This window comes from Mesorhizobium sp. M0771 (assembly GCF_040320155.1).
GTDB lineage: Bacteria > Pseudomonadota > Alphaproteobacteria > Rhizobiales > Rhizobiaceae > Mesorhizobium.
Window position 1 is genome coordinate 1 of sequence record NZ_JAMYPC010000032.1, and the last position, 49341, is coordinate 49341.

Sequence of the window (49341 nt, forward strand, 5' to 3'; positions counted from 1 at the left end):
CGATGGTGCCCGAGGTGGTCTCCGAGTTGGCGGCAGCGTTCGAGCCCGCGGACTCGCCGCCGCGTGCCGGAAGGCCGGCCTCATAGACGGTGGTCTCTCCTATGAGCCCAATCGATGGCGTGGAGTCCTTTCCCAAGACGCCGATGGTCAACTCGCGTGGCTCCAACTGCCCAAACTGCAGGTCCGTCGGGGGGAGCAAGGCCGAAAGGTCGAATCCGTCACCGATACCGCCTGGGGGAACCGTAAAGTCCCCACCAGCACTGCCCGGGGCACCTCCCGGACCAGCCGACATGGAACCGTCGGCGCCGAAGGCGACATCGACGTGGCTTGCTTCAAGGGCGGCCAGCAAGGCAACGCGCGGCACCTCGACGTCGCCGATGATGAAGGTCGGCACGTTCAGGGCGCCATCCTTGATCGCGATCACCGAGCCGTCGGCCTGTTCGAGCAAAAGGTTGTGGCCGTCGACCTTGATGTTGTCGATGGAAACGCTGGACGGAAGCCTGACCATGTTGCTAGCGTCGGCCACATATTCATGGGGCGCCGCCGCTGCGTTCGCCGCCGCGGGAGCCGCCGGTTGAACGGGCGCGCCGCTTCCGACGTCGACCGGCACCGGTTCGGAGGCTGGCGGCGCGGGCGGCTGCGTCGAAGTTGCTTGCGCAACCTGGATCTCTACCGGCGTTGCCTGGCTGCTGTGTTCATTCGGCCCGGAATGCTCGTCGGCCAAACCCGAAAAACTGTCCAAATCGATATTGGTGGTCATTGCTGAAATCCCTCCGGCATTTCCCGGCAAGAGACAGGCACCTCCAAAGAATTGCAACCACTTGTAAGGCTGATTGATATAATCAGGTATGACGCTGCAGTTGAATGTTTAGGCTTAGTTAACTTCCGAGATATACTATGTTATGCGCGACCTGCCGTGAACGGGCGGTCGTGTCCCATCAGGTGGTGTAGCTCGGCAGTAGCGAAGCCGCTCACGAGCGCGCCGTTAGTAGCGCTGTAGCGAGCGAGCGGCGTGTGGGTGGTCATCGGCGCTTTCCGGTAGGGTTTGGTTGTTGACGCCAACCCATTTCGGAAGGACCACCGATGACCGACGACATGATGAACCTGCGCACGCTCGTGGAGAAGACCCCGGATGCCGATCTGCTGCGGGAGATGATCGGCTTTGCCGCCGAGCGACTGATGGAAATGGAGGTGGGCGCGGCCACCGGCGCCAGCTATGGCGAGAAGAACCCGCTGCGGCTCGCCCAGCGCAATGGCTACCGCGACCGGGACTGGGAGACGCGGGCCGGCACGGTCGAGCTGCGCATCCCGAAGCTCAGGAAGGGAAGCTACTTCCCAGGTTTCCTCGAACCGCGCCGCATGGCCGAGAAGGCGCTAACCGCCGTCATCCAGTGAAGCTTATGTGCAAGGCATCTCGACCCGGTCGGTTGACGACCTGGTCAAGGCCATGGGTATGAGCGGCATATCCAAGAGCCAGGTCTCGCGGCTGTGCAAGGAGATCGACGGGAAGGTGAAGGCCTTCCTCGATCGGCCGATCGAGGGCGATTGGCCATACCTGTGGATCGACGCCACTTACCTGAAGGTCCGCCGCGGTGGGCGGATCGTCTCGGTCGCCGTTATCATCGCCGTCGGCGTTAACGCGGACGGCCGGCGCGAGGTACTGGGCATGGAGATTGGCACCTCGGAGGCCGAGCCGATCTGGACAGAGTTCCTGCGCAAGCTGACACGTCGCGGCCTGCGCGGCGTCAAGCTCGTCGTCTCCGATGCTCACGAAGGCCTCAAGGCGGCCGTCACCAAGGTGCTGTGCGCGACATGGCAGAGGTGCCGCGTCCACTTCATGAGGAACGTGCTGGCCCATGCCGGCAAGAGCGGCCGCAGGGTCGTCTCAGCCTTCATCGCCACCGCTTTCGCCCAGGAAACGCCCGAGGCCGCGTCCGTACAATGGCGCGCCGTCGCCGACCAGATCCAGCCGAAGGTGCCGAAGCTGGCGACAATCATGGACGACGCCGAGCCCGACGTGCTGGCCTACATGACCTTCCCCAAGGAACATCGCGCCAAGCTCCACTCGACGAATCCGATCGAACGTCTCAACGGCGAGATCAAGCGGCGCACCGAGGTCGTCGGAATCTTCCCGAACGACGATGCGGTCGTGCGCCTCGTCGGCGCAATCCTGCTCGAACAGAACGCTGAATGGGCAGTGCAGCGGGCCAGATATATGACTCTGGAAACGATCAGCCAGATGAGCGATGATCCCCTGATCAGCCTGCCAGCCGTGGCGCGCTGATCAGCCCGGCCCATGCCGGAGAGCACGGCGACTAATGCCGCCAGCTACACCACGCCGCGGGACACGATCTGACGGGCAAAATGGCCGGATTATGCCTTCTCAAAAAACAGAAAGGGAAACCATGGCGCGAATAGCAGTTATATGATCTCTGCCAGGGACTTTCGTTCACCGGGGCAACGAGAAATGACGATCCGAGGTGTCCAATGCAGAATGGCTCGGGCGGCGCTGGGACTGAAAATAAGCGAGCTGGCCAGCCTTGCGGGGGTCGCCCCGACAACGATCACGCGATTGGAAGCTGGCACTCCAATAGGTCCACGAACACTCAGCTCGATTGAAAAAACTCTTGAGGAGGGAGGTATCAGGTTTGTCTTCGCTGAGAATGGAGACTGCGGCATAATGCTGAGTCCGTTTCAAATTACCTTTGTTGTGGAGTAGTATATATAAGTACAGCAGGGCAACTGCTAAGAAATCACCTGTCAAGCCACGCAGGAGGCGGCTGATGGAATATTTTTGCGGACTGGATGTTGCGTGGACGAAACTGCGGTGTCCGTCGTCGACGAACATGGTGAGGTGCATTTGACGGTCAAGGTGGAGACCGATCCGGATGCGTTGTTCGTGGTGTTGAAGCCGTTCGTGGCGCGGCTGCGGCGCGTCGGCCACGAGGCCGGATCGCTGTCGCCCTGGCTCAATCCCGAGCTTCTGAAACGCGGCCTTCTGGCGATCTGCCTGGAGACACAGCACGTGGGCGCCGCGATGTCGGCGCAGCGCAACAACACGGATGCCGCCGATGCGCTCGGCATCGCCCACATCATGCGCACCGGCTGGTTTCGTCAGGCCCATATCAAGACGCAGGATTGCTATCGGATGCGGCTTTTACTGACCCACCGGCGCAACCTGAAGCGCAAGTTCGTCAATTTTGAGAACGCCTCCGGCACTCGCTGAAGGCGTTCGGCATCAAGCTTGGCGGCACGTCGCGTGGCGCTTTCGACCAGGCGGTGCTCGCGGCCGATCCGCTGTCAGCCGAGTTGATGGACGCCATGTTGTCGGGGCGCGCCGTTCAGTGGCGGGAATATTGCCGGCTGCACGATCTGGTGGTGAGATCGTCGCGCGTAGCGAGCTGTGCCGACGCTTCATGGCCATCCCCGGCGTCGGCCCGGTGACGGCGCTCTCCTTCATGACGGCGATCGACGATCGCGCTTCCGCCGCTCGCGTGACGTCGCCGCCTACTTCGGGCTGACCTCGCGGCGATGGCAGTCGAGCACATCGATCGACGTCCAGGGACGCATCTCGAAGGCTGGCGACGCGGCCGTGCGGCGCGCGCTCTACGAGGCGGCGTCGGCGCTGATGACGCGCCTCCGCGGCATGGACAAGGGCAAAAGCTTGGGCCGGGAAATCGCCAAACGCTCCTGCCATCGCAAGGCGTGCGTGGCGGTGGCGCGCAAGCTGGCGGTGATCATGCACGCCATGTGGAGCGACGGAACGTTCTACGTCGGCGATCCGGCGGCAAGCCCAACCGACGCTGCCCAGCGCGCTCATCTCAAGGACCGCAAGCTGCTCGGAGCCCATCGATGAGCAGGGGATCGTCAGTTGAAACGCAGGGCGTCAGCAACGTGAACGACGCCAGCTGAACACGAAGATCCGCCTTGGCGGATGAGGACCGATGCAGACCAGGAACGACGGAACGCACGTTATCTTGCCTGCGGCCGCGCCGATCCACAGACGGCCGGACCGCGGTCGATTGCCTGTGACGATGCTCCGCCAGTCCGATGGAAAAGTGCGCCACGACGGTTCGAGCGCTGCCACAGTGCAGCCGAAACACCCGTCGCAGAGCGCGTAAGACTGCTCGGCGCATCGGAACTCGACGCCAAAACGTGGAAACGTAGCGTGGAGAATAAATTCGTATATTATCGTAGATGGAAGGAGAAACGACGATGCGTACAAATTCTCGCCTAGCACGACCGATTAAGACGGCTAGATAAAAGGCCGCGAGGTGCGGCGTCGATCGGTCGTTGTTTTTTAATGGAATTTCCGGCGATTTCGCGAGGTGCGGGTTTTCCCTGCACCTCTCAAATCGTCGATTTTCGTTCTTCGTCCGTAGCTTGGTGCGATGTGCGGCCGCCTGGCTGACCTTGAGTTGGGGCCGGGAAAGGAGGGCGGCGTGGTCAGAGACTGTTCTTGAGGTAGCCGCTAGTCGGTAGACAAGGAGCTATTGGATAGACCACGTTAGAAACCTCGCCGACCTAGCCTGAGGTGGCCCGCGATCGGCGAACGGCTCGCTGCAGCAGAGGGGCTTCACCTCGGCTCCTTCACCTCGGCCCGAAGAGTCGACGTCGCCAGCGCCGGCCGTAGGATGGCGGCCGAGCGCAGGCTTGTCGGTTGGCCACTCCCCAGCCGCACTGCGGCTGCAAGGCTTCACGGCCTCAATGGAAGCGCCTCGTCGCGACAAGCCCGCCCCAAAACGAGAATCCGTCGTAGGGCGGTCGGGCGCGGCATATGTCCGAGATGCAGGCGCCGCGCGTTGCCAACTGAACTGGCTGTCGGCTGCCAGGGGTCTCGCAATCTTGAAGCGGATCGCAACCGTCGTATTGCCGACTGATGGTTTTACGTCACTGACTGATCGCCATCACAGCATATGGGAGAGTTTGCCACGTCCAGGATGAACCGCCGCGCCTTGCTTTTCCACACTCCGGCAGCGCTGTCGTCGCCTCGACGGTTGGGGCAAAAGGCGCTCGGTACAGAGCCGCCGGGTTCGCCCTTTACGAAATAGGCTGTAGCAGCGACGACGCCGACAGAGTCAGCCGGGAGGAGGAGAGGTACTGCTCACCAGCAGCGAATATAATCGGTCAGGGAAGGGGATCGTCTGTCCAAGTCGATATCTTTTAGGGAGGGAGGCGCGTGAGACTTTTTCGCGAGTGGCCTAGGAAGCGGTCAGCAACTTTCAGATGTGCCCGTCGGAAACGACGTTGATTGATTGTTGGGAGTGTGGACCGGACTGGCCACTTAGGATCAGCGACGGGCCGCAACTGCCAAAACCGCGTCCATACATTGTCGCTTTCAGGGGGCAGGCCTTCAAGATTGGAGAGTTAGCGGCAGCCGTTTTCTGTCGGTGCGAGCCGGCGAAGCGATGCAGTCGATTCCACATTTTCAGCAGCCAGTCGAAACAACCGTCGAGGGCCAGAAATCACGTGTGCCCCATCTGCGCGGATATCTTGTTTGGCGATTCATGTATCTCCAGGTTGTCGTTTGGTGCGACCACTAACCGGAACTGGAGATTTGCACGGCCCCGACTGCCATGAAGCGGTTCGTTGGAAACCCAATCAAGGGTAGATAGGCGTTGCCTGAAAAGCCCAGCACGTTGGAGCGCAGGCCAAGCCACTCCGCTACGAAACTTAGGGTAGCGCAAACAACACCGGCATCACGCCAGGCCAAGCTTTCTCCATTCACATAGCCTGCATCAATTTTTGACAGGTCTGCTACCAACCGAAGGGTGCACCCTAGGGCGGTTCCCAGTACCCCATTCACCTGCTCTCTGTTGAGTTCGGCTGCCTGGGATGAGGCGCCGAGTAAAGCTGCAGCGTGTCTCGTGGGCAGATACGCGCGTGCCGCATGATCGCTGTTCGACATTTGATAAATGATCTGGACGGCGTGCAATCCACCTGCTGAGGGTGAAATCCGGTGTTCCAAAGGCACGCCGGCACGTCCGATCCCACAAGATTCGCGGGTCCTGCACGCGTACCAAAGCAACGCTTCAATGTCTCGCCAGCTTACGGGTCCTCCAGTGGCGGATCGGCGCGACTGCATTACGTCTATAAATGACCGATCGCGCTGCTCTTCCGGCTTTGGAAGTTCACGTATCACCGCGCCTGCCGGTAACCAGGCAGACCAGTCAAGAGGCTGCTCCCTCGGAGCAGGTTCTTCAGTGAGGCGTCCAGCCAAGAGCCGACCAAGTGTTGTAGTGCTTCACGCAACCCCTGCATTTGCCGCAGGCGTAGTTCCCAACGTGGCACGAGTGCGCCCAGCCGCGAGTCCGATTTTTTCAGGAGCCGGCTGACACATTCGCTTGAAGTGGCCCAGATCGCCCAGGGAATAGCCGAGTTCATCAACCACACATACAAGACTACTTTGCCTGAACCTATTGACGTTAGGTTGTGTTTCGCCGCTGGTCTGGTTCACGACATTGGCCATCCGCCATTCGGTCACAACGGTGAACGGGCGCTCGACAATGCGATGCTCGAATATGGCGGGTTTGAGGGCAATGCCCAAACCTTGCGAATCCTGACCAGGCTAGAGAAGAAGGTCAAATACGCCAAAGCTCTCGAGGGCGATGGCGATATAAGGGCCGGTCTAAACCTCTGCCATCGGACGCTGGCTTCTGTCCTGAAGTACGACAACATGATCAAAGCCGTGCGCCCTGAAGGCTCAAAGGTGGAGAAGGGCTACTACGCTACGGAAAAAACGATCGTCGAGAATATCAAAAGCTCAGTAATAGGCGACTTCAAACTGAAGCGCGGAAAAGAGTTCAAGTCGCTCGAATGCTCGATAATGGATCTGGCAGACGACATTGCATATTCCGTCTACGATCTTGAAGACTGCCTGAAGGTCGGGTTCCTCAGTCCTGCGAAGATCCTGGCGACCAAGGATGCGCTGTTGGAAAAGGTGGCAGCGACCGTATCGAAGCAGATCAAGGAGGACGTCAGCAAGGAAGATGTGCTCGACGTATTCTTCGATATTTTTGCCGGACTGTTCCAGGGCGAGCCCGTTAACGATGAAAGTAGCGCGGGGGTAGATGCGACTGGGAGTTCGGATGGCGCCGGAATGCGCAACCACGAGGATCGGGACAGTCTGCAGCCAGCCGAGGCGGCCAGAAGACAGAAGCTGGAGGCCGAGCGGGAAGGATTCAAGCGATTACCGCTGTCTATAAGACGTCCAGGCTGATCAGTGATGACGGATACAACCGCACAGAGTTGTCGTCGCAACTGGTGCACGAATTCATCTCGTCAGTGGAGTTGGACTACAATGAGCAATGTCCGCCTCTGAGCCAGGTGAAGCTGACCAAAGGGCGATTGCGCAGGAAGGAAGTCTTGAAACAGTACACCTATGAGGCCGCTATCTATGCCCCGCGCGTGAAGCTCGGCGAATATCGAGGTTACGATGTCGTGACCGATCTTTTCGAAGCGCTGATGGCTGACAAGGGCGATATTCTGATGCCAGAGGACGTCAGAGAGCGTTTCAACAAAGCAGACAACATCACTGGCCGGGCCCGCGAAGTGTGCGATTTCGTGGCGGGGATGACGGATCGGTATTCCATCGAGTTCTGGGCGCGTTTGAAATCCGACTCAGCGGAAAGCATGTTCAAGCCGATCTGACAGAGACCGGCGAATTTCAGGATGAGCGGCTTTGAGTTGCACCGCCGAATAGGATTGACCGGCGTGCTTGGCGCTGGCCAACTTCATGGCGAACGTTCCGCTATCGAACTGGACCATCTCTCATAGGAACGACCTTTATACCGGACGGCCCCTGCCTCATTCCAGTTTGGCGTGAAGGTTCTTGCGCCGTCTAAAGCGCGTCGCGTTTGAACGGACTCCAACGGACTCAGGCGACCCGCTTTAGGTCTTTGTTTTTATGCATGTCGCTGTCTCAAAATCGGGGCCACTTTTGAGCGACATGCATTAGAGGTTCAATGGCTGGCGTTGCGTTGGTGGTTGGCTATCTTGTTAATGAGAAGCGCGGATGCATCTCCGCGCTCAGCGTTCTGCTTGTGTCATTTCCCGTCCCGGCGACGCGAAAGCCGGACGCCAAGCCCCCCTCCGTTTTCGGGAATGAATTCGATTCCTGCCGCTTCGAAGGTGGCACGAATCGCCTGAAGAGTGCTGGGCTTGAGTTGATCGCCTTGCTCTAGGCGAGTGATTGTCTGCGTTGCGACTTGGGCAATTTCGGCCAGTTCTCGCACCCCCCAGCCAAGAGCTGCTCGCGCCATCCTGGACTGGATAGGGCTAATTTCATCACCCTGTAATGATTTTTGTTGCCCGCTCACGCCTCGACCTGTAGTCTTTCACCGCACATAAGACGGTCGAACGACGTGCTCGCACACGCCGTTCGACCTGACCACAACCCAAGCTGTTTGGAGCTCGGATCATGGCTGATTCCGACAATACCATGAGTTTGCTTTTCGTCACCCGCAGGAAGGTGCTTGCGGGAACAGCAATCGCAATGGCGGCGACGCAGGCTACATCGTTTGCTCGCATCGACTTGGAGGGTGATGACGCCATTGATCCTGCGGTGGCGGTGTGGAAACGATGGCAGGCGGCTTGGGAGGAGGCTGAACGGCTTTGCACTCAGCAGCAGCGGCTGGAGAGTGTACTTATCGAGACCGTTGGCTTCCCTTGCACGACAGTTACCTTGTCCGACGGCGAGAGCGTGACAGTTCACTCCGTTGAAGCCCTCCAGGAATTGCTCGGTGTTCGTCCGGTTAACACAGTGGCCCGCACCCAAGCTGAAGCTGAAATCGTAGCCAATCAGGCGCGCTGGGATGCCGCCGCGAGGGAGATTGGTTATTCGACAGCCTTACTTGCTGAGCGCGAAGCTGGCGAGCGGGCGAAGAAATTGCTCGAAGCCTTATCCCAAGTTCCTGCAACGTCGCTCGCCGGTATAGCCGCCAAGCTAAATGCAGCGCTTAGGGAAGGGGAGTATTCGCTACATGACAGTGAGCCCCCGTGGCCACAGATCCGCTCGGCCTTAGACGATATAGCTCGGATTAGAGAGCAGAAAGTCTCAAGCTGAACTTCGGCAATAAGGTTCCGAAATCGCGATCATTCGGCGGTTTGGTAATTTTCGCGGGGCTTACCGAATCAAACTCTCTATCCATGGAGTGACTGATGCAGTCCCGAAAGGTATTTGCGGAGCCAGGACGCCCCCGCGTCATCCAGGCATGGCCAAAGACTGAAACCGAGTGTAGCCCGCATCCCGCAGATCAGCACGTCGGCAGGCAGATCGCCATCGTTCGTCTCCAGTCGGACGTATCGCAAGCCCAGCTTGCCCGATCCATAGGCATCAGTTTCCAGCAGCTTCAGAAATACGAGAACGCGAAAAACCGCGTTAGTGCCTCCATGCTCTACGATATCGCTAGTTCACTGGCCGTCCCAGTCAGCCGTTTCTTCGGAGGCCTGCCGGGCAATGAGACTGACCGTGACGTTGCCACGCTAGCGGTCGATGAGCGCATCGATTTTATTGCCAGCGCGGAAGGCCGACGCCTGATTGAAGGGCTGGTGCAACTTCATCCACGGGTGCGCGGCCGTGTGTCGGCCTTGATCGCTGCATTAGGGGAGGAACTGGCGGCCGTCGACCCAAAGCAGGAGAGCGGAACGTCCGCCGAACCCATGCCGGTCGAGGGAGGGTTGGCGTAGATGATTCCTTGTAGAAAGCTCGCGAGTGCTCCTTTCATCACGCTCCTCATTGATTGACAGGCGCCGGGAGTTCCAGAGCCCCGGAATGACTTCCGGAAGCAAAGCGGAAGTAGAAAAGGAAACGGGAGCGTACATAACGGTCATGCGCGATTACGCAGATTTCGACGATCCTTGCTCTGACCGCGCAATCGCGCGTTCGAAATCGGGCAAGTGCAATGAAGGCAACACGCAGAGATGCCAGTCGGCAGGTCGAGGGCGTCCCATATTCTCGGCGGCGCGCTGTCGACGACGCCTTGCTGGAACGAACGGTTCAACTCTTCGAGGCACGCACCGGTCGTTTGTTGTCGAAGGAAGAAGCGCGCCAGATCGTGGAAAACGTCAGCGGGTTCTTTCGCATCCTTGCCGAATGGCACAAGATGGATTGAGTAGCACCGACCGGCACGTGAAATCGCGCTATGGCTCTTCGCCGCCTCAGATGACATGAGGAAAAACGGTTCCGCCGACTGCAGGTTCGCATGTTGTGGCCAGGCCTGACCGCCAACATGCCAATCACATGCGCCGTTTCGTGACTGCGAAGGAGCGGAGATGAAGCCGATCGACAAGCGAGCAGCACCGAAGGCGAAGCCCGGCAGCTTGGTGAAAGCGCTGCTTTATGCGCGCGTGTCCTCGAAAGAGCAGGAGAAAGAAGGCTTTTCGATCCCGGCGCAATGTAAGCTGCTGAGAGAATATGCTCTTCAGCGGCAGTTTGGCATTGTTGAGGAATATGTTGATGTCGAGACCGCCAAGAACACCGGGCGGACCAACTTCGGCGAGATGGTCAAATATCTGCGCAAGCATCCTGGCGTACGCGTCATCCTGGTCGAGAAGACCGATCGGCTCTACCGCAACCTCAAGGATTGGGTGACGCTTGACGAACTCGATGTCGAGATCCACCTCGCCAAGGAAGGCGTGGTGCTGTCGCGAGACTCGCGATCCTCGCAAAAGTTCATGCATGGCATCAAGGTGCTGATGGCCAAAAACTACATCGACAATCTTTCTGAGGAAGCCCGGAAAGGGCAGATGGAAAAGGCGGAACAGGGGATCTGGCCGTCCAAGGCGCCGCTCGGCTATCTCAATGTCACGGCCAAGGACGGTAAGAAGGTCATCGAGCCGGACCCGGTGGTAGCGTCGGTTATCACCAAGCTATTCGAGCGCTACGCGACCGGCCAGTATTCACTCAAGGCGCTCACGAAGGCGGCGCATTGCGACGGCCTCATCCATCCAAAGAGCGGCAACCCAGTACCGGTCAGCACCGTGCACACGATTTTGCGCAATCGGCTCTATACGGGCCTGTTTCAATGGAATGGCAGGCTGCACCACGGCAAGCACGAGCCGTTGGTATCGATCGACCTCTGGGAACGAGTCCAGGGCGTCCTGGCAGGCCGGCACGCGACCCCTATCCATTCCTATGGTTATGAGTTCGCCTTCTCGGGCCTCATGACCTGCGCTGAGTGCGGCTGTGCGGTCGTGGCGGAGGTCAAGAAGGGCAAATACATCTACTACCACTGCACGGGACATGCCGACAAAGGCCGGGGCGGCTATGCCGACTGTCGTCGCAAATATGTTCGCGAGGAGGTGCTGGATAAGACTTTTGCCGGGCTCCTAGACCAACTTCATTTCGATGAGGAGGTTCTGGAATGGGTACGCGACGCGCTGAAGGCGAGCCATGCAGATGAGCGGCGGGAGCAGGAACAGGCGATTGAGCGGTGTCAGACTCAGTACAAGCGTCTCGAAGACCGCCTCAACGCCATGTACCTGGACAAGCTCGACGGCCGCATCGACAATGCCTTCTACGACCGCATGTCGGCGCAATGGCGCGTCGAACAAGCGCGTCTGCTGCGTGAGATAGAGCGCCATGGCGAGGCGCAGGAATCATACATGGACGATGGAATCCAACTGCTTGAGCTAGCCCGCAACGCCAGCCAAATGTTCACTCACCAGGCCCCAAATGAGAAAAAACGGCTTTTGAATCTGGTGCTGTCGAACTGCGAATGGAATCGCGGCGAGGTCCGCACGGTCCTCAGGCAACCGTTTGATTTACTTGCGGAAACGGCCGCGTCTGCGGTAGCTGCACAAGCTCGCGGGGATGTGTCGCTGACGAGGCATCCAATTTGGCTGGGGAACCTGGACAGTAATCCAACGCTTTTTAAGCCTTTGAAATTGAACAAACTATTGCTTTCAAACGTCTTTTCGGCGTAAAACTGTTCCGGTTTAGTGTTCCGGAATGGTGCTACGGAAGGGCGAAATGGCAAGGCTTACTTACCTCGAAAGACGCGGTGCAACTTACTATGCGCGGATCGACATTCCCGTTGATCTTGTGCCACTTTACCACACAACCACGCGAAAGAAGTCGCTGCGCACGAAGGATGAGGCGACAGCGAAGGCCCGGCTCTGGCCGGTCATTGAAGCCTGGCGCGCGGAGTTCGATGACGTGCGCACCCGGCGAGAACTCACCGCCGATGACAAGGCCGATGCGGTCTGGCAGCACTACACCCACGCCCTTCAACGCGACGAGCAGATACGGCAGACGATGCCTACGGATGCCGACATTGAGGCTGCGACCGAACAGGCTGTCGAGCGCGTCCAGCGCGACGGCATCGATGTGCGCGACACCCTGGCGTTGCTCGACGCAAGCGTTGACGTGATGGTCCTGAAGAAACGTCGCGCCTTCGACGCTCACGCCCGAAGAGTTAAGCTTGACGCCATGCGCAAGCATCTGGTGGCCGGTGAGACGGCGCTCATCGAAGACGAGCTCGACGACTACATCGAGCGCAACAAGCTCCTGATCGACCCGCTGTCTCCAGATCGGGGAGACCTCGCCCGGAAGATGATGCGCGCTGAGATCGAGGCCCTACAGCGCACCGTCGAGCGCGACCAGGGTGACTACGGCGGCTCACCGAAAGACCCGATCGTGAAGCCCGCCACCGGCACGTCACGCGAACAGGCGGCACCGGGAGAGGGGATCATGGTCCTGTTCGAGCAATACGCCGCCGAGAACCCCAAAGGCATTGCCACAGATTCTATTGCCCAGGCCCGACGCGACGTTGGCAGCTTTGTCGACTGTGTCGGCACCACATGTCCCGTCCATAGGATCGACAAGAAAGCCGTCCGCGAGTGGAAGGCGCTCTTGATGAAATATCCGGTGAAGGCGACGGAGAGCAACACCTTCACCGGCATGAAGCTTGCCCAAATCGTCAAGCACAATGAGAAGGTTGGGAAGCCAGTAATTGCCTCTCGCACCGTTAATCGCTACCTCTCGAGCCTCAGCGCTTTCTGTAGCTGGCTGGTCAACCACGGCTACCTCGACCACAACCCGGCCGATGGCATGTCCCTCAAGAAGTCGAAGGACAAGACCACGATCCCCTTTACGGTCGACCAGATGAACGCCCTGTTCAAGTCGCCACTGTTCACCGGGTGCCAGAACGGCGACGAGTGGCGCTTCGTTGCTAAGCCTGGCAACGTCAAGATCCTCGACCATCGCTACTGGCTCCCGCTCATCATGCTCTACTCGGGAGCCAGGCCGGCGGAGATTGCGCAGCTTGCAGTAGCCGATGTGCGCCAGGAGCACGGCCACTGGATCATGCACATCACCACGGAAGGCGAGGGCGACAAGAGCGTGAAGACCGAAGGCTCAATGCGCGTCGTCCCTATTCATGACGAGCTGATCCGTTTGGGCTTCATCAAGTATCGGGACGGCATGGAAGCGGCAGGCCATAAGCGCCTATTCCCTGAGGCCAAGCGGAACTCACGCGGCCAGATGGTCGCCGAGTTCTCGCGTGAGTTCGGGCGCTACCTCACGCGGCTCGGAATGAAGACCGGTCGCGGCTTGTCGCTCTACAGCTTCCGGCATGGTGCCGCTGACGCCTTACGCCGGGCAGGGCATCTGGACGAGCACTTCGGCTTCATCCTGGGCCACACCGCCGGCACCATGACCGGCCGCTACGGGATCATGCCACAGGGGATGCTTGCGCAGCGTGTGGCCCTCGTGAACTCGATCGCCTATCCAAAGCTAGAACTATCGCACCTTATGCCGAGATAGATAGCAAAAGCATGAAAAAGTCAATGGAATAAATTCCTATCAAGTGTAAATAAGGGACTTTGTTCCTATCGTCGGTCGTGAGACAATTATTCCGAAATGAGTTTTCGGAGTTGTTGTGCGTTCACGTCCAGTTGAGTTTCTGAAAGGTATCTTCGGAAGCGGAATCGAAAAGAAATCGGTTCCGCTTTCTGATTCAGTAGGCATGGAAGCAATATTCGGCGCGCCGAATACGGTTGCTGGCCCTGCCATCAACGCCGTGACGGCGTTGCGCGTCCCTGCCGTCTATTCAGCTATCGTGCTCGTGACTGGCACGATTGGTTCGCTTCCGGCCAAGGTATTCAACTCCTCACCTTCCGGGAAGCGGACCGCCGACACCCATCCGGCTTATCGCCTCGTGCATAATGAGGCGAACGACTGGACTTCTGCAGGTGCTCTTCGCGCTGCTCTTACCGCCGACGCCCTTCTGCACGACCATGGCTTCGCGTTCGCGAACCGCGTCAACGATCACGTCGTCGAGTGCATTCGACTGGATCCTCGCTCCGTCACGATCAAGGCCGACCCGGCAACCGGCGAGCCCTTTTATGAGCAGCGCGTCGGCACTCAGATCCGTCGCTTCGGTTACCGTGAGATCCTGCACATCGCCGCACCGCTGGGCATGGCGCCGATCAAGGCCGGCCGCGAGGCCATCGGCCTGGCCAAGGTCATGGAAGAACACGCTGCTTCGCTGTTCGCCAACGGCGCACGCCCGGGCGGCGTTATCAAGACCAGGAAGGTTCTGGGCGAGGACGTAAAGCGCAAGTTCGCGGCGGCATGGAACGCTGCTTTTGGTCGCGGCGGCTCCGGTGGTGTTGCTGTCCTGGACGAGGACATGAGCTTTGAAGGCCTCGACGCCATGACTGCGGCCGACGCCGAGTTCACCGCCACCCGCGCCGAGCAGGTTGTCGAGATCGCCCGGCTGTTCCGCGTTCCGCCCCACCTGCTTTTCGAGCTTTCCCGCGCAACCTGGTCAAACGCCGAGGAAATGTTCCAATCCTTCCTTACGCTCACGCTGCGGCCATGGCTCGACGCCTGGGAATGGGCCTACGCCCGCGTGCTGCTCACATCTGAAGAGCGCACCAGCGGCTACTATGTCGAGTTCGTGGTCGATGATCTTCTGACGGCCAACGCGGCCACCCGCGCCACGACTTATCAGCAATATCGCGCGATGGGCGTGCTGACCGCCAACGAAGTCCGCGCCGGCTTGAACCGGGCGCCGATCGACGGCGGCAACACCCTCGAAAACCCGAACATCACGCCCGGCAAGCCTGCCGGCGAGAACGACAACCGCCAGCCCGGCGAGGTAGCAGCGTGACGCATACCGCTTTCTTCGGCGAGCGCGAGCACGCCTTCACGCTGACGCCGGATCTCATCCAGGAGCTTGAACGCAAGACCGGCGCCGGCATCGGCGCGCTCTGCATGCGCGTGCCTGAAGGTCACTTCCGCCACGCTGAGCTTGTCGAGATCATCCGGCTTTCGCTCATCGGCGGGGGGACGATCCCGCAAGATGCGGCGGCACTCGCTGACACCTACGCCGCCAAGCGTCCGCTCAATGAATCATTCCCCATCGCAATCGCCGTCTTGCAAGCCGTCTGGTCAGGCGAGCGGGCGACGACCAGCCTGGACGACACCGCCAATGGATAAGTTTGAAATCAAAGCCGCCTTCAGCGTGTCGGATGCCGGCGAGATCACCGGCCTTGCATGGCCGTTCGGCACGCCTGACAGCGTCGGCGACATTATCCAGAAAGGCGCGTTCACCAAGGCGGCGGCTATGCCGATCTTGTTCGAGCACGACCCGAACCGCGTCGTCGGCAATTGGGAGTCGGTCGAAGAAACCGACGAAGGCCTTCAGGTCAAAGGCCGGCTGTTCCTCGACGGCGTTCCGCGTGCTCGCGACGTTCACACCAGTTTGAAGCGCGGGCGTGTCAACGGCCTCTCGATCGGCTTCCACGCCACGGAAACTAAGACCAGGCCGGACGGCAACCGCACTATCCTCGCCCTCAACCTCGCTGAAATCTCCATCGTCGCGAACCCTAGCCATCCGGACGCGCGAATTCTCACCGTCAAGTCCGCCGATGGCGCGGCACAATCCCAAGGATATGAAATGCCCAACGAAAATACGGCACCCGTCGCCGAATGGACGGAACTTGAAAAGAAGGTAGCGGCCGTCGCCGATCAGGTGAAGACCGTCGCCACGCTCACGGCCCGGTTCGACAAGCTCGAAGCGAAACTCAACCGCCCCTCCGCTGCCAACTCCAACGTCCCGGCCGCCGACAATGACAACGTCGCGCTCGAAACGAAGGCGTTCTCGACGTTCACGCGCCGTGGCGTCGAGCGCATGGGCGCTGATGAAGTGAAGGCGCTCACCGTCGCGGTTGACGCCAATGGCGGTTACCTCGCGCCGGATGACTTCGGCAGCGAGATTCTGAAGAAGATCATCGAGTTCTCGCCGATCCGTCAATTCGCAAAGGTCGTCACCATCTCGGCGGCCGAGGTCAAGCTGCCGCGCCGGCTTACCGGCACCGCTGCAACCTGGGTTGCCGAGACCGACGATCGCACGGCGTCGGGCATGACGTTCGAACAGGCGACGTTTACGCCCTACGAGCTTGCCACCTACACCGACATCTCGACGCAGCTTTTGGAGGACAACGCCTACAATCTCGAAGGCGAGCTTCAGGACGACCTCGCCGAGTCTTTCGGCAAGACCGAAGCATCCGCATTCGTGATCGGTGACGGCACCGGCAAGCCGAAGGGCCTGCTCGCAGCCGCCGGCATTGCCGAAGTCAAGACCGGCAACGCCTCCACGCTCGGCACCGACCCGGCCGCGACCATTATCGGCATGTTCCATGCGCTCCCATCTGTCGTCGCGCAAAACGGTGTCTGGCTGATGAACCGCAAGACGCTGGGCGCTTTCCGCACTCTAAAGGACGGCACCGGCCGTTTCATCATGCTCGACCCGATCACTGCTGGCGCACCGGTCACGCTGCTTGGCCGACCGATCGTTGAGGCCGTCGACATGCCCGACGTGGCTGCCAACGCCTATCCGGTCATGTTTGGCGATCTGTCGGGCTATCGCATCGTCGATCGCATCGGCCTGTCGGTCATGCGCGACCCCTTCAGCCTGGCGACGAAGGGTCAGGTCCGCTTCCACGCCCGCAAGCGCGTCGGCGGCGACATCACCCACGCCGATCGCTTCCTGAAGCTGAAAGTCGCGGCTTAACACCCATGCGGCTCGCAAACGACATAATCGCAATTCCGCACGGTTCTGCTCATTCCGTGCGCTTGCGGCCGTCTTTGCGGGCCGCTGTCCGCCTTCATGCCCGCCACGATCTGCGCAAGCTCGCGCAGGGTATCGGGGAGGGCCATCTCGGCATGATCGCTGACGTCATCCTGGAAGGCACTGACCAGACCACCGCAAGCAAAATCGTCAACAGCATATCCTCGAAGGGTGTTCGCGAGCTTGGCGCACTGGTCGAGCCGCTGTCTGACTTCGCTTTCGCTCTGCTCGGCATCGACCGCAAAGAGGCTGAAGTAACATCCGACCGTGTCGCTAAGACGCCGGACACGTCCCATTGGATCACACCGCATCTTGAACAGCTGTTCGAGATCGGCACCGGCTGGCTTGGCTGGTCGTCGGCCGACACCTGGGCCGCAACCCCGACCGAAATCATGATCGCCCAGCGTGGCCTCATCGCCAAGCTGAAGGCCATCCACGGCACCCCTGACGACAAGCAGGGAGGCGACCCGCGCCAGCCTGTCAGCCCCGATCAAGTCAAGGAAGGCCTCGCCACGCTGCGCGGGCTGGTGCTCTAGCATGCCTGTCCGTCCGCCAAGGGTCTGCTCTTGTGGCAAGGTTGTGTCCTCCGGCGAGCGTTGTGCTTGCCAGATCATCCGCGACCGCGAGCGCAAAGCCCGCTTCGATCTCACCAGGCCGTCTGCCCGCGAACGCGGTTATGACGGCAAGTGGCAGAAGGCGAGGGCAGAATACCTGATCGCTAACCCGATCTGTCGTTACTGCCCGGCACCAGCAACCGTGGTCGACCACATCAAGCCACACCGTCGCGACATGCGCCTGTTCTGGTCCAGGTCTAACTGGCAACCGCTTTGCACGCCCTGCCACTCATCCATCAAACAGGCCAGGGAATGCCGGCTATGAAGCACACGTCCGAGCGCGAGCTGTGGGTTAACGTCATCTTGCGGGCCACCGAAGACGGTCTGGCTGACAAGCAAGAGCGCAAATGGTTTCAGCTCACCAATCCCGACTTTGTTGAAGTCTGCGCGCTCGCCGACCTCGACCCTGAAGCCGTAGCAGATCGTGCGGCCTCTGCATTCGAGCGCTATGACCAGGCAGAGGCTTCTGGCACCAACTTCGAGATCACCAGGCCGCTGTCGCCAGCACCACGCCCAGTAGCGCGCTACGAGCATGCGGGCCGCTTGATGACCCTATCGGAATGGGCCGAGTTTACGAGCATCAACATCAACACGATCAGAAGCCGATTGGACTCCGGTCGATCCTTCAAAGAGGCAATCGATCCTGCCTTCAGGCCCAAGCCCCGCCGCTTCAACGGCCGGCCTGGTCGCAAGCCTCAGCGGCACACCGTCAACGGCGTAAGCAAGACCCTTACCGAGTGGGCCGTCATCTATGACGTAAACCATCGCTCGCTTGCCCAGAGACTTAGGCAAGGCCAAACGCTTGAACATGCCCTGGCGCACCTTAGTAGCGGCAAGCGTGCCAGCCTGCTGCACACCGTCGACGGGATGAGCAAGACCTATGGCGAATGGGCTGACCACCTTGGCATTAGCTACGACGCATTCCTGAAGCGCCTGAGAGACGGCAACCGAACAGTCGCTGAGGCGGTCGCCATGGGCGGCCCGCGACGACGCTCTTTCCCCAGGCCAATGACCAGCACCCAGGGGGTGGGTCACGACTTGCCCGACCGTTTCGGAACCGGCGGGAGGAGCGCAGCGCGCGATCGCGCCGAAATAGAGTTTTCTGAAAAGCCCGAGAAGGCCCACTCATGAGCATCGTCACCACGGCCGAACTGAAGGCTCATTCGAACCTGTCCGACGACGAGGACGACGTGCTGCTCGATCAGAAGATCGCAGCGGCCGAAGGCTGGTGCGCCGGTTACATCGGTGCGTCACTGGTCGACCTCGACCCGCTCCCGGCCGGCATCCGCGAGGCCATCCTGCGAATAGCGGCCGACCTCTATGAGAACCGCGAGGCGACCTTGATAGGCACGTCCGGTTCGACGTTGCCGTTCGGCGTCACGGATCTGCTCGCACCGCATAAGGTTTGGTCCTTCTGAAATGGCACAATCGGCACAAATCACCCGCCTACAGCGGCGGCTTGAAGCGATTCCGAAGACTGTCCGGACTGCCGTCGTGCCGTCGCTGGTGAAGTCGGGCGAAGAGCTTGCCGGCACCATGCGCCAGCTTGCCGAGACGTCGCGCGATACCGGGGCGCTGATCGAGAGCATCGCGGTCACCACGCCCGGCGCGTCGACGCCGCCTTACAGCCAGCCAGGCGGCACCCGCGTGGCCGGCGAGTTGGAGGTGCTTGTGACAGCCGGCGATCAGGACGTGCGCTATCCCCATCTTGTCGAATACGGCACCAGCAAAGCCGCAGCACAACCGTTCTTCTGGCCTGCTTTCCGCCTACTGCAGAAGCGGATCAAGAATCGCACCAGGCGAGCCATTGGCAAGGCCGTTCGCGATGGATGGAACAAGCAATGATCGAACCGACCATTGCGTTGCAAACCGCCATCAGATCGCGCCTGCTCGACAGACCGGCCGTCACCGCGCTTGTGCAGCCCGACAACATCCGCGCCGGCAGCACCAGGCCTGACCGGACGCCCGCGATAATCATGAGCGACGGCACCACGGCGCTGCACGGCTACGATTACACCGCCCAGCGCGCCGCCTGGGTCAATCTCGACCTGCATATCTGGACGCTCGACCAGGGCCAGGAGGCGGCGAAGGCGATCGCGTTCGCGGTATGCCAGGCGCTCGACGGTCAGCTCGACCTCGTCGGTGCTCACTGCGACCACTTCGAAGTGACCCGCGCCGTGTATCCACGTGATCCTGACCCGCGCTATGGCCACGGCGTTCTATCAGTCGATGCGCTCATCCGGTGGATTGTCTGATGCGCGCCGGCAAGCTCGACCACATCGTCATCCTACAGCGCTCCGTTGAGAGCGTCGCGCCGTCTGGTGCAGTCTCTTCCGAGTGGACCGACATGGCGACGGTCCGCGCCGAACTGCTTCAGGCGACCGCCGACGAGGCCGGGACCAGCTATGGCGAGGCCGAGACCGTCGTCCGCAGTTACCGGATCCGCTGGCTGAACAACTTCGAGATTACCACCGCCGACCGCATGCTCGACGGCGGCGTGGCCTACGGCATCAAGGACATTGTCGAGATCGGCCGGCGGCGTGGCCTTGAACTGCGCTGCGAGAGGATCCGCACATGACAGCCAGATCCACTCATTGCTATGATCATCGTGCCAGTGGCGAAATGGATAGACGCGGGGAAAGCTCCACGGTCCGCGCTGCGGAAACCTTGGCTAGCGCTCTGGCCGCAAGGCCGTGCGGGTTCGATTCCCGCCTGGTGACCGCCGGGCCTATGCCATGAGAGGCCGCAAACCCGCAGGCATCGTCGCCGGCACCTCGACCGTGACGAAGGCTCCTCCGCCGCCGGCCTGGCTATCGAAGGACGCCAAAGCCGAATGGCGGCGCGTGGCGCACATCCTGGTCAATGAGCGCAAGGTGCTCACTGAGGCTGACCTTGGCACCCTCGAATCCTACTGCATCGCCACCGGCACCGTGCGCGAGGCTCACCGTGCCTTGAACCGCGACGGCCTGGTCGTCGCTGGCAAGCGGCATCCAGCATTCGGCATGATGAACGCCGCCCAGACGACCGCACGCCTATGCGCCGCTGAGCTTGGTCTCACGCCTGTCTCACGGTCGCGGCCGTCGATCCGTGACGATGGCGAAAACGACAACGACAATGACAATCCGCTCGACATTTCCTGAGTGGATCTATGACGGCTCGCCGATCGATGACCCTTTGGGCCATGGCGACCGCGCCGTGCGCTTTCTGCGCGCGCTGAAACATCCGAAGAGCCGGGCTATGAAGCGTGCTTTCCAGCTTGACGATTGGCAAGAGCGCATCGTGCGCAAGATCTATGGACCGCGTGACGAGCAGGGGAAGCGCATCGTCTCGACTGTCGTGCTCCTCCTACCGCGGGGAAATCGCAAGACCAGTCTCGCCGCGGCTCTCTCATTACTCCACACCATCGGCCCTGAGCGCGTGCCCGGCGGCGAGGCCATCTTCGCCGCGTCTGATCGAAACCAAGCGAGCATCGGCTTTCGTGAGGCGCTGTCGATCGTTCGCGCCGACAAGCGGATCAGCGCGGCTGTAAAGGTGTCCGATGCAACCAATTCGGCTAAGTCGATCACCTTCAAGAACGACGGCACCAGACTCGAAACGATCTCGGCTGATGGCAACCGGCAGCATGGTCGCACCCCAAATTTCGTGCTGGTTGACGAGCTTCACATTTGGCGCGGCCGTGACCTTTGGGACGCTCTTCAGACCGGCCTCGACAAGACCGACGACGCTCTGCTCGTCGTCGCCTCGACTGCCGGGCGAGGCCAGGACAATATCGCCTGGGAGATCGTCGAGGATGCCCGCAAGGTAGCACGTGGCGACGTGGTCGACCCGACTATCCTGCCCATCCTTTTTGAAGCCGACCGCGATAGCGATTGGCGCGATGAAGCCATCTGGCGGCGGATCAACCCCGGTCTGGCACACGGCTATCCGTCTCTGGCCGGTTTCCGCCGGCACGCCGATCGCGCTGAGCGCAGCGTGTCAGAGCGAGAGAGCTTACGGCAGCTGAAGCTGAACATCTGGCTCGACCGCTCCACTGATCCCTTTGTCGACATGGCCGTGTATGACCAGGGCAACGCGCCGATCGATCTGGAGGCGTTGCGCGGCCGCCCGTGCTGGCTTGCCGTTGACCTGTCGAGCACGACCGACCTGACGACCATCGTTGCCGCATGGCGTGACGATGCCGGCGGCTACATCGTCGTGCCGTGGTTCTTTTGCCCTGGTGAGAGCCTTCGACGGCGTGCGGAGATCGATGGCGTTCCCTATACCTTATGGCGCGACAACGGTCTCATCTCCGCGACGCCCGGCAACGTGGTCGACTACGATTACGTCGAGCAGCGTATTCGGGATCTGTGCGACGAGTTCGACGTTCAGGAGATCGCCTTCGACCCGCACCTCGCTCGCCAGACCATCACCCGGCTCATTGCCGATGGCCTGCCTGCTGTCGAGATGCGTCAGGGTTGGGTCACTATGGCGCCGGCCATTAAAGAGCTTGAACGCGCGATTATCGCCGGCAAGTTCCAGCATGGCGGTCATCCTGTCTTGCGGTGGAACTTCAGCAATATCGCCGTCGAGACCGACAAGGCCGGCAACCAGACCTTTCATAAGGGCAAGTCCACCGATCGCATTGACGGCGCCCAGGCGGCGGCGATGGCCGTGGGCCGTGCCTTCGTCGGTGAAACCAATGTCTCCGCTTACAACGCGCCGGAAAGCACCGGCCTTTTCATTTTTCACTGAGGATCACCGATGGCTGACGAAGAAAGACTGATCGTCTCACTAGAAGCTCGAATCAACCAATTCGAGAAAAACATGGCTCGCGCCAGCCAGACCGCCGGCAAGCAGTTCGGCAGCATCGAGGGCCGCGCCAAGCTGTCGGCCTCGAAGCTGGAATCGTCGTTCACCACAGCGTCGACCCGTGTCGGTGCGAGCCTCAAAGGCATGGCTTCCGGCCTGCTCGCGGGCGTTAGCCTTCAGGCCGCTCAAAAGCTCATCGACGCCGCTACTCGCATCAGCAACAGCTTGAAGGTCGCTGGCCTGTCAGGCACGGACCTGACCAAGGTTTATGACGCGCTCTTCGATAGCGCTCAACGCAACGCCGCTCCGCTCGAAGCGTTGGTCACGCTCTACGGCCGCGCTGCGCAGCAACAGAAGGAATTGGGCGTATCGAGCGAACAGTTGCTGTCGTTCACCGAGGACGTGGCGGTTGCGCTCCGCGTGGCCGGCACCGACGCCAGCCAGGCATCCGGCGCGCTGCTACAGCTAGGGCAGGCGCTCGGCTCTGGCACGGTTCATGCCGAAGAGTTCAATTCTATCCTCGAAGGAGTTCCTACGATCGCCCAGGCGGCGGCCAGCGGCATCAAAGAGGCTAACGGTTCCGTCGCTGCGCTGAAGCAGCTTGTCGTCGATGGCAAGGTCTCATCGAAGGCTTTTTTCGACGGCTTTGCGGCCGGCGCCGAGACCCTTCAGGCGAAGGTTGCCGGTGCGACCATGACGACCTCACAGGGCTTCACGATCTTGACCAACTCGCTTATTCGAGCGGCCGGCAAGTTCGACACCGCCACCGAGACAAGCAAGCGCTTTGGCGCGATCCTTGGTGATCTCGCCGCCTACGTCGATCAATTGAACTTTGATCGGCTGATGGGCAACCTCGACGCCTTGGCCGCCAAGCTCAACGCCCTGAACGGCCTTGCTCAGAACTTCGGCGAGAGTATCGGTCAGGCGCTCGGCACGGACAATCTGGGCAAGTGGCTGGCGACGACCAAGCTTGGCCAGGCGATCGGTATGACCTCGCCGGCTGGCGTTCGCGATCGCATGGCCGGCGACGTTCCGCAGGCCGACGCTGTGATCCAGCAATGGGCCAAGCAGCACTACGGCAACGGCGCTGCCACGACCACGACTCCGAAAACCGATCGCTTGCCGGCGGCGACGAAAACAGAGCAGATCACACTCGCAGACTATCCAGTGACTGGTGGCGGCAGAGGTAAGGGTGCCGGCACGAAAGGAAAAGGCGCCGACGACTACGCCCGCGAAGTCGAGCAGATCCAGAAACGCATTGCCTCACTACGCGCCGAGACCGCTGCCCAGGCGGGCGTCAACCCGCTGGTCGATGACTACGGCGCGGCTGTCGAGAAGGCGCGCATCAAGCAGGAGCTTCTGAACGCTGCCCAGGCGGCCGGCAAGACGATCACGCCGGAACTCGCGGCTTCGATCGACACACTCGCCCAGAACTACGCCGACGCATCCGTCGACGCCGCCAAGCTCGCCGAGGCACAGGACAAGACGAAGGAGTCGGCCCATGAATGGGCAGGGCTCGGCAAAGACGTGCTCGGCGGCTTCATCAGCGACCTGCGCAGCGGCAAGTCGGCGGCTGAAGCACTTGCGGGCGCGCTCGACAAGATTGCTGACAAGCTCCTCGACATGGCGCTGAACAGCCTCTTCAGTTCGGCTGGTGGCGGGATCTTCGGCTTGTTCGGAGGCCTGCTTGGCTTCAGCAAGGGCGGTATTGTGCACCTGGCCGGTGGCGGGCATGTTCGCGGACCTGGCACCGGCACCAGCGATAGCGTCCCGGCTATGCTCAGTGATGGCGAGTTCGTCGTTCGCGCCGAGCAGGCCACGAAGCACCGCGCCCTTCTACAGGCGATCAACGATGGCAGCTTGCCGGCCCTGGCATCTGGTGGCCCGCTCGATGGACGCAACGTAGGGCGGCTCCACAGGCCGGCCAACGACAACCCTGCCCAGGTGATCAACTTGCCGGTAAGCGTGACGGTAAATGCTCAGGGCGGCGACAGGAGTGCAAACGCCGATCTGGCACGCCAAACAGCTCGCGAGACGCAAGACGCTGTGCGGGCCATTGTCCAGGGCGAATTGCGCACAGCCATGCGCCCAGGGGGCGTCTTGCGGGGGCGCTGATCGAGCCCTTGACCCTGCTCACACGAAAAATCGACGGGATGACAATCACCCCGCTCGGTTCTCGCTATAACTGAGAGGAGCATAAAAAAGACCGGCCACAATTTCCCAATGGCAGCCGGTCTAGAAGGTAGTGAGATGTATTATAGCGGTTTCGCGCCGGCCGGTCAGGCTGAGGCACATGAAAAGTTCGGTCGCGACATCGACGACGACATCGTCGCCATGATCGAGGACCTTCCTACCTACTTTCCACCGATCGACTGTCCTATCGAAACCCCGGTCGAGGATACGATCGGCGCTGACAATTTTGCGACAAACCCTATTTCCTGCCCCAAGCCGGAAGCCATGAGAACAAAGGGTATGGCGGCACGCCATCCTAGTGCGCCAGTTACCGGCACCACACCACTACCTACACCCCGTCTACCGCACCCTTCCGACACCACCAGCACCCCTGTAGACATCCGACCAGTCACCAGCACCAAAAGCACCTCGAAGACACCCTGGCGCGAACTCGGAGAGGTAGGCAAGCTTCAGCCTTGTGTCGAAGCTGCTGGGCGCCTGGACGGTTTAGCCTGGTCACTCAACTTCGGCATCGGGCGGGAAGGGGCACTTCTGGCCCATGACGATCCGGCGCGATTGCTGTCCACCTACATCAGCCGGGAGCTCCGTGGTGCACTCGGGCGGGACCTGCCTTACTCGTTCGTCTTTGAGCTGGTCCGCGACAGCCACGGCTTCAACAGGCTGCACGCTCACGGCGTGATCGTGCTCGACGGTGTCGACCAGGACCTTGTCGGTGAAGCTCTCATACGCGCCGGTGGGAAGATCGAAGACAGGGTCTGGGCCGGCCGACAGCTCGATCTGAGAGCGATCACCAGCGCGTCCGGCTGGACCTCCTACATCACGAAGATGCGTCGCTGGGGAAAGGCCACGCCTTCCAATCGCTACGTGTTCAATTCCCGGCAGATGAAGGCGATTGCCCGCCACGACTACGCGGAGCACGGCCTGTCCCGGCCGATTGCCTTTTCGAAGCCTCGCCCGAAATGACCGATTGCGACAGCGGCGCCCCGGGATGTAAGTCACCAGTGAGTAACATATTGATTTTGTTGAATTTTATTCTTGACTCAGCCGTTGGATAGATTCATCTATCGACTGCAACCTCTCAAATTGGAGACCCCAATGGATCACTATTTAGAAGACGAAGCTTGGAACGCCCTGGTCGATCACATCGCCGGGCCGCAGGATCCGGAGCGACAGGGTTGGAACCGGCGCGACGAGGCAATTGAGGCGCTTGGAGAAGCTGGCATCTGGCCGGCGGTGATCCGCGACCACGCCTCCAACTATTCCGACGAGGAGATGCAGAGCCTCCTCGCCGAACTCGATGCGCGTTGCGAGAGCAATGCAGACCGGAACAGGCTGGCGAGCGTTAGGCGCACTCTGGAGTCGATGAAGCGCCTCGACGTCCGAGTGCGGTCGAAGCTGAATAAGCTGCCCAAGGCGATCGAATGACGCTAGCGAAAGCGGTGGGTGGCCAGCCCACCGCTTTCCTTAACGATCGTCATCCGGATGTTTTCCGCTGTTCCGGAACGCTCGTCTGGCCCGCATTAAATCGTCCAAGATCGACTCTTCAACATATAGCGAGGGCATATCGCCACTAGATGGGTAATGAACGACAGCCATCACCTCAACGAAATGCCGTTCACCTTCGACGGTGAGAAAAATGTGCTCTCCCACTCTAGGCATGAGATCCATTTCCATTGAGCGGTCGATCTTCGGGTTCTTCAAGCTTGTGAGGAAGAATTGTGGCATTAGACCTATCCCCGCTGGGCGTGTTGACGCGCTGACCAATGTCGCCGTCTTCTTGACGATCTGCAACGATGAGTGAATGCCAGCCTATTTTTGGTTCTTATATCGGGCCTTTGCCGCTGGCATCGATCAATCGGCATGATATGCCTTACATGCATAAGGGATGGGAATCATGTCGGATCCAGCTTCAGACCTGATCAAGACGGCCAATGGGAAGCGGTTTAAGACCATCCTCGCGGACCCGCCCTGGCAGTTCATCAACCGGACCGGCAAGGTGGCGCCAGAGCATAGGCGTCTTAATCGCTATGGCACCATGGGCCTTGAAGCGATCAAGGCGCTTCCGGTCGACCAGGTCAGCGCCGACACGTCGCATCTCTATCTTTGGGTTCCGAACGCGCTCCTGCCGGACGGCTTACAGGTGATGCAGAGCTGGGGCTTCACCTACAAGTCGAACCTGATCTGGCACAAGATCCGAAAGGATGGAGGTTCTGACGGTCGCGGTGTCGGCTTCTATTTCCGCAACGTCACCGAGATCATCCTGTTCGGCGTGCGAGGGAAGAACGCCAGAACTCGTGAGGCCGGTCGCACCCAGGTCAACCTGCTAGCCACGCGCAAGCGCGAGCATTCGAGGAAGCCGGACGAGCAGTATGACCTCATCGAGGCTTGTTCGCCCGGGCCGTATCTAGAACTGTTTGCTCGCGGGACGCGGCCGAAATGGACGGTGTGGGGTAATCAGGCCGACGACGACTACGCCCCGACATGGGACACCTACAGCAACCACTCGCGGGCCGTCGCGGCTGAGTAGGCGGCAACGAGGACGTCGCCGAGCACGTCCTCGACGCCGTCGATGATCGCCTACCTCGACGCCCACGTCGGCGTGTCTCACGAAGTGTTTCACGGCACGATGAGCACATCCTCGACACCCTGGACGAGCATATCCACGACAATCCTCGATAACCGCGTCCTCGACGATCTACCCCTGGCCGTCAGGAGGCGACCAGTCCTCAATGCAGCCGGGGCGAATTCCGATTGCAAGAACCGGGCAACCGCCGTTGCGACCAGCATTCAACCGATACAGAAGCTTGCCCATCCAGGTCGTGCTCGCGCCATACTTCGACGGGAGCTTTGAGCCAGCGATTTCATCGCCGTTCTTGTCCACGGTTGTGCCGATGGCCTTAAAGACGTCGTTTAGCTCACGGCTCCTGGTCAACAGCACGCCGGCGTCGATCGCCCCCGCCTGATAGAAGGCGTTAAAGGCGTAAAGGTCGCGGTCAAACGTCTGATCCTTACTGTTCCACTCAAGATCGAAGGCAACCTTGTTCTTTACGTAGTCGATCTTGTGGCCGTCGATGAACCCTTTGCGGACGTCTTCTCTCGCGTCCGGTTTGAAAATTGGTTTGCCTGCCTTTGTGATTCCAACCTGCTCTTTCCATAAGAGTGTCACATGCAAATCGCCGCGCACGATGGTCTCATGCCACCCCTTGGGTCTTAAAAGCGCATTGATGCGCTTAGGCACCTCGGATTCGTTTCCCCCAGCCGAACGAATGATGCGTTTAGTCAACGTGAACTTGCGCAAGGCTTGAAGCAGTTCGGCCCACTCGTCGGGCCGCGTCTCGGAAAGGACCACCACCGCATTTTTGTAGCTGAAGAACTCATATTTCTGGCGGATATCCAGGGGCACCCTCGCGTCGACTAAGGCTTGATTATCGGCAAATTTGGTAGAAAGCGAGGTATCAGGAAAAGCTTGCTCAAGCTCGCCGCTATCGATCTCGTCGTTGTCGTCAGCCATGACAATCTCCCAATGTTGGGATAGCTGATTCTATCTCGACGACGAATGCCCGGAAGCGCTAGCAGCCTGCAATTACGCTGGAGGTGGAGGGAGGATACCAACGACAATCAACCGAACAGGCTCGCCGACCTTGTCTCGCACGATGTAGGTCTGCAGATATACCTTGTCCCTGCCCATTGCCGCCAAGAGCTGGCTTTGCAAACGGCCTTTAATATCTGAAGGAACGTTAAAGCTGAGAGGCTGGGCGCTGATCGTCAGTCTAGCTTTCCCCCACCCCGTTTCCTTATTATATTGGATAATATCACCCAAGATCGGGGTAATTTGCTGATCAACGGCAGATACTTCTATCTCCTCAGCCATGCGGCGATTGAGAAACAATATCCCTTTAGGCGCGGAATGACCGGCGACAGATACAATCTGTAAAGTATTCGCGCTTCTGCGCAGTGCGGTAGCCATCTCGCTTACAAGAGGCGCAGACATTGATATCAGTTTCTGCTCTCTCGCTCCATCAATGCGACCAAGTTGTGCTGAAGCAGATGTCATTTCCTTTTCTCGTGTTAATTCCGCAATTCGCCTTTCGAGCAATTCTTTCTGTTGTCCGTGAAGATTCTCTTTAATTTCTTGGTCATTTTGTATAATGCTCAGAGCTTTATTTATTAACTCAGTATTGTTGTCATCTATATGCCCGATTTGAGCTACCACCTCAGTATGGGCATTGAGCGCAGTTGCTACGTCGCTGTTCGATGTCTTGCCTACTATTCGCTCAAATATGTATGACATTAAATTTGTGACGGATACGGAAACAAATGTTTCCTGCGCAACCATCAGAGCTGGCATAAGTATGCTAATGTCAAAAGAGCCTTCATCCTGGCTCTGCAGTAGGATGTCTCGATTGCTGGTGTTAGTAATTTTTTTTACGAATCCGCCAGTCGAGCGAAATTGCAGCAGCTTCACGATCAATCTTGCTGCAGCATATTGGAAACGTGCCGCTTCGTAAAAATTCAAGGTGTGCTGATCAGCAAGGGCACCTTCAAAGTGAAAGATCAATTTTTCTGGCATATGTCGTTCCTCCGCCCACGCTTAACTTATCAGTAGTGGGGGAAGAGTCGCAACCGGCTGATGAAGCGGCCAGGACGAGCACCCAGACACCGTTCAGTTTCGAGGTAGGCCACCAACGCATTGAGACCGTTCGGAACCACGACAATCCGCAGAAACGGCCAGATAGTTCGTCAGTCGGCGGCAACGCCAAAACAGCGCTCTTAGCGCCAGGCCTTATCCAGAGCGTTTTTCAGGCGCACCAACGACTTCGCAGTTCGGGGGCAAACATATTTATAAGAGGGCGTAGGATAGCGTTTACCGCGAGCCACAATCGCAGCAAAAGCCTGCGCCAAGTCCATCAGCACGCCTTGCTCGCCTTTCTCAATGACGATCGTTGGCCGTCCATAGTGACCTTCGGTTTGCATGTCGTCGAGGAGTGCGTTGACCTCGTTGCTCTTAGGAACATCACCGGACAAATAGAGCTCTACAGCGTCGCCTCGGGTTACCCGTAGTGTCATGCTGCAAAACCAAAGGAAGAGCCGCTTCCTTGCGTCGTGGTCACCGCCTCCACGATCATCCACGAGAAAGAAGTCGCCGCTATCAAGTTTTTTGATCCGCTTGTCGAAGAATCCGTCATACTCATCGAACAAAGCTTGTTTCAGCGCGCGCGTCGCAACATCAGTTGCCATCAGAATTGCCTCCTTGTGCCGGCCTTATACGACGGAAGGGTGTTACGGATGCAAACTTTGTAGAGAGACTAAGTAGCTGAAATAACACATAAAAATAGACTTGGCTGGGGAACCTGGATTCGAACCAGGACTAACGGAGTCAGAGTCCGTGGGTCTACCGTTAACCTATTCCCCAGCAGGCGCTGTCGCGCTGGTGGGCCGCCGAAGCAGCCGCGCGTGCCTTGTAGCCGCCGCCGGAAAATAGTCAAGCCTAAGCTGCGTTTCAATCACAGCGTTTCATAGGGGCAATTACGCCCGGGTGGCGCGCCGCACCCAATGATCCTCAGCTCTCCGTCCGGCTGTATTGCGAATGTTCGAAGAACAGCACCACGCCGAGCGCGATCAGCAGCGGGATGATCAGGTAAAACAGCCGGAACACCAGAAGTGCCGCCAACACGCCGACCGGGTCCATATCAGACAGGCCCGCGAGGAACACGACCTCGAACACGCCGAGCCCGCCCGGCGCGTGCGAGATCTGCGCAACCGAGAACGACACCAGGAACACGCCGAGAATGACAAAATAGCCGGGATTTCCGGCCGCCGGCAGAGCAAAGAAGATGATCGCCGCTGCTGCCAGAAGCTCGATCGGGCCGATCAGCAATTGCCGCGCCACGATCGGCAGCGCCGGATAGTGCAGCTGGAAGCCGGCGATTTTCAGCGGCTTCAGATGCAGCCAGCTGCCGAAGATGTAGGCGCCGACCAGGATCAGCAAAGCGATGCCGGCGGCGATCGCCAGGCCGTGGTGCGGGGCGCCGGAAAAGCGGTCGATGATCGCAGGCTCGAACACCAGCACCAGGCCGCCGACCAGAATGCTGGAGAGCACGAAGGTGATCCAGCAGATCGCCACCAGAATGCCGACGTCCTGGCCGGTCAGCCCCCTGGTGCCATAGGCGCGATAGCGGATCACGGCGCCCGAAAACACCGAGCCGCCAATGTTGTGCGACAGCGCATAGGTGGTGAAGGAGCAGAAGGTGACGAACAGCCACGAGACCTTTTTGCCGATATGCAAGAGCGCTATGTGGTCGTAGCCGGCAAGCGAGGCGTAGGCGACCACCGAGCTCAGCGCCGCCAGCACCCAGCCGCGCGTCGGGATGGCTGATATGCCGTCCCAGACATCGTCGATCGAGATGCCGCGCAACTCATGCCACAGCAACAACAGCGACCCGATGACCGCCGCGACACCGATGACCGGCCACAGATAGCGCTTCCAATTCGTGCCCCCCCAATTCATGGAGTTGTCGTCATGTGTTGCTGCCCATCGCCCAGGCGGGCGTTAAAACGTCCGCGATTCACCAATTCCCCCTCATTTCAGAAATGCCTCATTGAAGCCGGCTATTCAACCGGCAAGGGTGAGCAGCCGGTTCGCCAACGGCGAATTCGTCGTGCCAGTGGCAAGATGAAAAGGCTAGCGAACGCCGGGACGCTGCAAAGCAGCGGGGACGTGGCAGGACGCAGCCGGCAAAATTTGGCCCCTTGCTCTTGGTGATCCGGTCCGGCGCTGCTACTCTGGCGGCAACTTAAAATTTTTAAGCGCCTGCTGCGTCCGGTTTTCCGGTTCGCGCGGCGCCGGAAGGAACTGAAGTGGAAGACCACGACACCGGCGCTGGCGCGCCGGAAGTGGGCTTGTCCAGGGCTTCGCCGCCGTCAGGCGGGCCAAGCCCATCCGCCGGGCGGCCCCGCCAGGCGGGGCCTCAGTCCGGTAACGGACAGGCCGGCGAAGCCCAGCATCAGCGAGGCAAGGCGAGAAAGCGGCGCAAGCGCCGGCGTGGGCGCAAGGTTTTTGCGCGCGACGACAGCCCTCTCGCAACGGCCGCAGCGGTTGGTGCGCCGGCCTCCGTCGGCCCGGCCGCTCCAGCGCCGGTGCCTTTGCCCTCGGCGCCACAATCCCGACCGGAACAGCCAATGCATCGTCCGCCGATGCAGGAACTGCCGGTGTTTGCCGCGCTCGATCTCGGCACCAACAATTGCCGGCTTTTGGTCGCGGTGCCGCAGCGCCATGGCCAGTTCCGCGTCATCGACGCCTTCTCGCGCATCGTCAGGCTGGGCGAGGGGCTGACCGCCAATGGGCACCTGAGCCAGGCGGCGATGGACCGCGCCGTCGAGGCGCTGAAAATCTGCGGCGACAAATTGCGCAACCGCAAGATCAGGAAAGCCCGGCTGATCGCCACCGAAGCCTGCCGCACCGCCGATAATGGCGTAGAATTCCTGCAGCGCGTCGAGCGCGAGGCAGGGCTGAAGCTCGAGATCATCGACCGCCAGACCGAAGCGCGGCTTGCTGTATCCGGCTGCGGCTCGCTGGTCGAGCGCGACACGCAAGGCGTGGTGCTGTTCGACATTGGCGGCGGCTCGTCCGAAATCGCGCTGATCGACCTCACCGGCCAGCGCTCGCCGCGGCTGGCCAACCACATCGTGTCGTGGACGTCGCTGCCGGTCGGCGTTGTCTCGCTGGCCGAGCGCTTTGGCGGCCGCACGGTGACGCGCGAGATCTTTGCCGCCATGGTCGATGATGTCGCGGTGCGGCTAAAGTCCTTCGACGGCCGCGACCGGCTGAGCCATGTGCTGGCCAGTCCGAAATTCCATCTGCTGGGCACATCCGGCACGGTGACGACGCTGGCCGGCGTCCATCTCGATCTCGAACGCTACGACCGGCGCCGCGTCGACGGGCTGTGGATGGACCGCGACAGCGTCGACCGCATGGTCGAAAAGCTGGTCGGCTGGGACTTCCAGCAGCGCTGCGCCAACCCGTGCATCGGCGCCGACCGTGCCGATCTTGTGCTGGCCGGCTGTGCTATCCTGGAAGCCATCCGTGCGGTGTGGCCGTCGGAGCGGCTGCGCGTCGCCGACCGGGGCTTACGCGAAGGCATTTTGAGCGAGCTGATGGCCGATGACGGCATCTGGCGCAACAGTGGGCGGGGCCGAGCATGATCCGCATTGCTTTGGTCCCCGCCCCCCCCCCCCCCCGTCGAGCTCCCCCCCACACCTCTCCCCCGATCGACGGGGTAGAGGAAGGGCGCGAACTTATGCAGACCGGCGCCTTTCCTCTCCCTCCGGAGGGGGGAGAGGTGGCGCCGCGAAGCGGCGACGGAGTGGGGGAAGCCCTTCGCGAAACGCGAAGCCGCCGAAAAACGGCGGCAACTCGGCCAGCGCAAAAACTCAAACAAGAAATAACGTCATGACCAAGAAGCCGGAAAAGCCGGGCTCCGCCAGCATTCGCGTCCTCAAAACACGAATCAAGAACAAGTCGGGCCTCAAAGAATCGTCGCGCCGCTGGCTGCAGCGCCACATTAACGATCCCTATGTCCAGAGGTCAAAAGCCGACGGCTACCGGTCGCGCGCGGCCTACAAGCTGATCGAGATCGACGACAAGCATCATCTCTTGAAGCCCGGCATGAAGGTCATTGATCTCGGTGCGGCCCCCGGCGGCTGGTGCCAGGTGGCGGCGGCGAGGACCAAGTCGACGGCGGAAAATCCGCATGTCATCGGCATCGACTATCTCGAAATGCCCGCCGTGCCCGGCGCGCCGGTGCTGCTGATGGACTTCCTTGACCCCGATGCGCCGCAAAAGCTCGCCGAAGCGCTGGGCGGCGACCCCGATATCGTGTTGTCGGACATGGCCGCGCCGACGACGGGTCATAAGCGAACCGACCACATCCGCACCATGCATTTGTGCGAGGTGGCCGCCGATTTCGCGCTGTCGGTGCTGAAGCCGGGCGGGCACTTTTTGGCCAAGACGTTTCAAGGCGGCGCCGAAAACGAGCTGCTGTCGATGCTCAAGAAGAACTTCCGCTCGGTGCACCACGTGAAGCCGCCGGCGTCGCGCGATGAGTCGGTGGAACTGTATTTGCTGGCGAAGGATTTTAAGGGCAGAGAGCCACCAGTGGCATCGTCATCCTAGGGCGAAGCAAGGAGCGAAGCGACGCAGCGCAGACCCTAGGATCCATGCCGCGATGTTAACGCGTTGAAAACGCTGCCGAATTCTGTGCCGCTGCATCCTGCGATCAAGATCACGGCATGACTGTGTTCATGCGAATGCTTTTTTATCGCGAATGATGGCGTTGAGGACGACGAGAAGCTTTCTTGCGACGGCGATGATGGCGAGTTTCTTGGAACCTGAGCGGGCTGCGATGGCGGTGTAGAAAGTTCTGAAGCGCTCACAAGCCCGGATGGCGCCGAGCGCTGCCATGTAGAGTGCGCGACGTACGCGTGATCGACCACCCTGGATCTGGCTCCTGCGATTGAGCTTGCCGCTCTTGTTGTCGAAGGGAGCAAGGCCGGCGAGTGCCGCGATCGACTTGGGTGAGCGTTGGCCGAGCTCGGGCAGGTGCGCCAGCAGCGAGAACGAAGTGATCTTGGAGACGCCGGGTACGGAGATCATCAGCGCGTTGTCGCGGGCCATGTCCTCGGCTTGGGCAATGGCTTGGGCGATCTGCCCCTCGATACCCTTGATGCGGACATTGAAGGTAGCGATCAGCTCTTCGATTTCGGCGATGACAATCGCGCCGAAGGCTTCGCTGCGCTGTTTCTTCAACGTTGCCCTGATCTCGACCATTTGGTCGCGAAGGCGGGCAAGCGATTGAAGGTGTTCGCCTTCTTCGCGCGGTGCCGGCTCGGCTTCCGGGTGATAGCGGCGGCCATAGTCGCTCAGCATCCTGGCATCGAGACGGTCGGTCTTGGCGCGCCGTCTCGTCGACTTCGCATAGTGGTGGGTGTGCGCCGGATTGTGCCGGGAGAACGGCACGCCGGCCTTGGCTAGCGCATGACGCAGCAGGCGGTCATGAACGCCTGTCGCCTCCATGACGACGAAGTCTCGACTGGGATGCAGGCCTGCCACATAGGCAGCGATCGCATCGGCCTGATTGTCGATGCGATGGTATTGACCGCTTGCCTCATCAAAAAAGTCCAACCACTGCTTTGAGATGTCGCAGCCGACATAGTTCTGCATTATCATGTCCACGCCTCTTCCTGTGGTGCGGGGTCTGCTTGGAACAGCCCCGTGCAACTGTTCAGGTTGATGGTTCACCGGTGGGAAGGGACCGAGCCATGCCACGGCCTGTCCTCAAAAAGGACGACCAGGATCCTGTCGGTCTCCTTCCCACCCCAAACATAGCATGGGAACAACACACAGGATCCTGGGTCTGCGCGACGCTTTGAGTCGCTTCGCCCTAGGATGAACGAAGTGATGAGGGGCGCTCGCCCCTTACTTCCCAGCCGTGCTCACCGGCTCCAGCGTCTTCGGCGTCGTCAGCCGGCCGTGGCCCGACACCGCATTGCCGGCATCCGGTGCCAGCCGCATGAACGATACCGACGCCGCCGCTGACACTGCCGCCACGATGAAGAAGGCAATGTGGAAATCGCCGAGCATCAGCGGGCCGCCATGGATCGAGGTCGAGACTTCCAGGATGCCGCCGGCCAGCGCCACGCCGAGCGCGATCGACAACTGCTGGAACACCGCCGTGATCGGCGTTGCCTTGCTGGTGTCTTCAGCCGTCACCTCGGCATAGGAGAGCGCGTTGACGCCGGTGAAGAACATCGAGCGGATAAACCCGCCGACCAGCAATATCGCCAGCATCAGCGCGTAAGGCGTCTCCGGCGTGAACAGGCCGTAGATGGCGATCGATGCGGCCGCGATCAGCGAGCCCCAGATCAGCACCCGGCGGAAGCCGGCGAGCCGGAAGATCAGCGCGGTGACGAACTTCATGCCGATGGCGCCGATGGCCGAGACGAAGGTGATCATGCCCGACTGGAACGGCGTCAGCCCGAAGCCGATCTGGAACATCAGGGGCAACAGGAACGGCACCGCGCCGATGCCGATGCGAAACAGCGAGCCGCCGAGCACCGAGGAGCGGAACACCTGGTTGCGGAACAGTTCCAGCGCCAGCAGCGGGTTCTTGGCGCGCCGCGCATGCAGCAGATAGAGCACGCCGGAAATCAGCCCGACCGCCACGGTGATGAGGCCGGTCGCCGGCGGCAGATAGGGCAGGCTGACCACCGACAGGCCGAAGACGACGCCGGAGGCCGCCAGCCCGCTCAGCACGAAACCGACGAAATCGAGCGGCGGCGTCTCCATCGAGTCGGTTTGCGGCAGGAAGCGCGTCGCCAGCCAGATGCCGATCAGGCCGATCGGCACGTTGATCAGAAAGATCCAGTGCCAGGTGAAATAGGTGGTGATGAAGCCGCCGATCGGTGGTCCCACAAGCGGGCCGACCAGCGCCGGCACCGTGAGCCACGACATGGCGGCAACCAGCTCGCTCTTCGGCGTCGCGCGCACCAGCACCAGGCGGCCGACCGGCGTCATCATGGCGCCGCCTATGCCTTGCAGGAAGCGCGAGACGACGAAGGCCGGCAGTGAATTGGAGATGGCGCAGCAGACCGAGCCGACGATGAACACGCCGATCGCGGCGCGAAAAATGGTCTTGGCGCCAAACCGGTCGGCCATCCAGCCGCTGATCGGAATGAAGATGGCCAGCGACACCAGATAGGCGGTCAGCGCCAGCTTGAGCGCGATCGGGCTGGTGTGGATGTCGACGGCGATCGCCGGCAGCGATGTCGCAATGACGGTCGAATCCATGTTTTCCATGAACAAGGCGACCGCCAGAATGAGCGGAATGATGCGGTTCAACGAACGCGTCCGAACTGGCCAAAAATTGCGTGCCGACCAATCCAGGCAATGAAAAGGCGGGGCAAGCGATACGAACCGGCGGTTATCACGCCTCAGGCGCGATGTCGCATTAATTTGCTGTCACTTTTGTGCGACCGCGCGCGGACAAGAGGCGTTGCTGCGTTTCTGCACAAAGGATGAAACTGGCGAAAATCGACCCTCTCCTGGGCAGGTCCGCCGAATAGGAGATGACCGGCTTTTCATCGGCGCCGCGACGTGTTACCAGCCAGCGCCAATCCTGAAAGGGAAGAAACGAGTCGGCGCTGTCCATTTCGGTCCAGCGCTTTTTTGTATTCTCCCGGCGCTTTTCGTATCCGAGGACTGGCCATGGCAAAAATCATCGAAACGTCCACCGGCGCGCTGGCGCTGACCTTTGACGACGTGCTGTTGCAGCCCGGTCATTCCGAGGTCATGCCCGGTGAGACCGACATCCGCACCCGCATCGCCACCGACATCGACCTCAACGTGCCGATCCTGTCGGCCGCCATGGACACCGTCACCGAGGCGAGGCTTGCCATCGCCATGGCGCAGGCCGGCGGCATCGGCGTCATCCACCGCAATTTCTCGCCGGCCGAACAGGCCGAGCAGGTGCGTCAGGTCAAGAAGTTCGAATCGGGCATGGTCATCAATCCGGTCACCATCGGCCCCGACGCCACCCTGGCCGACGCGCTGGCGCTGATGCGCACCTATTCCATCTCGGGCATTCCGGTGGTCGAGAATGGCGGCAGCGGCGGCCAGAAGATCGGCCGCCTGGTCGGCATCCTGACCAACCGCGACGTGCGCTTCGCCTCCGATCCGGGGCAGAAAGTCTACGAATTGATGACCCGTGAGAACCTGATCACGGTCAAGGAGAATGTCGACCAGGACGAGGCCAAGCGGCTGCTGCACCAGCACCGTATCGAAAAGCTCGTCGTCGTGGACAAGTCGGGCAATTGCGTCGGCCTGATCACCGTCAAGGACATCGAGAAGTCGCAGCTCAACCCGCACGCCACCAAGGATGCGCAGGGGCGCCTGCGGGCGGCGGCCGCCACCAGCGTCGGCGATGACGGCTTCGAGCGCGCCGAGCGGTTGATCGATGCCGGTGTCGACCTCCTGGTCATCGACACCGCGCATGGCCATTCGCAGCGCGTGCTCGATGCGGTGACGCGGGCCAAGAAGCTTTCCAATTCCGTCCGCATCCTGGCCGGAAACGTCGCCACCGCCGAAGGCACGCAGGCGCTGATCGACGCCGGCGCCGATGCCGTCAAGGTCGGCATCGGCCCGGGCTCGATCTGCACCACGCGCATCGTCGCCGGCGTCGGCGTGCCGCAGCTTTCGGCGATCATGTCGGCGGTCGAGACGGCGCATAGATCAGGCGTGTCGGTCGTCGCCGACGGCGGCATCAAATATTCGGGTGACCTGGCCAAGGCGCTTGCCGCCGGCGCCAGTGCGGCCATGATCGGTTCGCTGCTGGCCGGCACCGACGAAAGCCCGGGCGAGGTCTATCTGCATCAGGGCCGCTCCTTCAAGGCCTATCGCGGCATGGGCTCTGTCGGCGCCATGGCGCGCGGCTCGGCCGATCGCTACTTCCAGGCCGAGGTTCGCGACACGCTGAAACTGGTCCCGGAAGGCATTGAAGGGCAGGTGCCCTACAAGGGACCTGTGTCTGGCGTGCTGCACCAGCTTGCGGGCGGGCTAAAAGCCGCTATGGGTTATGTCGGTGGCCGCGACCTTGCCGATTTTCGCGAACGCGCCACCTTTGTGCGCATATCCAACGCCGGACTTCGTGAAAGCCACGCCCATGACGTCACGATTACCCGCGAAAGCCCGAACTATCCTGGCGGAGCCTGACCGGCAGCCAGAGCGGTACATGCTCTGGCGCCACCAGGCGACGATCGTGCTGCGGCTGGCGCGCCATGCCGGCGCGCTGTGCTTTGCCGCCGCGGCGGTTTTCATCATCATGACGCTGCTGGAATTCTTCTATTTCCGCCGGCTGAGCGGTGGCCTGCCGTCGCTCGACGTGCGCCTTGGCGGGTTCACGCCCGACGAGGGCATGGCCTGGCTGACGGCACTCGGCCGACGCGGCAGCGAGATCATCCTGGTCTGGCACTATTTGACTTTCGACCTTCTCTTCCCGGCGCTGCTGTCGCTGACCATGGTCAGCCTGATCCTGGCAACCGGGCGGCGGCTGAAGAATTTTCGTGCCATGCCGGTGCAGCTTCAGGCGCTGTTCGCGCTGGTCATCGTGCTGCCCTACACGTGCGCCGACTACGCCCAGAACATTGCGGTGGCGCGGCTTCTGTCCGATGCGCTGTCGGCCAACCCGGATTCTCTGTCTTTCGCCTCGTCGCTGATCGTCACCAAATTCGCGCTGCTGGCGATCCCCGTCATCGTCATCGCGTTTTTGATCCTTGCCGCCCAGCGGCGTCCACAGGCATGAACGACAGAGCAGGGGCAACGCCATGAGCCAGACCGCGATTTTCTGGCCGATGCTGGCGCAGGTGTTGCTCGTCTATATCGTCTATGTCGTGATGGGCCGGCGCCGCTACGGCGCGGTCAAATCGGGCGAGGCCAAGGTCGGTCAATACAAGGTGCGCACGACCGAGCCCGGGTCGAGCGTCACGGTTGCCAACAATCTCATCAACCAGTTCGAACTGCCGGTGCTGTTCTATGTGCTGTGCCTGGCGCTGCACGCGACCAATGGCGTCAATTATCTGACCCTGGCGTTGATGTGGATTTTCGTGATTTCCCGCTATGGCCACGCCTGGGTCCACCTCACCAGCAACAATCTGCGGTTTCGCAGCCGCGCCTTCTACGTCGGCGCGATCATTCTCTTGTTGGCATGGATCTGGTTCGCGCTACACCTGCTCGGAGCGGTGTAGGGCAGTTGTTTACCCTCCCCCTTGTGGGGAGGGTCGCTCCGCGCAGCGGAGCGGGGTGGGGGTCTACAAATCGAACACCGCGATCTTGCGCTTGTCGAACTTGATGCCGATTTCGCCGCGCACCAGCTTCAGTGCGGCTTCGCCGAACACGGCGCGTCGCCAGCCCTGCAGGGCCGGCACGTCGGCATCCTCGCCCTCGGCGGCGATGCGGTCGATGTCGTCGCTGGACGCCAGCACTTTCGAGGCGACGCCTTCCTTCTCGGCGACGATCCGCAACAGAACCTTCAGCAGCTCGGAGGCGGCATTGGAGCCCTCGGGCGGCTGAAAGCTCTTGGGCAGCTTCGGCATCTCTTCGCGGGGCAAAGCGAGCGCCGTGTTGACCGCGCCAAGCAATGCGGTAGCCGTCGACGAACGCTCCCAGCCTTTCGGCGTCGTGCGCAGCTTGCCCAACGCTGCCGCATCGCGCGGCGCCTGCTGGGCGACCTCGTATATGGCGTCGTCCTTGAGCACCCGGCCGCGCGGCACGTCACGCTCGCGCGCCTCGCGTTCGCGCCATGCCGCCACCGTCTGCACGATCGCCAGCTCCTGCGGCTTGCGCAGCCGCATCTTCAGCCGCTTCCAAGCGTCTTCGGGGTGCGGATCGTAGGTCTCGCGCGAAGTCAGCACCTCCATTTCCTCGTTTAGCCAATGGGCGCGGTTTTCCCGCTCCAGTTCGGCGCTGAGATGCTTGTAGACGTCGATCAGATGGGTGACGTCGGCCAAGGCATAGTCGAGTTGCTTGTCCGACAGCGGCCGGTGGCGCCAGTCGGTGAAACGCGAGGATTTGTCGAGCCGTGCGCCGGTGATGCGCTGCACCAGCTGATCGTAGGAGACGCTGTCGCCGAAGCCGCAGACCATGGCCGCGACCTGGGTGTCGAACACCGGATGGGGCACCAGATCGCCGAGATGGACGATGATTTCAATGTCCTGGCGCGCGGCATGGAAAACCTTGACCACCGCCTCATTGGCCATCAGCCGGAAGAACGGGGCGAGGTTGATGTCGGGCGCCAGCGGGTCGATCAGCGCGGTGACGCCGGGCGCCGCCATCTGGATCAGGCACAGAATCGGCCAGAATGTCGTTTCGCGGATGAATTCGGTGTCGACGGTGACGAAATCCGACTTTTCAAAAGCGGCGAGAACGGACTCGAGCTCATTTTGGGTGGTGATGACGTGCATCAAATCGCTTTTTAGTAACGGGTAAGGTTCTCTTTCAATTTCAGCCATGGGCGCTTTCGTCAAGCCGCCCTTCGGTCAAGTATCAGCCGATCCGTCGGAATCGCCATTTCTGCGCGCCAGCCGCGCGAAGACGGTTGATGTGCGCAGCAGCGCCGTGAAGCGGCTGCGCTTGCCCGCCGGCACGCTGCCGCGCACCTGCATGCGGTAGAGAATGACGGCGATGAGGGTGGCGTAGACGACTGCGCTGAAGACAAACAGGGCGCCCGGTCCGAAATGTTGCATCACTGCGGACGCCGCGAAGGGGCCACCAATGGCGCCGAAGGAATAGAACAGCATCAAGGCGGCGTTGATCAGCACGAACTCGCCCTTGTCGGCGCGGTCGTTGGAATGCGCCGCCGATAGCGAATAGAGCGGCATGGCGAAGCTGCCGAAGATGAAGACGATGATCAAATTGAGGGTCGGATCGGCGCCGGCGACGAAGACCAGCGCCAGCGCCGCGAACATGGCGCCGCATGTCGTGGCCAAAAGCACCGCGCGCCGATCCCAGCGGTCGGAGAGGTAGCCCAGCGGATACTGGATGAGGGCGCCGCCGAAGATGCCGACGCTGACGAAGGTGACGACATCGGCCACCGACATGCCGATCTGCTCGGCATAGACCGGCGACAGCGTGCGGAACGCGCTGTTGGTGACGCCGACGCAGATGCAGCCGAAGCAGCCGAGCGGCGAAATCCGCCAGACGCGGGCGAGATCGAGCTTGACGTCTTCCGGCGGCGTCGGGTTGGAGCGGTCGCCGAGCGACACCGGAACCAGCGACAGCGTGATCATCATCGACATGATGGCGAAGATGGCAAAGCCGCCGGGGCCGAAGATCGGGATCAGGAACTGCGCGCCGGTCACCGAGCCGATATCGACCATGCGGTAGATGGCCAGCACGCGCGCACGATCCTTGTTTTCGACGCCGGAGTTCAGCCAGGCTTCCATGACGGTGAACAGACCGGCAAAGCAGAAACCGCCGGCAAAGCGCACCGCGCACCACATCACCGGATCGATGATCAGCACCAGGAGCAGCGTACTGGCCGCGGCGATGGCGGCGAGCGCTGAAAACGTCCGGACATGGCCGACTGCCTTGAGGATGCGGGTGACTGCGAGGCAACCAAGCAGGAAGCCGGCGAAATAGAACGTGCCCATCAGGCCGATGTCGGCGGCCGAAAACCCTTCCTGCGCGCCGCGCAACGCGATCAGCGTGCCCTGCAGCCCGTTGCCGCCAAGCAGGATGCCGGCGGCGATGAGGAGCGGGATCAGCGGGCGGATGGAGGACATACGGAACCGTTGCTTAGGTGGCTCCACAGTTCTGAACTATCGGTGTGGCCAATGCCAGTGGCTTGTCCCGCCGCCAACAGGTGTGTGGCTTCAAGTGCGGCCGTTCAAGCTCCGTCGGCCCTCGCCAAAGCTTCGCTCGCTGGCGCAGGCTTGCCCCGGGCAGCCCTTCGGCCAAGCGAGCCGGCGGTCAGCAGGCTGAGCATGATGAAGGGGATGCCGATACCGAAGGCCGAGCGAATGCCCCAATGGTCGGAGACGAAGCCGAGCAATGGCGGGCCGAGCAGGAAGGCGACGAAGGAGATCTGCGACAGCGCCGCGACATTGATTGCCGCGGAGCGGTCCGTGCGTTGGGCCGCCGCCGAGATCGCCAGCGGAAAGATCGCGCTGCTGCCGATGCCAAGTAGCGCAAAGCCCAGCATCGATACGAGCGGGGCAGGCGAGAAGAAGACGAGCAGCACGCCGACCGCCATCGTCGCCAGCAGCACCCGCGCCACGACGCTCGGCGAGTGGCGGTCGACAAAGGAGTCGGCAAAGAAGCGCGTGCTCGCTTGCGAGAATGCAAACAGCGCCACGGTGAAGCCGGCGACGAAAGGGCCCGCATCGAACACGGTGCGCATGTAGATTGCCGACCAGTCGATGCTGGCGCCTTCCATCAGCATCGCCGACAGTGTCACCGCGACGAGGACGAGGATCGGCAGCGTCGGCCGCGCCAGCCTTGGCGCCGTCTCGTCATTGCCAGCGAAGCGGCTCGGCGCCGGTTCGTAACCGCCGAGAAACAGCGCGATTCCTGTCGCCACCATCGGTACGACAATCGCCAGGTGCAGTTGCGGCGAAATGCCGAGATGCGCAAGCGCGGCGCCGAACAGGCCGGCGCCGAAAAAGCCGATGCTCCAGAACGAATGCGCCCGGTTCATGATCCGGCGCTTGAGCAGGAATTCGGTTCTATCGGCCTCGACATTGAGAATGATCTCGACGCTGCCGATCATCAGGCCGACCGGAAACAGCATCAGGAACAGCGCAAGCGGCCCAGGCGCATGCACGGCAATGGCAAAGACAACCGACAAAAGCGGCACCAGCCCGAGCAGCGCGCGGCGGAAGCCGATGCGCTCCAGGATCGGCGCCGCCAGCGTCAGCGCGGTCAAGGTGCCGATCGGCGTCCCGATCAGGCTTAGCCCGAGCGTGCCGTCCCCGATGCCCATGGCGTGCTTGATGTCGGGCAGCCGCGGGAAGATTTGGCCCATGGCGAACGAATAGATCGCAAAGCCGGCGTAGACCCGGTGTTGCGGAGCGAGGCGGAGGCCAAAGGTCATGACCATGCTTTCGGGGAAGAGAGTCGACGGTTGTCACTGTTTGATATGCCTACATCTTGCACAAACATGCAAATCGTGCAAGAACGTGCATGGAAAAAAACAGGATCATGCAATGCTGACCGATGAGCGGCATCAAATTATTCGCGATCGCCTGGCCGTCGAGGGAAGGGTGCTGGCCGGCGAGCTGGCAGGCCGCTTCGGCGTTTCGGAAGACACGGTTCGGCGCGACCTCAGGGAGTTGGCCAAGGCCGGGCAGTGCCGCCGCGTCTATGGCGGCGCGGTCGCGGCCGCACCCTTCGCGGCCACGCCGGTCGGCCTGCGCGCCGGCCATGCGGTCGAAGAAAAGACGCGGCTGGCCCGCGCGACCGTGGCACTGCTTTCGCGCGGACAGACCCTGTTCATCGACAGCGGCTCGACCAATGCCGCGATCGCCAGGGCCATCCCGCGCGACATCGATCTGACCGTCGCCACCAATTCGCTCGAAATTGCCTCCATCCTGTCAGACCACGCTTTGGTCGAACTGATTGTGCTGGGCGGGCGGTTCGACCGCCATCTCGGCGCCTGCGTCGGCGCCGACACGCTTGCCGCTGTCGCGCAACTTGGCGCGGACCTGTTTGTTCTCGGATCCTGCGGTCTCGATGCGTCGCGCGGCGTCACGGCCTTCGATTCGGCTGAGGCCGAGGTAAAGCGGGCGATGGCCAAGAACAGCGCAGGCATCGTCATCGCTGTAACCAACGACAAGCTAGCCACAGCCGCACCCTACCGGGTCGCCAGGCCAGAGGCGATCCGCCACCTCGTGGTCGAAAAGACCGCGCCGGCCGCGGTCCTCGCCGACTTCGAACGCCAGGGCGCTGAAATCCACTTCGCTTGAAGTAGCGCCGTGCGCGGGCTGTTCACGCAAGAGGCTGACCGTCACAGGCCGAATCTTCTGGTGGCTCCCGATGCGATTGCTATTCCAGTCAGCACCGCCACGAGCCCGACAAGCAGGTTCGCGCCGACCTGTTCGCCCAGGACGACGACGGCGAAGATCGACGCCGTCACCGGATTGACCGCGACCGAGACGGCAACCAGTGTCGGCGCGGCGCGCCCGAGCGCGAACCCCCAGAGGAAGAAAATGAAGGCACCGCAGACGATGGCGAGATATCCGCTCGCGATCCATTGCGATGCATTGAGCGTCGCAAGCCGCGCCAGGCCGCCGTTCGAGGCGGCAATCACCGACAGGCAGATGGCCCCCACGCCCATGCCGAACGCCACGAACGGGATCGGCGTGGTGCGCGACAGGAATGGTCGTGACCAGACGCTGTAGAGCGCCATGCAGAACGCCGCCGCGACCATGATGAGGTCGCCGCGCCATGCGCCTGCGGGAGCAGTCGCCAGGCTGGTGCCGAGCGCGACGGCCACCCCCGCCACGGCGATCAGGACGCCGACGATCTTGCGCATGGTAGGCGGCTCGATCCGCAGAACCGCGCCGGCAAGCATGGTGAGCAGCGGCAGTGTCGAAAGCGCCAGCGCACCGCGCGCCGCCGTGGTGTAGACAAGGGCGCCATTGAAGAGCACCGAAAACAGCCCGAAGAACAGCAGGCCCAGGGCGCCGGCGCCAAGCCAGTCGCTCTTCGCAGGCCATTTGTCCCGCCGCCAGAGCGCCACTGCGGCCAGAACCAGAAAGCCGCCGCTGAACCGCACCGCGCCGATGGTAATCGGATCGAGAGTACCGGCGAGATATCGGGTTGCGCCGACAGCGGTGCCGCCAAGAGCGCTGGAAAGAATCGCCGCCAGCACGCCCAGAATTTCCATTCTTGTCCCAACCTGGCCAGTTCGGCGCCAGCGATATCGGGCAGGCGGGTCGAAAGGAATCGAATAAGTGCAATGAGTTTGATAATGCTTGGCTATGAACACCCTGGATCCCGAACTGCTGCGCGCCTTCATCGTCGTTGCCGACCGGCTCTCGTTCACGCGCGCCGCCGAACAGCTCAATCGAACGCAGGCAGCCGTCAGCCTGCAGGTGAAGCGCCTTGAGGAACGCCTCGACACCGCGCTGTTTCGCCGCTCGACCGCTCGAGTTGAACTGACCGCGGCCGGGGAGGGGTTTTTGACCGATGCCCGCCGTATCCTTGCCCTCAACGAGCAGGCGATAGCACGCGTTTCCAATCAGCGTGTGGCCGGGCACGTTCGCATCGGGGTGATGGAAGACTATGGCACCAAAATCCTGCCAAGCCTGCTTGCCGATATTGCCCAGCGATTTCCGCTCGTGCAGGTCGACATGGAGATCGGTCTCACCGCCTTGCTGCTCAAACGCCTCGGCTCATCTTTCGACGCCGTCATCGCCATGCACCCGGAAGGTACCTCCGAGGGCGATCTGATATGCCGCGAGCGTGCGATCTGGGCGGCCGCCTCCACCCGTGCCGTCGAAGAGCTCGATCCGCTGCCCGTCGCGCTGTCCTATCCCGATTGCCTGTTTCGCGCCTGGGCCATCGAGGCGCTCGACAAAGCCGGCCGTCCCTGGCGGTTGGCCTATGTCAGCCCGAGCCTGGCTGCTACGGAAGCAATCGTCGGGCAGGGCCTCGCGATCACCGTGGTCAAAGGCAGCATGCTGGCGCCGGGCCTGCGCGGTATCAATCCCGGCCGTTATGTGCCGCCATTGCCGGGGGCGGAGATACGCCTTCATCGCGCCGCAACGTCCTCCGCCAGCGCTTCATTGGTCATCGATCATCTTGCACAACGCCTCCAGCAGTCGGCTTTGGGCTCCTAGGCGGGGAGCCAGCTTAAAAGCAATCGTTCAAACCGTGCTGGAATTCGGCGCTTTCCTCGACGCAGCGTGTACGATGAACGCTTCAATATCTTCCTTCGAATAGCCAAGAAGAGTGCCTTCAAGCCTCGCCAGATCATTCGATGTGAAGATGTTGAAGGCCTCTCCGCTGCGGCACATCCGGGAGATCAACAAGCTCAGTTTGCAGCGCCATTCCTCTGTCGGCAGGCAGTAGCGGCGATCTTCCACGGACGTTTCTGGATCAAAGTGGGTGAACTTCAGGATGCGGCCTTGGCCGACAAACGGTGCAAAGCCCGCATCGCCAATATCTTCGGCGTCCACACCCGGCTCCGTCCCGAACAGGGCCATTGGCTTGTCGCCCTGAAGCATCAGTTCCAACTCGCGGCCATTGTGTGGCCCGACGCCCGGTGGAACTGTACGTTTTGGCATAAAGCATCTCCAGATTGCTTGAGGACGGCACTGTTGCGGGGAACACTTCTGGCGGCAAGCGCCAAGCCTGGCAAAGACTTCATGCTGACTAGCGGATAGAGAGACGACCCAAACCCGACTCGCCTTGACAAATCAGGCCTCCCATGCGCTTTTCGCGCAAATTTTGGACCGGGCTTTGAGCTCGGCCCACAACCCAGCACCCCGGACTTTTGACATGACAATGCATCGTTACCGCAGCCACACCTGTGCCCAGTTGAGAAAGAGCGATGTCGGCTCTTCCGTCCGCCTGTCGGGCTGGGTGCATCGCGTGCGTGACCATGGCGGCCTGCTGTTCATCGATCTGCGTGACCATTACGGCTTGACCCAGATCGTCGCCGATCCGGATTCGCCCGCCTTCAAGGTCGCCGAGACGCTGCGTGGCGAATGGGTGATCCGCGTCGACGGCGAGGTCAAGGCGCGCCTGCCGGACACCACCAACGCCAACTTGCCGACCGGCGAGATCGAAATCTTTGCCCGCGAGGTCGAGGTGCTGTCGGCAGCCAAGGAATTGCCGCTGCCGGTGTTCGGCGAGCCGGACTATCCCGAAGACATCCGCCTGAAGTATCGCTTCCTCGACCTGCGCCGCGAGACGCTGCACAGGAACATCGTGGCGCGCACCAAGATCATCGCTGAGATGCGCAAGCGCATGACCGATGTCGGCTTCACCGAGTTCTCGACGCCGATCCTGACGGCTTCCTCGCCGGAAGGCGCACGCGACTTCCTGGTGCCGTCGCGCATCCATCCCGGCACCTTCTACGCGCTGCCGCAGGCGCCGCAGCAGTACAAGCAGCTGATCATGGTTTCGGGCTTCGACCGCTATTTCCAGATCGCGCCCTGCTTCCGCGACGAGGACCCGCGCGCCGACCGCCTGCCCGGCGAATTCTACCAGCTCGACCTCGAGATGAGCTTCGTCGAGCAGGACGACGTGCTGTCGACCATGGAACCGGTGATGCGGGGCGTCTTCGAGACTTTCGCCAACGGCAAGCCGGTGACGCAGACATTCCAGCGCATCCCGTACGATGTCGCGATGCGCAAATACGGCTCCGACAAGCCGGACCTGCGCAACCCGATCGAGATGCAGGCCGTCTCCGACCATTTCCGCGATTCCGGCTTCAAGGTGTTCGCCAACATCCTGGCCAACGATCCGAAGGCCGAAGTGTGGGGCATTCCGGCCAAGACCGGCGGCAGCCGCGCCTTCTGCGACCGCATGAACTCGTGGGCGCAGGGCGAGGGCCAGCCGGGACTGGGTTACATCTTCTGGCGCAAGGAAGGCGACAAGCTTGAAGGCGCCGGTCCGCTGGCCAAGAACATCGGCGAGGAGCGCACCGAGGCGATCCGCCAGCAGCTCGGCCTTGCCGATGGCGACGCCGCCTTCTTCGTCGCCGGCGATCCGAAGAAGTTCGTCACCTTCGCAGGCGCCGCACGCACGCGCGCCGGCGAGGAGCTGAACCTTGTCGACCGCGAGCGTTTTGAACTGTGCTGGATTATCGACTTCCCCTTCTATGAATGGGACGAGGAGGCGAAAGCGATCGATTTTGCCCACAACCCGTTCTCGATGCCGCAAGGTGGTATGGAAGCTCTGACGACCAAGGATCCGCTGGAAATCAAGGCCTTCCAGTACGACATGGTTTGCAACGGCTTCGAGATCGCCTCGGGCGGCATCCGCAACCATCTGCCCGAAACCATGGTCAAGGCATTCGAGATACGCGGCCTCGACCGCCAGACCGTCGAGGAGCGTTTTGGCGGCCTCTATCGCGCCTTCCAGTATGGCGCGCCGCCGCATGGCGGCATGGCGGCCGGCGTCGACCGCGTGGTCATGCTGCTGGTCGGCGCCAAGAACCTGCGCGAGATCACCATGTTCCCGATGAACCAGCAGGCCTACGATTTGTTGATGAACGCGCCTTCGGAAGCCTCGCCGCAGCAGTTGCGTGATCTGTCGCTGCGTGTCGCGGCAGTGAAGAAGGACTGACGGCAGCGTTGCAACTGCCCTTTCTCCCCGTCTCTATACGGGGAGAAATGTCCGGCAGGACAATGAGGGGCAGCACGCATGCAGGCGATTGGCGAACGGCCTTAGCAGTTGGCGCCTTCTGACAATCGGTTCAGCATCGAACTACAATTTGCAGGCGTTGGCGCCGCCCCTCATCTGCCTGCCGGTGTCCAGCCGATAGATGGGTAACACTTTGAACCGGATACATAGGTGACACTTCTCTCCCCCTATGCGTCCGCCGCAGCGCCAAGCGGATTGGTTGGCGCGGCGCTGCGGCGGACAAGCTTCATGTGCCGTGTGTCGATGATGCCGAGCGGGTGGGCATGGAATGAGAGTGTCCATTGTCCGTCTTCGGTCTCCAACGCAGCGACCGGTTCGCCCGCCAGCGCTTGCGAGACATATATGAAGCCGCCATTCCATCGGATCTCGCCATTGTGGCGCACGCGGCGGACCGAGGCCTCGGCCGGATAGACGGGCTCGGGTGGTGTCCTGGGCATGGCGCGCTGTGAGGACCGGTAGTGCTGGGCGGGCGTATCCATGCCCAGCGCCTCATGGGGACGTTCCTCATTGTAGCTGTGGCGGAAGGTCTCGAAGGCCTGGCCCTGTGCCGTTCGGTCGGCTTCCGGTGCCTCGGCCATCGGCAGCATGGTCAGGTGAAAGCGCTCGTGACGTCCGTTCTGCTGTGGCCTGCCGGGTGCGATCCGCTCCAAGGTGATGCCGAGCTTGATGAAGCGCACGACAAGCGGCGTCAGCCCGGTGACGCCGGCCGATGCGAAGGGCGGGCCATTGTCGCTTCTGAAGCGAT

The 49341-nt window shown here is 61.3% G+C and carries 49 protein-coding genes, 2 tRNA genes and 2 pseudogenes; 35 read left to right on the forward strand and 18 right to left on the reverse strand.

The genetic code is table 11. The annotated features are described in order from the left end of the window. Window positions 1-760: hypothetical protein (locus tag NKI05_RS29870; protein ID WP_352520208.1), on the reverse strand; the 760-nt coding region annotated here is incomplete at its 3' end. A 323-nt stretch (window positions 761-1083) separates the two neighbouring features. Between NKI05_RS29870 and NKI05_RS29875 the strand changes: the two are divergent. The 3 genes and pseudogenes from NKI05_RS29875 (at window position 1084) to NKI05_RS29885 (ending at window position 3856) form a co-directional block, all read left to right on the forward strand. Continuing rightward, window positions 1084-2284 (forward strand): annotated as a pseudogene (locus tag NKI05_RS29875) (IS256 family transposase). A 210-nt stretch (window positions 2285-2494) separates the two neighbouring features. Continuing rightward, entirely contained in the window at window positions 2495-2719 is a 225-nt protein-coding gene (locus NKI05_RS29880; protein WP_023816847.1) for a helix-turn-helix domain-containing protein, read from the forward strand. 64 nt (window positions 2720-2783) lie between these two features. Further along, window positions 2784-3856: pseudogene (locus NKI05_RS29885) on the forward strand (IS110 family RNA-guided transposase). A gap of 1683 nt (window positions 3857-5539) precedes the next feature. Here the strand turns inward: NKI05_RS29885 and NKI05_RS29890 are convergent. Next, on the reverse strand, window positions 5540-5974 hold the full coding sequence (locus NKI05_RS29890; RefSeq protein ID WP_156951436.1) for a nitroreductase family protein: 435 nt from the start codon (window positions 5972-5974) through the stop codon (window positions 5540-5542). 375 nt (window positions 5975-6349) lie between these two features. Here NKI05_RS29890 and dgt point away from each other — a divergent pair, with 375 nt between their 5' ends. Next, window positions 6350-7219 carry a dGTP triphosphohydrolase gene (gene dgt, locus NKI05_RS29895; protein WP_352793896.1) on the forward strand — a complete coding sequence of 290 codons (870 nt, stop codon included), beginning with the start codon at window positions 6350-6352 and terminating at the stop codon, window positions 7217-7219. Window positions 7220-7365: 146 nt separating this feature from the next. Continuing rightward, on the forward strand, window positions 7366-7650 hold the full coding sequence (locus NKI05_RS29900) for a hypothetical protein (protein ID WP_050594151.1): 285 nt from the start codon (window positions 7366-7368) through the stop codon (window positions 7648-7650). Window positions 7651-8045: 395 nt separating this feature from the next. Here the strand turns inward: NKI05_RS29900 and NKI05_RS29905 are convergent, their stop codons facing one another. Further along, window positions 8046-8261 (reverse strand): helix-turn-helix domain-containing protein, encoded by a 216-nt coding sequence (locus NKI05_RS29905; RefSeq protein WP_081727481.1) that lies wholly within the window; start codon window positions 8259-8261, stop codon window positions 8046-8048. Between the two features lie 158 nt (window positions 8262-8419). On the opposite strand from NKI05_RS29905, the gene NKI05_RS29910 reads away from it, so the two are divergent. The 21 genes from NKI05_RS29910 to NKI05_RS30010 all read left to right on the forward strand — a co-directional run bounded on the left by NKI05_RS29910 (window position 8420) and on the right by NKI05_RS30010 (window position 26098). Then, on the forward strand, window positions 8420-9064 hold the full coding sequence (locus NKI05_RS29910) for a hypothetical protein (RefSeq protein WP_023700579.1): 645 nt from the start codon (window positions 8420-8422) through the stop codon (window positions 9062-9064). A gap of 95 nt (window positions 9065-9159) precedes the next feature. Continuing rightward, entirely contained in the window at window positions 9160-9687 is a 528-nt protein-coding gene (locus tag NKI05_RS29915) for a helix-turn-helix domain-containing protein (protein WP_023682436.1), read from the forward strand. A gap of 215 nt (window positions 9688-9902) precedes the next feature. Further along, window positions 9903-10112: a hypothetical protein gene (locus tag NKI05_RS29920; RefSeq protein WP_023682435.1), complete on the forward strand. Its 210-nt coding sequence runs from the start codon at window positions 9903-9905 to the stop codon at window positions 10110-10112. Window positions 10113-10272: 160 nt separating this feature from the next. After that, on the forward strand, window positions 10273-11925 hold the full coding sequence (locus NKI05_RS29925) for a recombinase family protein (RefSeq protein WP_352793899.1): 1653 nt from the start codon (window positions 10273-10275) through the stop codon (window positions 11923-11925). Between the two features lie 46 nt (window positions 11926-11971). Continuing rightward, complete coding sequence (locus tag NKI05_RS29930; protein ID WP_352793901.1) at window positions 11972-13765, forward strand: DUF6538 domain-containing protein; 1794 nt, start codon at window positions 11972-11974, stop codon at window positions 13763-13765. 202 nt (window positions 13766-13967) lie between these two features. Further along, window positions 13968-15116 carry a phage portal protein gene (locus tag NKI05_RS29935; RefSeq protein ID WP_352793903.1) on the forward strand — a complete coding sequence of 383 codons (1149 nt, stop codon included), beginning with the start codon at window positions 13968-13970 and terminating at the stop codon, window positions 15114-15116. Then, entirely contained in the window at window positions 15113-15445 is a 333-nt protein-coding gene (locus NKI05_RS29940) for a gene transfer agent family protein (RefSeq protein WP_352793905.1), read from the forward strand. The genes NKI05_RS29935 and NKI05_RS29940 overlap by 4 nt, the downstream gene beginning before the upstream one ends. Continuing rightward, entirely contained in the window at window positions 15438-17021 is a 1584-nt protein-coding gene (locus tag NKI05_RS29945; RefSeq protein WP_352793907.1) for a phage major capsid protein, read from the forward strand. Before NKI05_RS29940 ends, NKI05_RS29945 begins: the two co-directional genes overlap by 8 nt. A 152-nt stretch (window positions 17022-17173) precedes the next feature. Beyond that, entirely contained in the window at window positions 17174-17614 is a 441-nt protein-coding gene (locus NKI05_RS29950) for a hypothetical protein (protein ID WP_352793908.1), read from the forward strand. 1 nt (window position 17615) lies between these two features. Next, a complete protein-coding gene (locus NKI05_RS29955; RefSeq protein WP_352793910.1) occupies window positions 17616-17957 on the forward strand; it encodes an HNH endonuclease in 342 nt (113 codons plus the stop codon). Then, window positions 17954-18823, forward strand: a complete 870-nt coding sequence (locus NKI05_RS29960; protein ID WP_352793911.1) for a hypothetical protein — start codon at window positions 17954-17956, stop codon at window positions 18821-18823. The genes NKI05_RS29955 and NKI05_RS29960 overlap by 4 nt, the downstream gene beginning before the upstream one ends. Continuing rightward, a complete protein-coding gene (locus NKI05_RS29965; RefSeq protein WP_352793913.1) occupies window positions 18820-19110 on the forward strand; it encodes a head-tail connector protein in 291 nt (96 codons plus the stop codon). The genes NKI05_RS29960 and NKI05_RS29965 overlap by 4 nt, the downstream gene beginning before the upstream one ends. A 1-nt stretch (window position 19111) precedes the next feature. Continuing rightward, window positions 19112-19537, forward strand: coding sequence for an HK97-gp10 family putative phage morphogenesis protein (locus NKI05_RS29970; protein WP_352793915.1), 426 nt, complete (start codon window positions 19112-19114; stop codon window positions 19535-19537). After that, window positions 19534-19947 carry a DUF3168 domain-containing protein gene (locus NKI05_RS29975; protein WP_352793917.1) on the forward strand — a complete coding sequence of 138 codons (414 nt, stop codon included), beginning with the start codon at window positions 19534-19536 and terminating at the stop codon, window positions 19945-19947. The genes NKI05_RS29970 and NKI05_RS29975 overlap by 4 nt, the downstream gene beginning before the upstream one ends. Further along, a complete protein-coding gene (locus NKI05_RS29980; RefSeq protein WP_352793919.1) occupies window positions 19947-20270 on the forward strand; it encodes a head-tail adaptor protein in 324 nt (107 codons plus the stop codon). Before NKI05_RS29975 ends, NKI05_RS29980 begins: the two co-directional genes overlap by 1 nt. Window positions 20271-20300: 30 nt before the next feature. Further along, window positions 20301-20413, forward strand: a tRNA-OTHER gene (locus NKI05_RS29985). Window positions 20414-20427: 14 nt separating this feature from the next. Beyond that, window positions 20428-20832 (forward strand): phage terminase small subunit P27 family, encoded by a 405-nt coding sequence (locus NKI05_RS29990; RefSeq protein ID WP_352793921.1) that lies wholly within the window; start codon window positions 20428-20430, stop codon window positions 20830-20832. Further along, window positions 20807-22423 (forward strand): terminase large subunit, encoded by a 1617-nt coding sequence (locus tag NKI05_RS29995; protein ID WP_352793922.1) that lies wholly within the window; start codon window positions 20807-20809, stop codon window positions 22421-22423. Before NKI05_RS29990 ends, NKI05_RS29995 begins: the two co-directional genes overlap by 26 nt. 9 nt (window positions 22424-22432) lie before the next feature. Further along, window positions 22433-24595: a tape measure protein gene (locus NKI05_RS30000; RefSeq protein WP_352793924.1), complete on the forward strand. Its 2163-nt coding sequence runs from the start codon at window positions 22433-22435 to the stop codon at window positions 24593-24595. 135 nt (window positions 24596-24730) lie between these two features. Continuing rightward, window positions 24731-25636, forward strand: a complete 906-nt coding sequence (locus tag NKI05_RS30005) for a hypothetical protein (protein ID WP_352793926.1) — start codon at window positions 24731-24733, stop codon at window positions 25634-25636. 132 nt (window positions 25637-25768) lie between these two features. Further along, window positions 25769-26098 (forward strand): hypothetical protein, encoded by a 330-nt coding sequence (locus NKI05_RS30010; RefSeq protein WP_352793928.1) that lies wholly within the window; start codon window positions 25769-25771, stop codon window positions 26096-26098. A gap of 39 nt (window positions 26099-26137) precedes the next feature. Here the strand turns inward: NKI05_RS30010 and NKI05_RS30015 are convergent, their stop codons facing one another. Continuing rightward, a complete protein-coding gene (locus tag NKI05_RS30015) occupies window positions 26138-26398 on the reverse strand; it encodes a hypothetical protein (RefSeq protein ID WP_352793930.1) in 261 nt (86 codons plus the stop codon). 169 nt (window positions 26399-26567) lie between these two features. On the opposite strand from NKI05_RS30015, the gene NKI05_RS30020 reads away from it, so the two are divergent. Further along, window positions 26568-27200, forward strand: coding sequence for an MT-A70 family methyltransferase (locus NKI05_RS30020; protein ID WP_352793932.1), 633 nt, complete (start codon window positions 26568-26570; stop codon window positions 27198-27200). 168 nt (window positions 27201-27368) lie between these two features. On the opposite strand, the gene NKI05_RS30025 is transcribed toward NKI05_RS30020, so the two are convergent. The 5 genes from NKI05_RS30025 to NKI05_RS30045 form a co-directional block, all read right to left on the reverse strand. Beyond that, the gene (locus tag NKI05_RS30025) at window positions 27369-28184 is read right to left on the reverse strand and encodes a BglII/BstYI family type II restriction endonuclease (protein WP_352793934.1); all 816 of its coding nucleotides are present in this window, start codon (window positions 28182-28184) and stop codon (window positions 27369-27371) included. A 72-nt stretch (window positions 28185-28256) separates the two neighbouring features. Continuing rightward, the gene (locus NKI05_RS30030; protein ID WP_352793936.1) at window positions 28257-29243 is read right to left on the reverse strand and encodes a DUF7946 domain-containing protein; all 987 of its coding nucleotides are present in this window, start codon (window positions 29241-29243) and stop codon (window positions 28257-28259) included. Window positions 29244-29443: 200 nt separating this feature from the next. Continuing rightward, window positions 29444-29911, reverse strand: a complete 468-nt coding sequence (locus NKI05_RS30035) for a hypothetical protein (RefSeq protein ID WP_352793938.1) — start codon at window positions 29909-29911, stop codon at window positions 29444-29446. 101 nt (window positions 29912-30012) lie between these two features. Further along, window positions 30013-30086: transfer RNA gene (locus NKI05_RS30040), tRNA-Gln, on the reverse strand. Between the two features lie 147 nt (window positions 30087-30233). Next, complete coding sequence (locus NKI05_RS30045) at window positions 30234-31181, reverse strand: lysylphosphatidylglycerol synthase domain-containing protein (protein ID WP_023816219.1); 948 nt, start codon at window positions 31179-31181, stop codon at window positions 30234-30236. 350 nt (window positions 31182-31531) lie between these two features. Between NKI05_RS30045 and NKI05_RS30050 the strand changes: the two genes are divergently transcribed. Next, window positions 31532-32875, forward strand: a complete 1344-nt coding sequence (locus NKI05_RS30050; protein ID WP_023816218.1) for a Ppx/GppA phosphatase family protein — start codon at window positions 31532-31534, stop codon at window positions 32873-32875. Between the two features lie 247 nt (window positions 32876-33122). Further along, entirely contained in the window at window positions 33123-33845 is a 723-nt protein-coding gene (locus tag NKI05_RS30055; RefSeq protein ID WP_023816217.1) for an RlmE family RNA methyltransferase, read from the forward strand. Window positions 33846-33971: 126 nt separating this feature from the next. Here the strand turns inward: NKI05_RS30055 and NKI05_RS30060 are convergent, their stop codons facing one another. The 3 genes from NKI05_RS30060 to NKI05_RS30070 all read right to left on the reverse strand — a co-directional run bounded on the left by NKI05_RS30060 (window position 33972) and on the right by NKI05_RS30070 (window position 36879). After that, window positions 33972-34997 (reverse strand): IS110 family RNA-guided transposase, encoded by a 1026-nt coding sequence (locus NKI05_RS30060; protein WP_155929724.1) that lies wholly within the window; start codon window positions 34995-34997, stop codon window positions 33972-33974. 150 nt (window positions 34998-35147) lie between these two features. Further along, complete coding sequence (locus NKI05_RS30065) at window positions 35148-36569, reverse strand: MFS transporter (protein WP_023816215.1); 1422 nt, start codon at window positions 36567-36569, stop codon at window positions 35148-35150. A 109-nt stretch (window positions 36570-36678) separates the two neighbouring features. Next, window positions 36679-36879, reverse strand: coding sequence for a hypothetical protein (locus tag NKI05_RS30070; protein ID WP_031198005.1), 201 nt, complete (start codon window positions 36877-36879; stop codon window positions 36679-36681). A 56-nt stretch (window positions 36880-36935) separates the two neighbouring features. On the opposite strand from NKI05_RS30070, the gene guaB reads away from it, so the two are divergent. From guaB to NKI05_RS30085, 3 genes are read left to right on the forward strand one after another with little or no spacing between them, the layout of a single operon-like run. Beyond that, window positions 36936-38438 (forward strand): IMP dehydrogenase, encoded by a 1503-nt coding sequence (guaB, locus tag NKI05_RS30075; RefSeq protein ID WP_023730834.1) that lies wholly within the window; start codon window positions 36936-36938, stop codon window positions 38436-38438. Between the two features lie 19 nt (window positions 38439-38457). Further along, on the forward strand, window positions 38458-39027 hold the full coding sequence (locus NKI05_RS30080; protein WP_023749016.1) for a hypothetical protein: 570 nt from the start codon (window positions 38458-38460) through the stop codon (window positions 39025-39027). Between the two features lie 22 nt (window positions 39028-39049). Further along, window positions 39050-39469, forward strand: coding sequence for an MAPEG family protein (locus tag NKI05_RS30085; RefSeq protein WP_023673032.1), 420 nt, complete (start codon window positions 39050-39052; stop codon window positions 39467-39469). Between the two features lie 63 nt (window positions 39470-39532). On the opposite strand, the gene rnd is transcribed toward NKI05_RS30085, so the two are convergent. The 3 genes from rnd to NKI05_RS30100 all read right to left on the reverse strand — a co-directional run bounded on the left by rnd (window position 39533) and on the right by NKI05_RS30100 (window position 43314). After that, window positions 39533-40684, reverse strand: coding sequence for a ribonuclease D (gene rnd, locus NKI05_RS30090; protein ID WP_023682426.1), 1152 nt, complete (start codon window positions 40682-40684; stop codon window positions 39533-39535). 75 nt (window positions 40685-40759) lie between these two features. Further along, window positions 40760-42004 (reverse strand): MFS transporter, encoded by a 1245-nt coding sequence (locus tag NKI05_RS30095; protein WP_023816213.1) that lies wholly within the window; start codon window positions 42002-42004, stop codon window positions 40760-40762. A gap of 104 nt (window positions 42005-42108) precedes the next feature. Then, window positions 42109-43314, reverse strand: coding sequence for an MFS transporter (locus NKI05_RS30100; RefSeq protein ID WP_023816212.1), 1206 nt, complete (start codon window positions 43312-43314; stop codon window positions 42109-42111). Between the two features lie 112 nt (window positions 43315-43426). On the opposite strand from NKI05_RS30100, the gene NKI05_RS30105 reads away from it, so the two are divergent. After that, a complete protein-coding gene (locus tag NKI05_RS30105) occupies window positions 43427-44185 on the forward strand; it encodes a DeoR/GlpR family DNA-binding transcription regulator (protein ID WP_023816211.1) in 759 nt (252 codons plus the stop codon). Window positions 44186-44226: 41 nt separating this feature from the next. Here NKI05_RS30105 and NKI05_RS30110 read toward each other — a convergent pair whose 3' ends face one another. After that, the gene (locus NKI05_RS30110) at window positions 44227-45108 is read right to left on the reverse strand and encodes a DMT family transporter (protein ID WP_023816210.1); all 882 of its coding nucleotides are present in this window, start codon (window positions 45106-45108) and stop codon (window positions 44227-44229) included. 94 nt (window positions 45109-45202) lie between these two features. Between NKI05_RS30110 and NKI05_RS30115 the strand changes: the two genes are divergently transcribed. Then, window positions 45203-46063 carry a LysR family transcriptional regulator gene (locus NKI05_RS30115; RefSeq protein WP_081727421.1) on the forward strand — a complete coding sequence of 287 codons (861 nt, stop codon included), beginning with the start codon at window positions 45203-45205 and terminating at the stop codon, window positions 46061-46063. Window positions 46064-46090: 27 nt separating this feature from the next. Here the strand turns inward: NKI05_RS30115 and NKI05_RS30120 are convergent, their stop codons facing one another. Further along, entirely contained in the window at window positions 46091-46510 is a 420-nt protein-coding gene (locus NKI05_RS30120; RefSeq protein WP_023816209.1) for a hypothetical protein, read from the reverse strand. 220 nt (window positions 46511-46730) lie between these two features. On the opposite strand from NKI05_RS30120, the gene aspS reads away from it, so the two are divergent. Then, window positions 46731-48518, forward strand: a complete 1788-nt coding sequence (aspS, locus tag NKI05_RS30125; protein ID WP_023816208.1) for an aspartate--tRNA ligase — start codon at window positions 46731-46733, stop codon at window positions 48516-48518. A 245-nt stretch (window positions 48519-48763) separates the two neighbouring features. Here the strand turns inward: aspS and NKI05_RS30130 are convergent. Then, window positions 48764-49341: integrase core domain-containing protein (locus NKI05_RS30130; RefSeq protein ID WP_352793945.1), on the reverse strand; the 578-nt coding region annotated here is incomplete at its 5' end.

What these genes read in the sequence shown, in the direction of transcription:
- NKI05_RS29995 (WP_352793922.1), top strand. Translation starts at nt 20,807, where the DNA reads ATGACAATCCGCTCGACATTTCCTGAGTGGATCTATGACGGCTCGCCG.
- NKI05_RS30070 (WP_031198005.1), bottom strand. Translation starts at nt 36,879, where the DNA reads ATGGACAGCGCCGACTCGTTTCTTCCCTTTCAGGATTGGCGCTGGCTG.
- NKI05_RS29910 (WP_023700579.1), top strand. Translation starts at nt 8,420, where the DNA reads ATGGCTGATTCCGACAATACCATGAGTTTGCTTTTCGTCACCCGCAGG.
- NKI05_RS29980 (WP_352793919.1), top strand. Translation starts at nt 19,947, where the DNA reads ATGCGCGCCGGCAAGCTCGACCACATCGTCATCCTACAGCGCTCCGTT.
- NKI05_RS30110 (WP_023816210.1), bottom strand. Translation starts at nt 45,108, where the DNA reads ATGGAAATTCTGGGCGTGCTGGCGGCGATTCTTTCCAGCGCTCTTGGC.
- aspS (WP_023816208.1), top strand. Translation starts at nt 46,731, where the DNA reads ATGCATCGTTACCGCAGCCACACCTGTGCCCAGTTGAGAAAGAGCGAT.
- NKI05_RS29950 (WP_352793908.1), top strand. Translation starts at nt 17,174, where the DNA reads ATGATCGCTGACGTCATCCTGGAAGGCACTGACCAGACCACCGCAAGC.
- NKI05_RS29945 (WP_352793907.1), top strand. Translation starts at nt 15,438, where the DNA reads ATGGATAAGTTTGAAATCAAAGCCGCCTTCAGCGTGTCGGATGCCGGC.
- NKI05_RS29905 (WP_081727481.1), bottom strand. Translation starts at nt 8,261, where the DNA reads ATGGCGCGAGCAGCTCTTGGCTGGGGGGTGCGAGAACTGGCCGAAATT.
- NKI05_RS30025 (WP_352793934.1), bottom strand. Translation starts at nt 28,184, where the DNA reads ATGGCTGACGACAACGACGAGATCGATAGCGGCGAGCTTGAGCAAGCT.
- NKI05_RS29970 (WP_352793915.1), top strand. Translation starts at nt 19,112, where the DNA reads ATGGCACAATCGGCACAAATCACCCGCCTACAGCGGCGGCTTGAAGCG.
- NKI05_RS30045 (WP_023816219.1), bottom strand. Translation starts at nt 31,181, where the DNA reads ATGAATTGGGGGGGCACGAATTGGAAGCGCTATCTGTGGCCGGTCATC.
- NKI05_RS29955 (WP_352793910.1), top strand. Translation starts at nt 17,616, where the DNA reads ATGCCTGTCCGTCCGCCAAGGGTCTGCTCTTGTGGCAAGGTTGTGTCC.
- guaB (WP_023730834.1), top strand. Translation starts at nt 36,936, where the DNA reads ATGGCAAAAATCATCGAAACGTCCACCGGCGCGCTGGCGCTGACCTTT.
- NKI05_RS30020 (WP_352793932.1), top strand. Translation starts at nt 26,568, where the DNA reads ATGTCGGATCCAGCTTCAGACCTGATCAAGACGGCCAATGGGAAGCGG.
- NKI05_RS30010 (WP_352793928.1), top strand. Translation starts at nt 25,769, where the DNA reads ATGGATCACTATTTAGAAGACGAAGCTTGGAACGCCCTGGTCGATCAC.
- NKI05_RS29930 (WP_352793901.1), top strand. Translation starts at nt 11,972, where the DNA reads ATGGCAAGGCTTACTTACCTCGAAAGACGCGGTGCAACTTACTATGCG.
- rnd (WP_023682426.1), bottom strand. Translation starts at nt 40,684, where the DNA reads ATGCACGTCATCACCACCCAAAATGAGCTCGAGTCCGTTCTCGCCGCT.
- NKI05_RS29960 (WP_352793911.1), top strand. Translation starts at nt 17,954, where the DNA reads ATGAAGCACACGTCCGAGCGCGAGCTGTGGGTTAACGTCATCTTGCGG.
- NKI05_RS30030 (WP_352793936.1), bottom strand. Translation starts at nt 29,243, where the DNA reads ATGCCAGAAAAATTGATCTTTCACTTTGAAGGTGCCCTTGCTGATCAG.
- NKI05_RS30005 (WP_352793926.1), top strand. Translation starts at nt 24,731, where the DNA reads ATGTATTATAGCGGTTTCGCGCCGGCCGGTCAGGCTGAGGCACATGAA.
- NKI05_RS29935 (WP_352793903.1), top strand. Translation starts at nt 13,968, where the DNA reads ATGGAAGCAATATTCGGCGCGCCGAATACGGTTGCTGGCCCTGCCATC.
- NKI05_RS30085 (WP_023673032.1), top strand. Translation starts at nt 39,050, where the DNA reads ATGAGCCAGACCGCGATTTTCTGGCCGATGCTGGCGCAGGTGTTGCTC.
- NKI05_RS30080 (WP_023749016.1), top strand. Translation starts at nt 38,458, where the DNA reads ATGCTCTGGCGCCACCAGGCGACGATCGTGCTGCGGCTGGCGCGCCAT.
- NKI05_RS29920 (WP_023682435.1), top strand. Translation starts at nt 9,903, where the DNA reads ATGAAGGCAACACGCAGAGATGCCAGTCGGCAGGTCGAGGGCGTCCCA.
- NKI05_RS29975 (WP_352793917.1), top strand. Translation starts at nt 19,534, where the DNA reads ATGATCGAACCGACCATTGCGTTGCAAACCGCCATCAGATCGCGCCTG.
- NKI05_RS30095 (WP_023816213.1), bottom strand. Translation starts at nt 42,004, where the DNA reads ATGTCCTCCATCCGCCCGCTGATCCCGCTCCTCATCGCCGCCGGCATC.
- NKI05_RS29915 (WP_023682436.1), top strand. Translation starts at nt 9,160, where the DNA reads ATGCAGTCCCGAAAGGTATTTGCGGAGCCAGGACGCCCCCGCGTCATC.
- NKI05_RS30035 (WP_352793938.1), bottom strand. Translation starts at nt 29,911, where the DNA reads ATGGCAACTGATGTTGCGACGCGCGCGCTGAAACAAGCTTTGTTCGAT.
- NKI05_RS30015 (WP_352793930.1), bottom strand. Translation starts at nt 26,398, where the DNA reads ATGCCACAATTCTTCCTCACAAGCTTGAAGAACCCGAAGATCGACCGC.
- NKI05_RS30120 (WP_023816209.1), bottom strand. Translation starts at nt 46,510, where the DNA reads ATGCCAAAACGTACAGTTCCACCGGGCGTCGGGCCACACAATGGCCGC.
- NKI05_RS30115 (WP_081727421.1), top strand. Translation starts at nt 45,203, where the DNA reads ATGAACACCCTGGATCCCGAACTGCTGCGCGCCTTCATCGTCGTTGCC.
- NKI05_RS30100 (WP_023816212.1), bottom strand. Translation starts at nt 43,314, where the DNA reads ATGACCTTTGGCCTCCGCCTCGCTCCGCAACACCGGGTCTACGCCGGC.
- NKI05_RS30055 (WP_023816217.1), top strand. Translation starts at nt 33,123, where the DNA reads ATGACCAAGAAGCCGGAAAAGCCGGGCTCCGCCAGCATTCGCGTCCTC.
- NKI05_RS29880 (WP_023816847.1), top strand. Translation starts at nt 2,495, where the DNA reads ATGGCTCGGGCGGCGCTGGGACTGAAAATAAGCGAGCTGGCCAGCCTT.
- NKI05_RS30105 (WP_023816211.1), top strand. Translation starts at nt 43,427, where the DNA reads ATGCTGACCGATGAGCGGCATCAAATTATTCGCGATCGCCTGGCCGTC.
- NKI05_RS30000 (WP_352793924.1), top strand. Translation starts at nt 22,433, where the DNA reads ATGGCTGACGAAGAAAGACTGATCGTCTCACTAGAAGCTCGAATCAAC.
- NKI05_RS29925 (WP_352793899.1), top strand. Translation starts at nt 10,273, where the DNA reads ATGAAGCCGATCGACAAGCGAGCAGCACCGAAGGCGAAGCCCGGCAGC.
- NKI05_RS29990 (WP_352793921.1), top strand. Translation starts at nt 20,428, where the DNA reads ATGAGAGGCCGCAAACCCGCAGGCATCGTCGCCGGCACCTCGACCGTG.
- NKI05_RS29965 (WP_352793913.1), top strand. Translation starts at nt 18,820, where the DNA reads ATGAGCATCGTCACCACGGCCGAACTGAAGGCTCATTCGAACCTGTCC.